This is a genomic window from Pseudoalteromonas sp. SR44-5, from assembly GCF_014163675.1.
Taxonomy (GTDB): Bacteria; Pseudomonadota; Gammaproteobacteria; order Enterobacterales; family Alteromonadaceae; genus Pseudoalteromonas; species Pseudoalteromonas rhizosphaerae.
Map to the genome: position 1 here is coordinate 1 of NZ_JACJDT010000036.1, position 50,004 is coordinate 50,004.

At 41.6% G+C, this 50,004-nt stretch carries 43 protein-coding genes and 1 pseudogene; 24 read left to right on the forward strand and 20 right to left on the reverse strand.

Translation table 11 applies throughout. The features are described 5' to 3' along the window. Window positions 1-309: hypothetical protein (locus H5154_RS16530; RefSeq protein WP_182717454.1), on the forward strand; the 309-nt coding region annotated here is incomplete at its 5' end. Window positions 310-408: 99 nt separating this feature from the next. Here H5154_RS16530 and H5154_RS23750 read toward each other — a convergent pair. Continuing rightward, window positions 409-701: pseudogene (locus H5154_RS23750) on the reverse strand (hypothetical protein); the annotation flags it as partial. Between the two features lie 450 nt (window positions 702-1,151). Here H5154_RS23750 and H5154_RS16535 point away from each other — a divergent pair. Then, the gene (locus tag H5154_RS16535; RefSeq protein WP_182718992.1) at window positions 1,152-1,589 is read left to right on the forward strand and encodes a DUF4265 domain-containing protein; all 438 of its coding nucleotides are present in this window, start codon (window positions 1,152-1,154) and stop codon (window positions 1,587-1,589) included. 396 nt (window positions 1,590-1,985) lie between these two features. Here the strand turns inward: H5154_RS16535 and H5154_RS16540 are convergent, their stop codons facing one another. From H5154_RS16540 to H5154_RS16575, 8 genes are all read right to left on the reverse strand, one after another. Beyond that, window positions 1,986-2,837 (reverse strand): HDOD domain-containing protein, encoded by an 852-nt coding sequence (locus tag H5154_RS16540; RefSeq protein WP_182718993.1) that lies wholly within the window; start codon window positions 2,835-2,837, stop codon window positions 1,986-1,988. A gap of 260 nt (window positions 2,838-3,097) precedes the next feature. Further along, on the reverse strand, window positions 3,098-3,859 hold the full coding sequence (locus H5154_RS16545; RefSeq protein WP_182718994.1) for an SDR family oxidoreductase: 762 nt from the start codon (window positions 3,857-3,859) through the stop codon (window positions 3,098-3,100). Between the two features lie 3 nt (window positions 3,860-3,862). Beyond that, window positions 3,863-4,753 (reverse strand): 3-hydroxyisobutyrate dehydrogenase, encoded by an 891-nt coding sequence (gene mmsB / locus H5154_RS16550; RefSeq protein WP_145233289.1) that lies wholly within the window; start codon window positions 4,751-4,753, stop codon window positions 3,863-3,865. A 4-nt stretch (window positions 4,754-4,757) separates the two neighbouring features. After that, complete coding sequence (locus H5154_RS16555) at window positions 4,758-5,903, reverse strand: enoyl-CoA hydratase/isomerase family protein (protein WP_182718995.1); 1,146 nt, start codon at window positions 5,901-5,903, stop codon at window positions 4,758-4,760. Continuing rightward, on the reverse strand, window positions 5,903-6,682 hold the full coding sequence (locus tag H5154_RS16560; RefSeq protein ID WP_182718996.1) for an enoyl-CoA hydratase: 780 nt from the start codon (window positions 6,680-6,682) through the stop codon (window positions 5,903-5,905). Before H5154_RS16560 ends, H5154_RS16555 begins: the two co-directional genes overlap by 1 nt. A 10-nt stretch (window positions 6,683-6,692) precedes the next feature. Continuing rightward, a complete protein-coding gene (locus H5154_RS16565) occupies window positions 6,693-7,850 on the reverse strand; it encodes an acyl-CoA dehydrogenase family protein (protein WP_182718997.1) in 1,158 nt (385 codons plus the stop codon). Between the two features lie 124 nt (window positions 7,851-7,974). Further along, window positions 7,975-9,465: a CoA-acylating methylmalonate-semialdehyde dehydrogenase gene (locus H5154_RS16570; protein WP_145233279.1), complete on the reverse strand. Its 1,491-nt coding sequence runs from the start codon at window positions 9,463-9,465 to the stop codon at window positions 7,975-7,977. A gap of 89 nt (window positions 9,466-9,554) precedes the next feature. Continuing rightward, complete coding sequence (locus H5154_RS16575) at window positions 9,555-10,736, reverse strand: acetyl-CoA C-acyltransferase (RefSeq protein WP_182718998.1); 1,182 nt, start codon at window positions 10,734-10,736, stop codon at window positions 9,555-9,557. A gap of 329 nt (window positions 10,737-11,065) precedes the next feature. Between H5154_RS16575 and H5154_RS16580 the strand changes: the two genes are divergently transcribed. The 9 genes from H5154_RS16580 (at window position 11,066) to H5154_RS16620 (ending at window position 20,688) form a co-directional block, all read left to right on the forward strand. After that, complete coding sequence (locus tag H5154_RS16580) at window positions 11,066-11,500, forward strand: MerR family DNA-binding transcriptional regulator (protein WP_145233276.1); 435 nt, start codon at window positions 11,066-11,068, stop codon at window positions 11,498-11,500. Window positions 11,501-11,563: 63 nt separating this feature from the next. Further along, complete coding sequence (locus H5154_RS16585) at window positions 11,564-12,739, forward strand: isovaleryl-CoA dehydrogenase (RefSeq protein WP_145233275.1); 1,176 nt, start codon at window positions 11,564-11,566, stop codon at window positions 12,737-12,739. 11 nt (window positions 12,740-12,750) lie between these two features. Continuing rightward, entirely contained in the window at window positions 12,751-14,358 is a 1,608-nt protein-coding gene (locus H5154_RS16590; protein ID WP_145233274.1) for a carboxyl transferase domain-containing protein, read from the forward strand. Between the two features lie 10 nt (window positions 14,359-14,368). Then, window positions 14,369-15,139 (forward strand): enoyl-CoA hydratase/isomerase family protein, encoded by a 771-nt coding sequence (locus tag H5154_RS16595; protein ID WP_182718999.1) that lies wholly within the window; start codon window positions 14,369-14,371, stop codon window positions 15,137-15,139. A gap of 8 nt (window positions 15,140-15,147) precedes the next feature. Next, on the forward strand, window positions 15,148-17,124 hold the full coding sequence (locus H5154_RS16600; protein ID WP_182719000.1) for an acetyl/propionyl/methylcrotonyl-CoA carboxylase subunit alpha: 1,977 nt from the start codon (window positions 15,148-15,150) through the stop codon (window positions 17,122-17,124). Beyond that, window positions 17,117-18,028: a hydroxymethylglutaryl-CoA lyase gene (locus H5154_RS16605; protein ID WP_149982466.1), complete on the forward strand. Its 912-nt coding sequence runs from the start codon at window positions 17,117-17,119 to the stop codon at window positions 18,026-18,028. Before H5154_RS16600 ends, H5154_RS16605 begins: the two co-directional genes overlap by 8 nt. A 54-nt stretch (window positions 18,029-18,082) precedes the next feature. After that, window positions 18,083-18,781 (forward strand): CoA transferase subunit A, encoded by a 699-nt coding sequence (locus tag H5154_RS16610; protein WP_145233270.1) that lies wholly within the window; start codon window positions 18,083-18,085, stop codon window positions 18,779-18,781. A 12-nt stretch (window positions 18,782-18,793) separates the two neighbouring features. Next, window positions 18,794-19,450 carry a 3-oxoacid CoA-transferase subunit B gene (locus H5154_RS16615; protein WP_145233269.1) on the forward strand — a complete coding sequence of 219 codons (657 nt, stop codon included), beginning with the start codon at window positions 18,794-18,796 and terminating at the stop codon, window positions 19,448-19,450. Window positions 19,451-19,809: 359 nt separating this feature from the next. Continuing rightward, window positions 19,810-20,688 (forward strand): LysR family transcriptional regulator, encoded by an 879-nt coding sequence (locus tag H5154_RS16620; protein ID WP_145233266.1) that lies wholly within the window; start codon window positions 19,810-19,812, stop codon window positions 20,686-20,688. 153 nt (window positions 20,689-20,841) lie between these two features. Here H5154_RS16620 and msrA read toward each other — a convergent pair whose 3' ends face one another. Continuing rightward, window positions 20,842-22,134, reverse strand: coding sequence for a peptide-methionine (S)-S-oxide reductase MsrA (gene msrA, locus H5154_RS16625; RefSeq protein WP_182719001.1), 1,293 nt, complete (start codon window positions 22,132-22,134; stop codon window positions 20,842-20,844). Window positions 22,135-22,301: 167 nt separating this feature from the next. Here msrA and H5154_RS16630 point away from each other — a divergent pair, with 167 nt between their 5' ends. The 8 genes from H5154_RS16630 (at window position 22,302) to H5154_RS16665 (ending at window position 30,833) form a co-directional block, all read left to right on the forward strand. Further along, window positions 22,302-23,819: a leucyl aminopeptidase gene (locus H5154_RS16630; RefSeq protein ID WP_182719002.1), complete on the forward strand. Its 1,518-nt coding sequence runs from the start codon at window positions 22,302-22,304 to the stop codon at window positions 23,817-23,819. Between the two features lie 297 nt (window positions 23,820-24,116). Further along, entirely contained in the window at window positions 24,117-24,785 is a 669-nt protein-coding gene (gene pxpB, locus H5154_RS16635; RefSeq protein WP_182719003.1) for a 5-oxoprolinase subunit PxpB, read from the forward strand. Beyond that, entirely contained in the window at window positions 24,782-25,717 is a 936-nt protein-coding gene (locus H5154_RS16640; protein WP_149982470.1) for a biotin-dependent carboxyltransferase family protein, read from the forward strand. The genes pxpB and H5154_RS16640 overlap by 4 nt, the downstream gene beginning before the upstream one ends. Before the next feature lie 65 nt (window positions 25,718-25,782). After that, window positions 25,783-26,487 (forward strand): DUF969 domain-containing protein, encoded by a 705-nt coding sequence (locus tag H5154_RS16645; protein ID WP_145233413.1) that lies wholly within the window; start codon window positions 25,783-25,785, stop codon window positions 26,485-26,487. Continuing rightward, window positions 26,487-27,512 carry a DUF979 domain-containing protein gene (locus tag H5154_RS16650; protein ID WP_182719004.1) on the forward strand — a complete coding sequence of 342 codons (1,026 nt, stop codon included), beginning with the start codon at window positions 26,487-26,489 and terminating at the stop codon, window positions 27,510-27,512. Before H5154_RS16645 ends, H5154_RS16650 begins: the two co-directional genes overlap by 1 nt. Continuing rightward, entirely contained in the window at window positions 27,505-28,173 is a 669-nt protein-coding gene (pcp, locus tag H5154_RS16655) for a pyroglutamyl-peptidase I (protein ID WP_220491294.1), read from the forward strand. The genes H5154_RS16650 and pcp overlap by 8 nt, the downstream gene beginning before the upstream one ends. Window positions 28,174-28,327: 154 nt before the next feature. Then, window positions 28,328-30,001 carry an asparagine synthase B gene (asnB, locus tag H5154_RS16660; protein WP_182719005.1) on the forward strand — a complete coding sequence of 558 codons (1,674 nt, stop codon included), beginning with the start codon at window positions 28,328-28,330 and terminating at the stop codon, window positions 29,999-30,001. Further along, a complete protein-coding gene (locus H5154_RS16665; protein WP_182719006.1) occupies window positions 29,985-30,833 on the forward strand; it encodes a PhzF family phenazine biosynthesis protein in 849 nt (282 codons plus the stop codon). The genes asnB and H5154_RS16665 overlap by 17 nt, the downstream gene beginning before the upstream one ends. Here the strand turns inward: H5154_RS16665 and H5154_RS16670 are convergent. The 4 genes from H5154_RS16670 to H5154_RS23755 all read right to left on the reverse strand — a co-directional run bounded on the left by H5154_RS16670 (window position 30,804) and on the right by H5154_RS23755 (window position 33,937). After that, window positions 30,804-31,592 carry a 2-keto-4-pentenoate hydratase gene (locus tag H5154_RS16670; RefSeq protein ID WP_220491295.1) on the reverse strand — a complete coding sequence of 263 codons (789 nt, stop codon included), beginning with the start codon at window positions 31,590-31,592 and terminating at the stop codon, window positions 30,804-30,806. The two genes, H5154_RS16665 and H5154_RS16670, sit on opposite strands and share 30 nt — an antisense overlap. Window positions 31,593-31,734: 142 nt before the next feature. Beyond that, window positions 31,735-32,706, reverse strand: coding sequence for an L-histidine N(alpha)-methyltransferase (gene egtD / locus H5154_RS16675; protein WP_145233249.1), 972 nt, complete (start codon window positions 32,704-32,706; stop codon window positions 31,735-31,737). A 2-nt stretch (window positions 32,707-32,708) separates the two neighbouring features. Beyond that, the gene (gene egtB, locus H5154_RS16680) at window positions 32,709-33,569 is read right to left on the reverse strand and encodes an ergothioneine biosynthesis protein EgtB (RefSeq protein WP_310736622.1); all 861 of its coding nucleotides are present in this window, start codon (window positions 33,567-33,569) and stop codon (window positions 32,709-32,711) included. Further along, window positions 33,566-33,937, reverse strand: a complete 372-nt coding sequence (locus H5154_RS23755) for a DinB family protein (RefSeq protein WP_259398537.1) — start codon at window positions 33,935-33,937, stop codon at window positions 33,566-33,568. Before H5154_RS23755 ends, egtB begins: the two co-directional genes overlap by 4 nt. Window positions 33,938-34,442: 505 nt before the next feature. Here H5154_RS23755 and H5154_RS16685 point away from each other — a divergent pair. Beyond that, window positions 34,443-36,023: a BCCT family transporter gene (locus H5154_RS16685; protein ID WP_182719007.1), complete on the forward strand. Its 1,581-nt coding sequence runs from the start codon at window positions 34,443-34,445 to the stop codon at window positions 36,021-36,023. A gap of 83 nt (window positions 36,024-36,106) precedes the next feature. Here H5154_RS16685 and H5154_RS16690 read toward each other — a convergent pair whose 3' ends face one another. The 4 genes from H5154_RS16690 to H5154_RS16705 all read right to left on the reverse strand — a co-directional run bounded on the left by H5154_RS16690 (window position 36,107) and on the right by H5154_RS16705 (window position 42,910). After that, entirely contained in the window at window positions 36,107-36,817 is a 711-nt protein-coding gene (locus tag H5154_RS16690; protein ID WP_145233243.1) for a 3'-5' exonuclease, read from the reverse strand. Window positions 36,818-36,820: 3 nt separating this feature from the next. Next, a complete protein-coding gene (locus tag H5154_RS16695) occupies window positions 36,821-38,716 on the reverse strand; it encodes a DUF294 nucleotidyltransferase-like domain-containing protein (protein ID WP_182719008.1) in 1,896 nt (631 codons plus the stop codon). Between the two features lie 94 nt (window positions 38,717-38,810). After that, complete coding sequence (locus H5154_RS16700) at window positions 38,811-41,891, reverse strand: efflux RND transporter permease subunit (protein ID WP_182719009.1); 3,081 nt, start codon at window positions 41,889-41,891, stop codon at window positions 38,811-38,813. 2 nt (window positions 41,892-41,893) lie between these two features. Further along, window positions 41,894-42,910, reverse strand: a complete 1,017-nt coding sequence (locus H5154_RS16705) for an efflux RND transporter periplasmic adaptor subunit (RefSeq protein WP_182719010.1) — start codon at window positions 42,908-42,910, stop codon at window positions 41,894-41,896. Between the two features lie 410 nt (window positions 42,911-43,320). Between H5154_RS16705 and H5154_RS16710 the strand changes: the two genes are divergently transcribed. Next, entirely contained in the window at window positions 43,321-43,662 is a 342-nt protein-coding gene (locus H5154_RS16710; RefSeq protein ID WP_149982479.1) for a hypothetical protein, read from the forward strand. A gap of 320 nt (window positions 43,663-43,982) precedes the next feature. On the opposite strand, the gene aroQ is transcribed toward H5154_RS16710, so the two are convergent. Both aroQ and H5154_RS16720 read right to left on the reverse strand, forming a co-directional pair. Next, window positions 43,983-44,513: a gamma subclass chorismate mutase AroQ gene (gene aroQ, locus H5154_RS16715; protein ID WP_149982480.1), complete on the reverse strand. Its 531-nt coding sequence runs from the start codon at window positions 44,511-44,513 to the stop codon at window positions 43,983-43,985. Between the two features lie 137 nt (window positions 44,514-44,650). Next, on the reverse strand, window positions 44,651-45,658 hold the full coding sequence (locus tag H5154_RS16720) for a rhodanese-related sulfurtransferase (RefSeq protein WP_149982481.1): 1,008 nt from the start codon (window positions 45,656-45,658) through the stop codon (window positions 44,651-44,653). 215 nt (window positions 45,659-45,873) lie between these two features. Between H5154_RS16720 and H5154_RS16725 the strand changes: the two genes are divergently transcribed. The 3 genes from H5154_RS16725 (at window position 45,874) to H5154_RS16735 (ending at window position 49,365) form a co-directional block, all read left to right on the forward strand. Continuing rightward, window positions 45,874-47,202 (forward strand): DEAD/DEAH box helicase, encoded by a 1,329-nt coding sequence (locus H5154_RS16725; RefSeq protein ID WP_145233234.1) that lies wholly within the window; start codon window positions 45,874-45,876, stop codon window positions 47,200-47,202. A gap of 2 nt (window positions 47,203-47,204) precedes the next feature. After that, on the forward strand, window positions 47,205-48,035 hold the full coding sequence (locus tag H5154_RS16730; RefSeq protein ID WP_182719011.1) for a S1 RNA-binding domain-containing protein: 831 nt from the start codon (window positions 47,205-47,207) through the stop codon (window positions 48,033-48,035). 286 nt (window positions 48,036-48,321) lie between these two features. Beyond that, window positions 48,322-49,365: an RES family NAD+ phosphorylase gene (locus H5154_RS16735; RefSeq protein WP_182719012.1), complete on the forward strand. Its 1,044-nt coding sequence runs from the start codon at window positions 48,322-48,324 to the stop codon at window positions 49,363-49,365. The last annotated feature ends 639 nt before the right edge of the window (window positions 49,366-50,004 follow it).

A 50,004-nucleotide genomic window follows, 5' to 3' on the forward strand; every position in this document is an offset into this window, starting at 1 on the left:
CTTAATATATTTACTGGAAAAACGTTAGGCTGGGCAAAAGGTCAAACCCACAAAGCAATTTCAAGCCGTATCATCAACCAGTCTATACAATCTTTATCTGATCCGTCTCTTAAAAGCGCTTACCCCGAAAATAATGTATTTTTAAATGCTAAAGATGCAGTGGCTGCTTTACCCACACAGCTTACTTCGGTTGTTGGTGCAGGTTTCTCAGGTGGTATGTATTATTATGTTGGTCCGACTACTGGTAATACTAACTTCAATCAAAAATCAGTTTACCAAAAGGTTAATTGGCAGCAAGAAATTCAGTAAGCGCAGCTTGCGTATAATCGGGTAGCCGGAGGTATATAACCTCCAGACCCCACACCACCCATCATGAGTTTTTCATTAGCAGGAAGTGCAATGGGCGGTTCATCTCCCGTAATGAATATTGATCCAAATACCTCTCAATGACACTAAACCTTGTGAATCTAAGTCATTGCCTAGCGCAATGTTAATTCCTTTTGTTTTTGGGCTTCTACAAGGTCCTTCGCTTCCAAGCGCCTACTTTTGGTTCTGGTGATACCACAGGCTATGGCGAGCCGTTCGCTGACACCCAGTTTCATTAAACTGCGTACTTTAGTGCGTGCTATTTTTTATAAAGAGCGCCACTGCCGCCAGTAGCACATTCTTATCCTACGGCGGATCCAGTGATCTAAATCCACCGTTAGCTAAAATTAAAATAAAGGTCAAAATAGACAGTCCAATGGCGCGACGACAGGTTTTTCTTGAAGGAATGGCAAACAACGTGGTTTTATAGAGTCGCTTTACTGAGGTAAAAAGCGAAATTTTACGGTCAACAAAGGCATGAAAAAACTGATCTTACGGGTTCAAACGAAAGTAAACTCCCAATACAACTGTATTGCTTAGTTCATAATATAGAAAAGCTGCAAACAGGCTGCATTAAAACCACTTAAGCCGTAATATAGCCAGTAAACCAACTGTAATACCTTGCAAAATGCCAATTAAAGCAACAGCAAATCCTTTTTTATATTTTATGTGAAAGTCAGTTGTCGATTGAATCAAAATAGGAACTCGGCTATGGTTAATGCATCAATAAAAATAAATTAAAAACGAGTTATTCTACAAGCTCGTTAGGTGAAAAAGGAAGTTCAGTGTCTGCCAAAAAAGTAATGTTCGCTTTAGATATCGAAAACGGTTGGCCACCAGTAAGTGCTGAAGGTGCTTGGTGCGAGCGAGTTAATGGTAACTATAAGTTAGTTAATGCCCCTTTCTTTGTTCCTGATTTGGCTTATGGCGATATTTTTTCTGCTACTCCTGATGAAGTAAATGAGCATATATTTGAATTTAAAGTTGTAAAAAAGTCAGGTCATTCTGTTATCTGGGTTATGAATAATGATGGTATAGATACCACTTTTTTCATAGATATGCTTAAACGACTAGGTTGTAAAGTTGAGACTCTCAACCAGTTTTCTTTAATGTCAGTCGATGTACCGCCAGGACTAGATCTTGATGCACTAGATCCACTATTAGATTTACATGAAGAACAAGGCTTAGAATATGCTTTTCCAGTCTGGAGGCACGGTGATTAATTTAACCTAATCGGGTAGACGTAGGTCTATAACCTCCAGCCCCCACACCACCCATCATGCACTTTTTATTAAAATGAAGTGCAATGGGCGGGTCATCTCCCGTAATGAATATTGATCCAAATATCTCTCAGTGACACTAAACCTTGTGAATCTAAGTCATTGCCTAGCGCAATGTTAATTCCTTTTGTTTTCGAGCTTCAACGGTAAGCATATGGCTAACAACACCTAGTTTACTCAATGTTCCAGGGGAACAGCGGCTCAAGGTTATTAGGCTACTCAGTAAGGTGCCCAAGCAAGTAGAAATATAGTGCTAAAAACTGGACTAACATTGGCACTAAACAATGACTGAGGCGAAAGCAAAAAACCTTAATTAACCATAAATAATGCTTAATGTAGTTATGATAAATTGTTTAAAAAATCAATAACGTCCTCTTGTAAGTCACAATACTCATCATCATTCAAATGCAGTACATCTAAGACTTTTGATTCTATAATACCCCATTGTGGTATAGGCAAGCCTCGTCTGACCATAGTCACTAAGTTTTCAGACATTTTCAAAATAGCAAAGCAGATTTGCTCATCTGTATCTGTCACCTCAGCAAGAATAGCTGCATTGTGGTGGTTGAGGATTAACTGACATATCTCTTTTGGTAAATGCCAACTATTAGCAAAATAATAGCCAACAACTGCATGGTTTGTTTTATATAAACGCTCTTCAATCTCAATAATAGTTTCTTTGTCTGTTTGATTAGCGCAGTGCAAAGCGGTTAAATAATTATCATATTTTATTGCCATAGGAGGCACACCACAATCATGAAAAAGCCCAAGCGTATACAAGGGCTCTATGGCTATCTGTTTTTTAAGACGCTGACCTATCATCATGTTTACATTAGCAATCTCTGTTGAAGTATCCCAAAATCTTTCTAAGCTAATACAGCTGTTATCGGTTGCAAACATTTCTTTTAATTTCAAGCCTTGTGCAAGCACATTGACTCCGTCCCAACCAAGAAACATCACGGCTTGTTTTATATCAGACACAGTACGAGATAAGCCATAAGCAGGAGAATTTATTATTTTTAGTATTGCTGATGAAATTGCTAAATCTTTTACCACTACCTTAGCGGCATCAGCAATAGGCGCATCGCCAGTTGCTATTAAATTTTGTAACTCAGTTAATATTTCAGGTTTAGGAGGAATAATAAAATTTCTATTTATATCTTTCAGTATCTGTTCGTTTATCTCAATCATGTATGTTTGATCCCTGAAGGTGCTTATCATTATAAGAACAAATAGATAATTAATAGTAGAAGTTCATCGCAACTATGACAACTAAAATAGGAAGCGCTAAATGAATTACAGCCCAAATAGTTAAGCTATTACTGACAAACAAAAAAGTACTGTACATACATACAGCACCACTTAAAGTGCTACTTTATTAATCAATTAAGCTATAAAACAAAAACGGCAAGCCGAGGCTTGCCGTTTTATTACACTTAAAAAAGGTTTACTTACAAACGAATACCGCCGTCAATCTCAACCACGCGACCGGTGAAGAAGTCGTTTTCGATAATATACTGCGCTGTGTGCGCAATTTCATCCGCTTCACCAAAGCGCCCTACGGGTGTTACTGCTAGCATACGCTGCTTGGCTTCTGGTTTCATAGCATCAGTCATATTAGTACGAATAACGCCTGGTGCAATGGCACCTACACGAATACCAAAACGGCCAAGTTCTTTTGCCCAACCAGTGGTCATTGCTACCACACCCGCTTTCGACGCAGCGTAGTTAGTTTGACCAATGTTACCTGCACGAGCAACACTCGACATATTAACTATCACGCCACCTTTACCCGATTCAATCATATGGCACGCAGCTTCACGCCCCGCTAAAAACACGCCGGTTAAGTTTACATCAATCACTGACTTAAATTGATCAAGGGCCATTTTAGCAACCACTTTGCCTTCTTTGGCTTTGATAAACATACCATCGCGTAAAATACCGGCATTATTTATCAATACACCAATATGACCAAAATCTGTATTGATGGAATTAAATGTATTTACCACCGCATCTTCATCAGTCACATTGGCAACATAGGCTTTTACAGTTACACCATGTTGGCTAAGCTCAGCAACTGCATCATCTAACAACGCTTGTTGCATATCAATTAACGCAATATTAGCACCAAGCGACGCAAGTTTATGCGCCATTGCAAATCCTAAGCCTTGCGCGCCACCGGTGATCACCACGGTATTATTTTTAATTTCCACCTGTTACTCCTTCGAGAATAATTTAAATATGGCGCTAAAGTCTTCGCTGCCCGCACCTTGGTGTTGCAACATGGTATAAAGGTTTTTAGCCATTGACCCCATCGGGGTTACTGAATTACTTTGCTGCGCGGCTTCCATCGCAAGACCTAGGTCTTTAGCCATTAAATCAACCATAAAGCCTGGTTTATAATCATTACTAGCCGGGGCTGTGGCCATCACACCTGGGCAAGGATTGTAAAGCTCAAGGGTCCAGTTACGACCAGAGCTGGCGGTCATAATGTCGCTCAGCACTTTTGCGTCAAGGCCATTATTTATACCCATTTGAATTGCTTCACTGGTTCCCGCCATTAAAATACTCAATAGCATGTTATTACAAATTTTTGCGACTTGTCCTGCGCCAATATCACCTGCATGAAAGATATTTTTACCCATATCAGCAAGCACCGGTTGGGCCTTAGCAAATTGCTCATCGCCACCACCGACGATAAAGGTCAGTGTACCTGCCGTTGCACCGGCAACACCACCGGATACCGGCGCGTCAACAAAGTCGATACCATGCTCACTAAGCTCAGCGCCTACGTCGCGTGCTGATGCTGCATCAATCGTTGAACAATCAATTACTAACGTTGACTTTGCTAAAATATGTACAAGTCCGGTATCACCTAAATAAAGTGACTTAACGTGCTTACTGGCCGGTAGCATGCTGATCAATACATCAACATCCGTTGCACAATGTTTAGCATCATCCGCGGCGATCGCGCCATTTTCAGCAAGTAGATTTACGACCGATCGGTTTAAATCAAACACCTTAACCTGATGACCCGCTTTAACTAAGTTGGCAGCCATTGGGCCACCCATGTTACCTAAACCAATAAAACCAATAGAAAGTGACATAACATTATCCTTGTGTAAGTTGTTTTAGTGGATGTGAGTCGTGATCCCAACGTTGAACAAAAAAACTCTCGACTAATTCATCAGGGATCTGTTCAAGCGTTTTAAACTGCCAATTAGGCGCGCCGTCTTTATCAATCAGTAACGCACGAATACCTTCTTGAAACTCACCGACTTCACCACAGCGAACCGACATACCCAGTTCCATTTGAAAACATTCGCCTAAACTTTTACCTTTTGAACTGGCAAGTTGACGCTCAACTAAGGCGCAACTGAGCGGGCAACCATGCTTTAATGCTTTTTGTGCTCGGGTAAGCCACGTATCGTCAGTTTCTAGATTTAAGATATAATTTACTTTATCGCGTAGATCAGTAAATTCACTCAATTTTTGAATGGTGGCTAAATGCGCCTTTACATTGCCTTTTGGCATTCGCCCAGAAACATTATCAAGTTCGGTAAGTAAACTGGTCAGCTTCTCGTGATTCAATGAAGCCGTTTTACCCCACTTAATACTGCACAATTGCTCAATCAGAGTGTCGTATTTATCCGCCTTGAGGTAGTGATCAGCCAATGCCACATACATTGCATCGTCACAATTAATAGACGCTGCAGTTAACCCCAAAAATAAGCCGACATGTTCAGGCATTTTATGTAGAAAATAACTGCCGCCTACATCTGGGTATAAACCAATTGTTAGCTCAGGCATAGCAATACGTGAGTTCTCAGTTACCACACGATGACTTGCTCCGGCCATTAAGCCTAAACCGCCGCCCATCACAATACCATTACCCCAAACAAGGATCGGTTTATCATAACAATGAATGAGGTGGTCAAGGCGATATTCGTGAGCAAAGTAATCTTCTATTAGATTTGCCGGTTCACCACTGTTCATAGCATTATGCAGGCTGACTACATCACCACCGGCACAAAATGCTTTATCCCCTGTCCCTTTAAGTATCACCATCGCAACATTACTGTCAGCCGCCCATGCGTTAAGTTGTGGCGCTAATAATTTGATCATCTCAAAATTAAGTGCATTTAACGATTTAGGGGAGTTGAGCGTGGCAAAACCAATGAGTGAGCCGTTTGCAGCGCTCGCAGTTTCAAACACCACGGGCGCATCTGGTGAATTTAATTGCGTTAACTCAGTCATTAGCCATTCACCCAATTTGCTTTGCGTTTTTCTAGGAAGGCATTCACCCCTTCTTGTTGATCTTGTGTATCAAACAAACCAACAAATAACTCACGTTCAAGGGGTAATATATGCGCCATTGGCTGAGTGCGGCCCTTTTGGATCAGGGTTTTACAAGCACTAACAGCAACAGGACTTTGATCTGCCACTTGATTAGCTAATTTAAGTGCCACCGCAAGACTTTCGCCTTGTGGTACCACTTCTTCAACTAAGCCGATTTGTAGGGCTTTATCTGCTTTTAGGCGCTCACCACATAAAATCATACGTTTAGCCCAGCCTTCACCAACTAACCATGCTAGGTTTTGCGTGCCACCCGCACACGGTAGTAAACCTACTTTGGCTTCTGGTAGTGCCATTTGTGCTTGCTCTTCTGCAATGCGAATGTCACATGCTAACGCCACTTCTAGACCACCACCCATGGCATAGCCATTGATCGCGGCAATGGATACACCTCTAAATGCAGTTAATGCTTCAAATGCGTCACCAAATACTTGCGACATAGTCGCTGCTACGCCTTTATCGCCACCAGCAAATACATTTAAATCAGCACCAGCACTGAAGAATTTTTCACCTTCACCGGTGATCACTAAGGAGTAAACATTTTTATTGTCATTGAGCTCATTTACCATATTTTTTAAGGCAATTAACGTGTCTTTAGTCCAGGTATTCGCTGGCGGATTAGACATGGTTAAAATCGCTACGTGACCTTCAATGGTTAATTCAATACTTGGGTTTGACATTTCGCGCTCCTTATAGAATATCGGCTGCTGATTCAGCTAAAATACGGCGTGCAATAATCACCCGCATGATCTCGTTAGTACCTTCAAGAATTTGATGAACGCGCACATCACGAACGTGGCGCTCCAGTGGGTATTCTTTGATATAACCATAACCACCATGAATTTGTAGTGCGTCATTACACACAGTAAAACCTACATCAGTGGCAAAACGCTTTGCCATGGCGCAATAAGTGGTTTTTTCGCTGTCATTATTATCAAGTTTAAAAGCCGCTAAACGCACCATTTGACGCGCCGCAACAAGCTCGGTATTCATATCGGCAATTTTAAATTGCAGCGCTTGAAAAGCAGCCAACGGTTTACCAAATTGTGTGCGTTCTTTTAAGTATTCACGGGCTGTTTCAAGTGCCGCTTGGGCAGTGCCAATTGAACAAGTTGCAATATTAATACGCCCGCCATCAAGGCCTTGCATTGCAAACTTAAAGCCTTCACCTTCTTGACCTAATAAATTATGAGCAGGTATGCGTACATCTTCAAAACTAATTAGTCGTGTTGGCTGCGCATTCCAGCCCATTTTTTCTTCTGCTTTACCGTATTCAACGCCTTTGGCATCAGCCGGTACTACAAACGCAGAAATACCCGCCGCACCTTCACCGCCAGTACGCGCCATAACTACTAACACTTCGGTCTCGCCTGCGCCTGAGATAAACATTTTTGAGCCATTGATCACGTAATCATCGCCATCACGAACCGCTTTTGTTTTCAATGAGGCTGCATCGGAGCCTGAACCAGGCTCTGTTAAACAATAAGAAGCTAGTAGTTCACCCATAACAAGTTGGTCACAATATTTAGCTTTTGTTTGCTCAGTACCAAAACTTGCAATCATCCAGGTCGCCATATTGTGAATGGTCAACATTGCGGTTGTAGCTGTACAACCCATCGCCAACTGTTCAAAAATAATACTTGAATCTAAGCGCGACAGGCCTAAACCGCCTGCTTCCTCTGGCGTATACAAACCACAGAAACCCAGTTCACCTGCAGCTTTAATGGTATCTTTTGGAAAAATATGTTCGCGGTCCCATTTTGCTGCATAAGGAGCCAGTGCTGATTCTGCGAATTGACGAGCTGTTTGAGCAAATGCTTGCTGATCTTCAGTTAAATTAAAGTCCATTGGAGACCTCTTGTTTATAATTGCGTTGTCAAATTAGATATTCGTGAAGAGCAACGAAGGCAATATTGTGTGTGAAATCGCCTTCGTGCCCCTCTTTTTTATTATGTGGAGTAAGTTAAATTAGTTATTTAAGATTAATGCTCATGTTTGGACCAGAGGCAATCTCGTCTTCAAACCAACGTGAAGTAATTGTTTTGGTCTCAGTATAAAAACGAATACCTTGCTTACCGTACGTATGCGTATCGCCATAGAATGAACCTTTCCAACCGGTGAACGAAAAGAATGGCAGTGGCACAGGAATTGGTACGTTAATACCCACTTGACCAACTTCAATCTCATGTTGGAACTTACGCGCAACCGCACCACTTGAAGTGAATAACGACGTGCCATTACCAAATGGAGAATCATTTATAAGCGCGATTGCTTCATCAAGCGAATCAACAAACATACACGCCAGTACTGGGCCAAAAATTTCTTCTTTGTATAAATCCATCTCAGTGGTGACGTCAGTAAATAAGGTAGGTCCTACCCAGTTACCTTTTTCATAGCCTGCAACAGTAAAATCAGAGCCATCAATTAAACACGTTGCACCTTGCTCTTTACCTTGTGCAATCAGTGACAAAATACGCGCTTTGGCTGCGGTCGATGTTTGCGGACCATAGGCTGCATCTTTGTCATCCCACACACCCGGGCGCACATTGGCAAAACCGGCTTTGATGTCTTCAACCCAGTCTTTCGCTTGGCCAACAAACACCGCCACTGAAATACCCATACAACGCTGACCCGCAGCACCAACAGAGGCACCAACAAGGTTATTAACTACATGTGAGCGACTTGCATCAGGCATGATCACCATGTGGTTTTTAGCACCGACACAGGCTTGTACACGTTTTAAATTAGCCGTGCCTTTAGAGTAAATGTATTCACCTACGCCGCACGAGCCAACAAACGAAATTGCGCGTACTGCGGGATCTTCTAATAAGCGGTCAACTTGTACTTTAGTGCCATGAACAACTTGTAGTACACCTGCAGGTGCGCCGGCTTCAATGAACAGTTCAGCGAGTCGCATTGGCGTCAGCGGATCTTGCTCAGAGGGTTTTAAAATAAAGGTGTTACCACAGACAATCGCCAGTGGGAACATCCATAGTGGGATCATCGCTGGAAAGTTAAACGGCGTAATACCCGCGCACACACCCAGTGGTTGCATGTATGAGTAAGTATCGATTTTACGGGCCACGTTTTCCATGGTTTCGCCCATCATTAAAGATGGCGCATTAGCTGCTTGCTCAACCACTTCAATACCACGCCAAACATCGCCTTTGGCATCTTCAAAGGTTTTGCCTAATTCATGGCAAATAATGGTGGCTAGTTCATCGTGGTGCTCTTTTAAAAGTGCTGCATACTTCATCATAATGCGCGCACGTTCAGTAATTGGCACGTCTTTCCAGCTTTTAAAGGTGTCTTTGGCAGATGCGATAGCCGCATCCATTTCAGCGTCGGTAGCACACGGTACTTGTGCTAACACTTCTTGGTTTGCTGGATTAATAACGTCAATCAGTTGATCTGATGTTGATTGAACAAATTCGCCGTTGATCAGTAATGGTACTTGGTGCATAACGCACTCCTCCCCAGAGGGTAATAAATTAAGCCGCAGTAGTTATTGTTAAAAGAGCCTACGGCTGTAAGAGTTTAAATTTAACTAATTTATAGTGCTTCAACCGCCAGTGCGACCGCCTCGCCACCGCCAATACATAAAGACGCTACGCCTTTTTTCAGGCCACGATTTTTAAGAGCATGGATAAGTGTCACTAAAATACGTGCGCCGCTAGCACCAATTGGGTGGCCAAGTGCACAAGCACCACCATTAACATTCACTTTGCTGGCATCAAGTTTTAATTCATTAATCGCCAACATTGTTACCATGGCGAATGCTTCGTTAATTTCCCATAAGTCAACGTCGTCAGTTGTCCAGCCTGCTTTTGCAAGCAAACTATTCATTGCGCCAACAGGAGCAAGAGTAAACTCACTTGGTTTTTGAGAATGGGTACTGTGCGCAACAATACGACACAGTGGCGTAAGCCCTTGTGCTTTGGCGTGCGATTCACTCATTAAAATAAGGGCTGCGCCACCGTCTGAAATTGACGATGAATTAGCCGCAGTGATGGTGCCGTCTTTTTTAAACGCAGCACGCAAACAGGGAATTTTTTCTGGGCGTGCATTACCTGGTTGCTCGTCAATGCTGATGGTTACATCGCCCTTGCGAGAGCTAATAGTGTGCGGCGCAATTTCATTTACAAAATCGCCATTTGCAATCGCTGCATTGGCTTTGGTCAGTGAATTAAGTGCAAATTCATCCATTTGCTTGCGGCCAATACCGTATTCATCAGCCGTATCTTGAGCAAAACAGCCCATCGCTTTATTATCGTATGCGTCTTCTAGGCCATCACTCATCATGTGATCTTTAATTTCGCCATGGCCCATACGCATACCGCCACGCGCTTTAGGAATAAAATATGGCGAGTTAGTCATGCTTTCCATGCCACCTGCAACCGCGCTGTTAATTGAACCGGCTTTAATTAAATCATGTGCAAGCATGGCGGCCTTTAAACCTGAACCACATACTTTGTTGATGGTCGTAGCGCCAGTACTGCGCGCAAGACCTGCTTTTAACATTGCTTGACGTGCTGGCGCTTGACCTAAACCTGCCGGTAATACACAGCCCATGATCACTTCATCAATAGCTGTATCGCTTAATCCGGTGTCAGCAAGCGCACTGGCAATGGCTGTTGCACCTAACTCAGTGGCGGCTGCATCACTAAGGGCTCCCATAAAACCACCCATTGGGGTGCGTTTTGCTGCTACAATAACAACGGCTTCGGTAGTCATAAAAAAGGCTCCATTTTATAATTGGCTATATTCATATGCAGAGATTAGCCAAACACTGTAATTTATAATCTGCTTATGAGCATACATAATATTTACGTTTACGCCAACGTAAATCTAAAATCAAGATTTTTGCGCCCAACGAAAGTGTAAACATATCTTTATTTTGCTGTAGCCTAATACAAACAGCGCCCCTGCAAGCTGCATTAATACAGGTTACACCTGCTATTTATGGCTTTAGGTTATTAGTCTAAAGTATAAGTTCTACAATCCACTTTACCTTTACGTAAACTTCACTTATATTGGAGTTATTCGAATGAGGTAAAAACACTATGAATCAAGATAATCAAACAAACTTTGCAAGTTCAGCCGCCGAACCGGCAAGCAATGAACAAACCTTTAGTATCAGTGAACTGGCTAAAGAGTTTGATATAACCACCCGCTCAATTCGCTTTTATGAAGATCAGGGCTTAATTTCACCTGAGCGTAATGGCCAAACCCGTATTTATTCAAAACGCGATAAAGTGCGTTTAAAACTTATTTTACGTGGCAAGCGGTTAGGTTTTACCTTAGCTGAAACAGGCCGTTTGTTTGAACTTTATGATGCCGATAAATCCAGCGCTAAACAGTTAGTGACTATGCTTGACTTAATTTCAGATAAAAAAGCTGATCTAAGCCAACAAATGGATGACATTAAAGTTGTCTTGATGGAATTAGTAACCGCAGAGCGTCGTTGTCGCGACACCTTAAATCAATTAGATGAATAACTAGCTTTAAACAATAACGATTAAATGACTATTCATTAACAGTCTCTCACACAGGAATGAATCATGAGCACTATTTCACTATATAAAGAAATGAACTTTGGCCTTGGCGAAACCGCAGATATGATCCGCGATCATGTAAACAGTTTTGCTAGCCAAGAAATTGCCCCTTTAGCTGAAAAAACCGATCTTGATAATGCGTTTCCTAATCAGCTTTGGCCACAACTTGGCGAAATGGGCTTACTAGGTATGACCGTACCCGAAGAGCTCGGTGGTGCCGGTCTTGGTTACCTTGAACACGTAATCGCAATGGAAGAAATTAGCCGAGCGAGTGCCTCTATCGGCCTAAGTTACGGTGCTCATTCTAACCTGTGTGTTAATCAAATTAATCGCAATGGCACGCAAGCACAAAAAGAAAAATACTTACCTAAATTAATTAGTGGTGAGCACATTGGTGCCCTTGCCATGAGTGAGCCAAACGCAGGCTCTGACGTAGTATCAATGAAACTTAAAGCCGAGAAAAAAGGCGATAAGTACATTTTAAACGGTAATAAAATGTGGATCACCAATGGTCCAGATGCGCATACTTTAGTGATCTATGCTAAAACTGATTTAACCGCTGGCGCTAAAGGCATCACCGCATTTATTGTTGAGAGTAATTTCCCTGGTTTTTCTACCGCCCAAAAACTCGACAAACTCGGGATGCGCGGCTCAAATACCTGTGAATTAGTGTTCGAAAACTGTGAAGTACCAGAAGAGAATATTCTTGGCAATTTAAACGAAGGCGTTAAGGTACTAATGAGTGGCCTTGATTATGAACGTGTTGTGCTAGCGGCAGGCCCGCTGGGGATCATGCAAGCCTGTATGGATATTGTAGTACCGTATATTCATGAACGTAAGCAGTTTGATACACCGATTGGTCAATTTCAGCTGATACAAGGCAAAGTAGCCGACATGTATACACAAATGAATGCAGCCCGCTCTTATGTATACACTGTTGCGCGTTCATGTGATCGCGGTGAAACGACCCGTAAAGATGCCGCAGGCGCAATTTTATATGCGGCAGAGCTGGCAACTAAAATGGCACTTGATGCTATTCAAATTCTCGGTGGTAACGGTTATATCAACGAATACGCCACTGGCCGCCTATTGCGTGACGCTAAGCTTTATGAAATTGGTGCCGGTACCTCGGAAATTCGTCGCATGCTAATTGGTCGCGAATTATTTACTGAAAGCCGTTAAGGATAAGCGCTATGACTATTTTAAAATCAAGCGTCAACCCTCACGACCCGCAGTTTTTGCAAAATCATAAAAATATGGCGGCACTGGTTGATGATTTACGCGATAAAGTAAGCGAGATCAGCCAAGGTGGTGGCGTAGCGTTAATAGAACGCCATGAAAGCCGTGGTAAAATGTTCGTGCGTGAACGCATTAGTACCTTACTTGACGAAGGTTCACCATTTTTAGAGATTTCACAATTTGCAGCCTTTGGTGTTTATGAGCAAGCGATTCCTTGTGCCGGTGTAGTTGCTGGTATTGGCCGTGTTAAAGGCGTTGAATGTATGATCATCGCCAATGATGCGACAGTTAAGGGCGGCACCTATTTTCCACTAACCGTTAAAAAACATTTACGCGCACAAGATATTGCCGAGCGGTGTCACCTACCGTGTATATATTTGGTTGATTCAGGTGGTGCCAACCTACCTGAGCAAGATGATGTATTTCCTGACAAACTGCACTTTGGTCGTATTTTTTATAATCAAGCGCGTATGTCGGGCAAAGGCATTCCACAAATTGCAGTCGTTATGGGTTTATGTACCGCAGGTGGCGCGTACGTGCCTGCAATGGCCGACGAAAGCATCATTGTAAAAGAGCAAGGCACAATATTTTTAGCCGGCCCACCGCTGGTAAAAGCGGCTACAGGTGAAGAGGTAACCGCAGAAGAACTTGGCGGCGCTGATGTCCACTGTAAAACATCAGGGGTTGCCGATCATTACGCTGAAAATGACGCTCATGCGTTATCAATTGCTCGCCAATGTATTGAACGAATTAATTATCAACGCCCTACTTCGCCAATATTAGAGCAAGTAAAAGCACCGCGTTATGATATTAACGAATTATACGGCATTGTTGGCACCGATCTTAAAAAGCCATTTGATGTTCGCGAAGTGATTGCACGTACCGTGGATGACTCTTCGTTTGATGAGTTTAAACGTTACTTTGGCGATACTTTAGTGACTGGGTTTGCGAAAATCTATGGTCATCCGGTTGGGATTGTTGCTAACAATGGCATTTTGTTTAGTGAGTCAGCTCAAAAAGGCGCGCACTTTATACAGCTGTGCGCACAACGAAATATTCCACTGGTGTTTTTACAAAATATTACCGGCTTTATGGTAGGTAAAAAATACGAAGCCGAAGGCATTGCTAAACACGGCGCTAAAATGGTGATGGCTGTTTCGTGTGCTGATGTTCCAAAATTTACCGTATTAATTGGCGGCTCTTATGGCGCAGGTAACTATGGCATGTGTGGTCGTGCGTTTGAACCGACTATGATGTGGATGTGGCCTAATGCGCGTATTTCTGTGATGGGCGGCGAACAAGCAGCAGGCGTTATGGCGCAAGTTAAGCAAGATGGTTTAGCCCGCAAAGGCCAAAGCATGACTGATCAGCAAATCAGCGAGTTTAAACAGCCGATTATCGAGCAATATGAGCAACAAGGTCATCCATACTATGCCAGCGCCCGTTTGTGGGATGACGGTATCATCGATCCAGCAGATACCCGAAGTGTGCTAGGTTTAGCTCTCAGTGCTGCAGCCAATGCACCAAAACGTGATTCGCAATTCGGCGTATTTAGAATGTAAGGACGTGAGTATGTCAGTAACACTAAAAATAACTAAATCAAATGTGGCTGTACTCGTTTTAAGTCGCCCTGAAAAGCGCAATGCCTTTAACGAGCAAGTGATCCAAGAACTTATTCAATGTATAGAGCATGCTAATAGCTTAAATGTACGCGCCCTTGTTTTAAAAACTGAGGGAGAGCATTTCTCTGCAGGGGCTGATCTTAATTGGATGAAGTCCATGGCAAACAATGACTTCAGTGAGAATCTTGCGGATTCAAAACAACTTGCCAAATTAATGCATGTATTAGCCAGCAGCCCACTGCCAACGGTATGTGCTGTGCAAGGCGCGGCATTTGGCGGCGCACTGGGCTTAATTGCCTGTTGTGACATAGCCATATGCCAAGACAATGCACAGTTTTGTTTAAGCGAAGTAAAACTTGGCCTTATTCCAGCTGTAATCAGCCCGTATGTGATCAGAGCCATTGGCGAGCGCGCTGCACGTCGTTATTTTTTAACCGCTGAGATTTTTGATGCCCACACAGCCAAGCAATTAGGCTTAATTCATCAAGTAACCGGTAAACTTGAATGCGCGCTTGATCAACTACTCGAAACACTGATCAACAACGGCCCTGTCGCGGTTCGCGCAGCAAAACAATTGATCAACGATGTAGCTGGCCATGATATTAATGAACAAATCATAAATTTAACCGCAGAGCGTATCGCCAAAATTCGCGTATCTGAAGAAGGTCAAGAAGGGTTATCTGCCTTTTTTGAAAAACGCCCACCAAATTGGCAAAAATAGGGATCACCATGAGCACACAATCATTACAAAAAATTCTTATTGCTAATCGCGGCGAAATTGCCTGTCGGGTTATGCGTACCGCAAAGCAAATGGGCTTAACCACTGTGGCGGTTTACTCTGATGCAGATAAAAATTCACAACATGTAAAACTCGCCGATGAAGCCTACCATATTGGCGCAGCGCCGAGTAAAGACTCCTATTTGGTAGCTGATAAAATTATCCAAGTAGCACTGGATGCAGGTGCAGATTGCATTCACCCAGGTTACGGCTTTTTATCTGAGAACAGTGAATTTGCAAAGGCCTGTGAAGCCAATAATATTGCGTTTATAGGCCCACCAGCGAGCAGTATCGAAGCAATGGGCTCAAAAACCCGCGCCAAAGAAATAATGGCAGCCGCGAATGTACCATTAGTACCTGGTTATTATGGTGACAAACAAGATCCTGCGTTTTTACAAGCTGAAGCTGAAAAAATTGGTTACCCAGTGCTTATCAAAGCAGCCTTTGGTGGCGGTGGTAAAGGCATGCGCGTGGTTGAACATGCAAAAGACTTTATCAGTGCTCTACAAGGTGCACAGCGTGAGGCAATCGCCGGTTTTGGTAACGACTTAGTACTACTTGAGCGCTATGTTAATAAACCACGCCATGTTGAAGTGCAAGTGTTTGCTGATAATCACGGTAACTGTGTGTACTTAGGTGATCGTGATTGTTCATTACAACGCCGCCATCAAAAGGTGATTGAAGAAGCCCCCGCGCCTGGTTTATCTGACGAACTACGCAAAGAAATGGGCGAAGCCGCAGTACGCTGTGCACTTGCGATCAATTACCGAGGTGCAGGCACGGTGGAGTTTTTACTGTGTGGCGATGAATTCTTCTTTATGGAAATGAACACCCGGCTGCAAGTTGAGCACCCTGTTACTGAAATGGTGACTGGTGTCGATTTAGTTAATTGGCAAATTAACGTCGCCGCAGGTAACCCATTACCCATGCAACAAAGTGATATCCAATTACAGGGCCACAGCTTTGAAGCGCGTATTTACGCCGAAGATCCAAGCAATGACTTTATTCCTTGCTCTGGTACCATCAATGGCTTGTATATACCAGTTCAATCTGAGTATGTACGCATTGATACTGGGATCATGCAAGGGGATGAGATCAGTCCATTTTACGATCCTATGATCGCTAAATTGATCGTTCATGATGACTCGCGCGAGCAAGCTTTAGCACGATTAAGCACAGCCCTTGAACAATTTCATTTAGCGGGCTTTAGTTGTAATGTGAGCTTCTTACACACCCTTGCTAACCATGCAACCTTTAAGCAAGGCGCTCCTGATACTCACTTTATTGAAGAGCAAGGCGATGCGTTGCTTAAAGTTTATCAACAACACGCTGTTAGCAGCCGCATTATAGCTGCATTTAGCTATTTAACTGGGCTTAATCGTCAAGGAACTCAGAACGCATGGGACAGTCTAGCTGGTTTTAAACTCAATGCAGAAGCATCAATCAAGGTGCCATTCGTTGATAATGCGATCACTGCAACAGCTCATCAAGCGGGGTACACAGTCCGCATCGATGAGGTTGACTATACAACCTCTGGCAGTATCGACAATAACCTGTGTAGTGTATTTATCAATGGCAATAAACATATCGCCCATGTGGTTACTGCAGACAATACCATCACAGTAATGTACAAAGCATTGCAAACTACCTTTGATATTTTTGATAAACACTATATCAGTGATCACGAAAGCGATGCCCTACCGCTTGCAGCACCACTTAACGGTACCGTTGTAAAACACCTTATTGACGTTGGCAGCACCATCACAAAAGGTGATGCTGTGGTGATCATTGAAGCCATGAAAATGGAATATACGCTCACCGCCCCCCATGATGGTGTATTGCAAAGCTATTGTTTTGCAGAAGGTGCTCTGGTGAGTCATGGTGCCCTATTAGCAATTGTCAGCGATGAGAGCGCAGCAGATGAATAGTACACTACCAAGCCATGTTCGCATTGTTGAAGTGGGTGCCCGTGATGGCTTACAAAACGAGCGTGCAGTAACTACTCAAGATAAGGTAACCTTAATTAACGCTCTTGCTGATGCAGGTATTAAAGACATTGAAGCAGGCGCATTTGTATCACCGAAATGGGTACCACAAATGGCCGATTCCAGCAATGTGATCAGTGCGCTTGATTTACCTACGACTAATTTAACGGCACTTACGCCTAACTTAAAAGGTGCAGAAGCAGCCCATGCTGTAGGTATTAAAGAATTTGCTATTTTTACTGCTGCCAGTGAAGCCTTTTGTCAGAAAAATATTAACTGCTCAATTGACCAAAGCATAGCCCGCTTTACTGATGTAATGGCCTTTGCTAAATCACATAATATTCGTGTTCGTGGTTATGTTAGTTGTGTGCTTGGCTGCCCATACGAAGGCGATATCGATCCGCAGCGCGTACTACAAGTATGTCAAAAGTTATTAGACCTTGGTTGTTACGAAGTAAGCCTAGGTGACACTATTGGCGTAGGTACCGCAAAAAAGGTCGATGAGCTGTTGGACGTGCTACTAGCTGAAATTGATAAGTCATTGTTAGCTGTTCATTTTCACGACACTTATGGTCAAGCGCTCACAAATATTTACACTGCCTTAAAGCGAGGTATAGCAACGGTTGACAGTGCGGTTGCAGGCCTTGGTGGCTGCCCTTATGCAAAGGGTGCGTCAGGAAATGTTGCCACTGAAGATGTAGTTTACTTACTACAAGGACTTGGCATAGAGCATGGAATTGATTTAGAAAGACTGGCTAAAGCTGGTTGGGCAATTTGCACGGCATTAAATAAACAACCTGTGAGCAAGGTATCCTTGGCACTTAAAAATCAAACTACTGATCAATAGTCTATATTTAGCCTTAAATTAGTAGTCATATAATTACAAATAAGGAGTGGGCCCATGGCCGGTTTCGATAAAGTGGTTTCAAGTTATGAAGCTGCAATGGAAGGCTTAAAAGATGGCGATACCATTATCGCTGGTGGTTTTGGTTTATGCGGTATCCCTGAGGGGTTGATCAGCGAAATCAAACGTAAACAAACCAAAGAACTTACTGTGGTATCGAATAACTGCGGTGTAGATGATTTTGGTTTAGGTATTTTATTGCACGACAAGCAAATTAAAAAAATTATTGCCTCCTACGTGGGTGAAAATGCCCTATTCGAACAGCAATTGTTGAGCGGCGAAATTGATGTAGAGCTTACTCCGCAAGGTACGCTGGCTGAAAAAATGCGTGCCGGTGGTGCTGGAATTCCTGCTTTTTATACAGCAACAGGTTACGGTACGCCTGTGGCAGAAGGTAAAGATGTAAAAGAATTTAACGGACGCCCTTATATCTTAGAAGAATCAATCACTGGTGAGTTTGCCATTGTAAAAGCATGGAAAGCGGACCGTTATGGTAATTTAGTGTTTCGACACACGGCGATGAACTTCAACCCAATGGCCGCAACAGCAGGTAAAATTACCGTTGCTGAAGTTGAAGAAATTGTTGAACCAGGCGAACTTGAGCCAAGCCAAATTCACACCCCTGGTATTTTTGTTAATCGCGTGATCAAAGGTAACTTTGAAAAACGCATTGAACGTGTAACCACTCGCGATTAAGGAGCAATAATTATGGCATTATCACGTGAACAAGTCGCAATGCGCGTTGCACAAGAACTACAAGACGGTTATTACGTTAACCTCGGTATCGGTATTCCTACGTTAGTGGCAAACTACGTACCTGATAACATTGAGGTGATGTTACAGTCTGAAAATGGCTTACTAGGCATGGGGCAATACCCTACTAAAGCAGAGCTTGATGCAGATATGATCAACGCAGGTAAAGAAACCGTGACAGCAGCTAAAGGCGCAGCCATATTTAATAGTGCAGATAGTTTTGCAATGATCCGTGGAGGTCATGTAGACTTAACTGTTCTAGGTGCATTTGAAGTTGACCAAAACGGTAGTATCGCATCGTGGATGATCCCTAAAAAGTTGATCAAAGGCATGGGCGGCGCGATGGACCTTGTCGCTGGTGCAAAAAATATTATCGTTACTATGACCCATGCAAGTAAACATGGTGACTCGAAACTGCTAGAAAGTTGCTCTTTACCTTTAACTGGTGTTAACTGTGTGAAGAAAATAGTAACAGATTTAGCCGTGTTAGAAGTCAAAGACGGCGCATTTCATCTTTTAGAACGCGCACCGGGCGTGTCAGTTGATGAAATTATTAGTAAAACAGCAGGTAAATTACTTGTTGATGGTGAAATCCCTGAGATGGTTTTTTAATTTAACGCTCAGGTCCACCTTGTACCGACCTCATTCCCAGTGCCAATGGCGCTGAGTTACCCAAAATCCCTCGCAAGAGGGATTTTTTTTGGCTGCACCAATTTGTCACACAAATAGCGTATAATGCCCCATGATTGTGAAAATCACTGAAATTGCTTAAACATATAATTTAATAAGCAACGGAAATAACTTAATATATTAGCTATTTAAATACTTATAGCAGATTAAACAATCCAATAAAGTCTATTTATTAGGCATTCTGGCAAATATTACCTATTCCCATACTTTAAGCAGAGGTTTTTTGCAAATTGGGATAATAATTGCTTAACTAACGTTATTGAGAATTACTAGCAACGACTATGCAAACACCTATCAGAGGATTGCGTTCATTTTGTTTTGCGGCAAGAACGCTAAGCTTTAAAGAAGCCGCCAATCAGCTTTATTTGACTCCATCTGCTGTTAGTCATCAAATAAAGCAACTAGAAGAACAGTTAGGGATTGAGTTGTTTGAGCGCCAAACACGCTCGATCAGACTTACAGCTGCGGGGAAAAACTTTTATGACTCGGTATCACCACTTATAAAAGCACTCGAAAAAACCATTAACGAATTTAGTCAGCTGCAAGAAAATATAACCATCAGCATTACTTTGCCAGAGTTTTTTGCCAGTGAGTTATTAATGCCGAAACTGAGCGAGTGGACTGTTGAGCACCCTAAAACCAATTTACAACTAAACACCATGAAAACGCGTAAAGAGTTAACTAAACAAAGTGATTTATCTATTGTGCTGTCGTCTTCGAAGCCAATTGAAGGCGTTGTCCACGAGCTGTTTTCATTACAATACACACCGGCTTGTAATAAAGAAAATTGGCAACAGTGGCACAAAAAGCCACTTGAAGCATTACAACAAGTGCCGTTAATTTTGCACAAAGCGCGTCCTTGGGCTTGGCATCAATGGGCTGAACATGCAGGCCTTGATGACTTTTCACCCAAGCAAATTATACAAGTAGATAGTATGTTTGGTGTTGCCCGTGCAGCGCAACAAGGTATGGGTATAGCGCTAATTCCTTTGCCTATTAGTCAAACATGGTTTGACGAAGGCTGGTTGTGCAACTTTACTGATGAACCATTAGTAACCAAGGATAAATACTATTTAGTACAGCACTACCCTGGCGAGGCAAATGCACAGCTTGAGCTATTTATAAAATGGCTGCTAGACACATTTAAACACTTAAAATAAAGCGAATAACAGTGATGATCCGACATTAATTGTACTCTTATAATTTGATATACAACTCATTAAATACGATAAACCCAGCTCAATGGGTTTATCGTAAAAATAGTTTATTTTGAAGCCTTACTCTGCAATTTCCTCAGCCATTATTCTAAACTGTTAGGTGTCTTTGCGAGCGACAAAATCTAACACAGTTGCATTGATACAATAACGATCTTCACCTTTTGGGCCTTCACCTGGGAACAAATGCCCTAAATGAATACCCGTAGATTTAGATTTAATTTCAATACGTTGCATACCGTAACTATTGTCTTCATGCATGGTCACACTGTCTTTGATAGGGTGAGTAAATGACAGCCACCCGGTGCCCGATTTGAACCGATCCCGAGTATCAAACAGTGGTACACCACTGAGTTTGTCTATAAAAATACCATCCGGGGTATTTTTAAAAATATCGTACTGTTTACAAAACGGACTATCTGTACGGGCCTTAAATGCCACTGTATATGCTTCACTATCCCCTAATTTAAATGCGCCAAGTGCTTTATAAAACTCTTCGCTAGACACATAACCTTGGCGACCATAAACCTCTTTACCATCTTCTAAAAATAAGATTGTTGGGGTGGCCCAGGTCGCTGATTTAATCGTTAAACCATCAAGTTGATCGGCTTTACGATAAGTGACGGCAATGGTTCCTTGATAATCATTTAACACATCTTTTTTGAGTTTTTCACAATAAGGGCAGTAATCTCGTGAATCAATGATCACTATCTGCTTTCCTGCGAGTAAAGCCGTATTATCAACTTTATCATCACTGCGTTTTTCAAAAACAACGCCTGTTGAATGATCAGGGCAATAGCCATTAGGATTTTTAACTAAGTAGTCTTGGTGATATTCCTCAGCCGGAAAAAATACCGTTAATGGTTTTATAATGGTTTTTATAGAGCCATAACCAGCTTGGGTTAGTTTATCTTGATACTGCTGTTTTAATTCTTCAGCCAGTGCAGCTTGTTGCTCAGTAGTAGTTAAAATAATTGAACGGTACTGCGTGCCAATATCATTTCCTTGGCGATTTTTTTGCGTTGGATCATGACTTTCAAAGTAACTTTTTAATAACGTTGCAGCACTGATTATATTGCTATTGTAAGTAACCTGAACAACTTCAGCGTAATTATTTTCATCGAACTTGCGCGATGATTGGGTAATATTACGATAAGTTGCTTTAAAACCCTTACCATCTGCATAGCCTGACTTTGCATCAATTACACCAGGAAGCGCTTCATAACGTTTTTCTGCCCCCCAAAAGCAACCAGAACCAAGTACCATGGTTTCTAAATGCATTGTTGCTTGAATATCATTATCTTTTTCATTGTTAAGGGAAACACCATAACTTGCCGCACTGAACAAAATTGTTAAAGTGGTTAATTTAAGCCAATTCTTTGCTGCCAACATACTCTACCTCTTTCTATTTGTTGCTTCATTTTAGTAGACCTTGAAGCAGAACATATTATTTCAGGAATGTGGGTTATTTTATCGCTCATTATTGCGGCTTTACCGAATCCGACTTAACCTATGCGAATAAATGAGGTAAAACGTGTTTATTTAATAAAGGTACAAACATGAAAAACCTTATTGCTTTTTCTGCATTATCAATTGCCCTTGCACTTAGTACGCAAAGCCATGCTGCAGAGTTTAATTTTTCTTCCAAGCTTGATAGTAATGCACAAGCATTAGTGTTGTTTTACAGTGAGGATGGGAGCAATACCGCATTTAACTCAATCAATAAAAAGTTCAATGCTCAATTACAGCACGCTATTGAAAATGAAAGTTTTAGTGGCAAATACGCCAGTACTGTTGAATTAATTGCACCTTATAATAGTGACTATAAACGCGTGCTAATTGTTGGTACCGGTAAGCAAGATAAGCTTGATAGAGCGTTAATGACCAAACTAGGTGGTAATATTCATGCGCGATTAATGAGCAGTAAAACAACAACTGCTGCGGTTGCATTCGATGACGTTGAAGGCGTAAACAATAACAGTGTACTTAGTGCTCACTTTGCACACGGTGCAAATTTACGCGACCATCGTTTTGAAAAATATAAACAAACTCCGAACACTCACACTGTCAGTTATCATTTTGACGTTAGTAATTCCAAGCAAACAAAACGTAACTATTCTGAACTTGAAAGCATTCAAGCAGGAGTGTTTTTAGCACGTGATTTAACCTCAGAAGTGGCCAGCGAAATGACTCCTGTTGACTTTGCTAGTGCGGCAAAAGAGCTTGAGTCTCTAGGTGTAGAAATCACTATTTTAGAGCCTAAGCAATTAATAGAACTAGGTATGGGGGCACTTGAAGCTGTCGGGCGTGGCAGCGAACAAGGCGCTCGCTTAGTCGTTGCACATTACAAAGGCTCAAACGCGACCCCTATTGCTCTGGTTGGTAAAGGGATCACCTTTGACTCTGGTGGTTATAGTATCAAAACAGGCGCATCAATTGCGCGTATGAAATCTGATATGGCTGGCGCCGCCGCTGTACTTGGGACTATCAAAGCAATGGCGCTTGCAAAAGCTGACAAAAACATTGTTGCCGTTATGGGTATGGCTGCCAATATGGTGTCGCAATACGCTGTTGCCCCTGGTGATGTGGTTCGCACCGCAGAAGGTTTAAGCGTTGAGATTGTTAATACTGATGCAGAAGGACGCTTAGTATTAAGTGATGCAATGTGGTATGCACGTGAATATTTCAAGCCGGAGATCATGATAGACGTTGCCACCCTTACCGGCTCTAAAATCAAAGCCGTAGGTAACGATTATGCGGCGGTGTTTTCTGATGACGATACGCTTGTTACGCAACTCACTTTAGCTGGAATGCAAGTAAACGAAAACCTATGGCGCTTACCGCTGGGATATAAAGAAACCTTAAGTTCAGACATTGCCGATCTTAAAAACCTAGGCTCAAGTGGCCCCGGAGCAACAACGGCCGCCAGCTTTTTGCAACATTTTGCTGGTGAAACTCGTTGGGTACACATAGATATTGCAGGTAATGCACTAGCAACTAAAGGAAAAGATGAAATTTCACCAGGCGGCACAGGTTATGGTGTGCGCTTGCTCAGTGAGTGGCTGTTAAGTAATTAGCAGTAAGCTATTATAACTTAATGCATTCTACTAACATCATTAGTTGTTATAACAACTGTGGCATTATCAAACACCTACTCTAAGCAATAGTGAGTGATATGCCACAGTTTTTTATAGTCTGACTCACATATCTAGTTTACGTGTATTAGTCCAGAACATTCCATAACCAAACTAATGTGTTTGCGCTACACTGGGTAATGTTAATATTGCAAGGTTGTTAACTAGTCGCATCGCTATAAACATTTCATACGTTATATGCTAGTTTGAGGTATTCAAGAATAATAAATACATTTGGCTATGGATCAACAAACTATCTCTCCAACTATTAGTGTCCTCAGTAATAACAGCATATTGCTTGATGCCACTGCCCTAAACGATGACAGTCTGAGCATTCAAAAAAAAATCTGGGCACTAGTGCAACAATGCAACACCAGCGACGCCTTTATAGATGTAGTACCCGCAATGAACTCGCTGACAGTTTATTTAATAGACCCTACTTCGCTTGCTCACTGGCAAGCTCAGTTAGCACTTTGGTGGGCAAATATAAATCCGCACTACTATCAGGGTAAGCATCATAAAATTATTACCCAATACGGTGGTGACTATGGCCCAGATCTAGACTATGTAGCTGAGTATCACAATTTATCGCCACAACAAGTAATTGATATACATAGCCAAGGGCATTATCAAGTATTGTTTTTAGGCTTTCAGCCAGGCTTTGCATATTTGCACGGTCTGAATAGTCAATTACATACTCCGCGCAGAGCACAGCCGCGAACTCGAGTGCCCAAAGGTTCGGTTGCCATTGGCGCTAATCAAACCGCGATTTACCCAGCTGATTCGCCCGGTGGTTGGCATATTATCGGCCACAGTGATTTTGCATTATTTGACAGTGAAAATACTCCACCATGCGCAATACAACCAGGCGATACGCTGCAATTTATTACTAAGGAGTCGGTATTATGATCACCGTAATAAAGCCCGGAATGCAAATGACGATTCAAGATCTCGGCCGTCATGGCTATCGTCATTTAGGAATTGCCCAATCTGGTGCGCTTGACCCTTATGCAATGATCATTGCCAATCGTTTAGTGGGCAATGATGATAATCAAAGTGTTATTGAGATCACTTTAGGCTTAGCGCAATTACAGTTTCAATGTGCCACTGTTATTGCGCTGCATGGCGCTGATATGCAAGCAAAGCTTGATGGAGTAAGTATTTATCCCGGCTGGAGTTATCCAGTAGAGCAAGGACAAACACTGACATTTGCCACAGCTCGGCAAGGTTTTCGCAGCTACCTCGCAATTAAAGGCGGCATTGATTGTCATGCAGTGATGAATTCAACAGCCACCGATATTGCAGCAGGTTTTGGTGGCCTAACGGGCGCGCCTTTACAAGCCAATGATCAAGTCCCAATCACGCCATTTGATGGCAATTGGCCGCAACGTGGTGCGATTGCCCCCGCTAAGCGCAGTGTGATCCGCGTCCATTCAGGCCCACATCAACAATTACTATCACAACAATTTAGTGATTTTTTTGCCCAGACGAAATGGCAAGTCAGTCCGCAAAGTAATCGTATGGGAGTAAGGCTCAGTACTGAGCATAATCAATTAATGCATACACATTCATTGCCTTCTTTAGCTGTTAGCCCGGGCTCTATCCAACTAACACCCAGTGGTGAGCCTATCGTATTGCTAAATGATGGCCAAACAACCGGAGGATACCCGCTACTTGGTACTATAATAAGTGCGGATCAACACCAATTTGCACAACTTAAACCTGGTGACTTTGTAATATTTGAATTCGTCAACCTAGCAGCTGCAAATACTGCGCAGCGAAAACTTGACGCTCACCTACAACAATTGACTATTGCACTAAAAAACTTGAGCATCAGATAACCAATCACTAAATAAAAGCTCAGCTTAATAAATAATAATAAACACAGCACAGTGTAGGAACTATGATGTTTGATCTTAATTATTGGCCATTAATTGGCATTCCAGTGGTTGTGCTAGGATTTGCCTTGCGCTTTAACCCACTGATTGTAGTAACCGTTGCTGGCCTTGCAACTGGTTGGGCGGTAAATTTAGATATCCTCACCCTTTTGCAAACCTTTGGCGAGAAGTTTATGAACTCTCGTCAACTGGCCAGCTTTATTCTTATTTTACCCGTTATCGCACTGCTAGAGCGCTATGGTTTACAACAGCATGCGAAAAACTGGATTGCACAAATTCAAAGTGCCACCAGCGCACGTATATTAGCCCTGTATTTTATCGTTCGAGAATGCTCAGCAGCCCTTGGGTTATTAAGCCTTGGCGGTCAAGCACAAACTGTTCGTCCATTATTAGCCCCCATGGCATTAGGTGCCGCGACCAATAAACACGGTGAGCTGCCAAAACCCATAAAAGACATGATCAGCGCCCATGCAGCTGCCGTTGATAATATTGCGATGTTCTTTGGAGAAGACATTTTCATTGCTTTTGGTGCTGTACTATTGATGGATGCCTTCTTAAAGGAAAACGGCATTGCCGGTATTGAACCGCTGCATATTGGTTTATGGGCTATTCCGACCGCCATTGCCGCACTCATTATTCATTTATTTAGATTATCTCGTTTAGAAGCAAAAATAGCTCTGGCTGTTGCTCACTACAAACAGCAGGAAGTGTGATGAGTAAAGTACTAACAACCGATGTAACTAACTCAAACGCTACAATTATCACCATTGAGAACATTTATTTATTAATTGGTCTCGTTGTGATGTTTTTAGTTGTTCGAACGCTGCAAGACAAAAACCATCCAAAAAGGCTCACCACAGCATTATTTTGGTTGTTATTTGGTAGCAGTTTTTTATTTGGTGATGTATCTATTGCCTTGTTCGGCAAAGCCAACACTTATTTATGGGTTGGTGTGAGCGTAGTATTAATTGCCCTATTAGCGGGTTTAAACCTAGTAAGCATGGGCAGTTATCAACCACTCACTGAGCAGCAACAAACACAATCGGCCTCTCGCCTAGGCAATAAATTATTTGTTCCCGCATTAATGATACTCGTGATCACGGTATTACTGACTGTTTCTTTTGATGGTATCGCAATTGGTGATTATTACTTACTTGATCAACGTCATTTAACTCTCGCATCGCTCACTATAGCGTGTGTGTCTGCGCTACTTATTGGCTGGAAAATTACTGGGGGAAATCCGATTGAAGCTGTCACTGAATCACGTCGGCTGCTAGATTCTATCGGTTGGGCAGCAATACTGCCACAAATGCTAGCAATGCTTGGTGGCGTGTTTATTGTGGCGCAAACAGGAGACTCAATTAAAGAGTTGGTTACTTTATTTATAGCGCCAGAGAATCGTTTTATGCTGGTGGTGCTGTATTGTGTTGGCATGGCGTTATTTACCATGGTGATGGGAAATGCGTTTGCTGCATTTCCGGTAATGACTGCGGGTATTGCTATGCCTTTTTTAATCGAAGGTCATGGCGCCAGCGCCGCACCACTGGTAGCAATTGGGATGTACAGTGGTTACTGTGGAACGTTAATGACGCCAATGGCAGCAAACTTTAATATCATTCCAGCGGCATTACTCGACCTAAAAGACAAATACCATGTTATAAAGGTGCAAATACCTACTGCGCTGGCCTTATTAACGGTCAATATTATTTTAATGTATATGGTGGTTTTTAATGACTAAACTGACATCAAGCATGCCCTGCGTATTGATAACTGGGTTTGCACCATTTGGCGGCGAATCGCTCAATCCGTCGTGGCAAGCGGTAAGCAAACTCGACGAACATTTAATCGCTAAGCACCGAGTAATAGCCCTTGAGCTACCGTGTGAGTTTAATACCTCATTAGAGGTGCTTTATAAAGCCATAGAGCAGCATCATCCGGTTCTAGTATTATGTATCGGCCAAGCCGGTGGCCGCAGTGAAATAAGCATAGAGCGTATCGCGATTAATATTGATGATGCCCGAATTAAAGACAACGCAGGAAAGCAACCCATTGATCACCCCGTCGTCAATAATGCCCCTGCTGCTTATTTTGCACAATTACCTATCAAACGCATGTTATTAGCACTGCAACAAAGTGAGATCCCAGCCGCCATTTCTAATACAGCGGGTACATATGTGTGTAATCACGTTATGTATGGTCTATTACATCATATCAATGAGCATGAACCACACATCAAAGGGGGCTTTGTACATATCCCTTATTTACCAAGCCAAGCTGTGCACCATAATGGCGCACCGAGTATGAGCGAAGAAACCGTGCTAAGCGCGTTAAAAGTAATGATCAACGAAGCTATTGTTGCAAAACAAGATGTAAAAGTCGCGGCTGGCACCACCCACTGACCAATTTGGTGCATCAGCGGCCATGCTGGTGCATAAATTATTCTGAAAATATTGTAAAAGCTATGTGACTTAGTTAATTATTTCTGTTAAAACAAACGTGAATGGTTAGGTATTATGACCTAACTAACACACATGATAGGAATGAGGAGTTACTATGTGTTCAATTTTTGGTGTATTAGATATAAAGTCTGATCCCGCTCCATTGCGTACGCAAGCAATTGAAATGTCAAAATTATTACGTCACCGCGGACCTGATTGGTCTGGTGTATATTCATCAGATAAAGCGATTTTAGTGCATGAACGTTTAGCCATTGTTGGTGTCTCAAGCGGTGCACAGCCTTTATACAACCCTGAAAAAACTCATATTCTAGCGGTTAATGGCGAAATTTATAATCACAAAGAACTTGCCGCTAACCTTGAAACCGATTTCACTTTTCAAACTCAATCAGATTGTGAAGTTATCTTAGCGTTATACAAACAGAAAGGGCCTGAATTTTTAGATGATCTGAACGGTATTTTTGCTTTTTGTTTATATGACGAAGAACAAGACGCTTATTTAATTGGCCGTGATCATATTGGTATTATTCCACTTTATACAGGCCACGATGAGCACGGTAACTTTTATGTTGCCTCAGAGCTAAAAGCACTTTCACCAATCTGTAAGCATATTGAAGAATTTCCTCCTGGACATTTTTTATGGAGTAAAGATGGTCAATTGCGCCCATATTATGCCCGTGATTGGCAAAGCTTCGATGCAGTTAAAGATAACAGCGCAAAAGCCGAAGACGTCAAAGATGCACTTGAAGCCGCCGTTAAACGTCAGCTAATGTGTGACGTACCTTATGGCGTGTTGTTGTCAGGTGGTTTAGATTCATCCGTTATTTCAGCTATTACCCAACGTTTTGCAGCAAAACGTATTGAAGATAATGATGAAAGCGATGCATGGTGGCCTAAGCTGCACTCTTTCTCGGTTGGCCTTGAGGGCTCCCCAGATCTAGCGGCTGCACAAAAAGTAGCTGATATGATAGGAACTGTTCATCACCCGATTATATTTACGATTCAAGAAGGGATTGATGCCCTACGTGAAGTTATTTATCACATTGAAACCTACGATGTAACTACGATCCGTGCTTCTACTCCGATGTACTTAATGGCTCGCCAAATCAAAGCGATGGGTATTAAAATGGTGCTCTCTGGTGAAGGCGCTGATGAGCTATTTGGTGGTTACTTGTACTTTCATAAAGCACCAAATGCACAAGAGTTTCATGAAGAATTAAACCGTAAAGTATCTAAACTGCACATGTTTGATTGCTTACGCGCAAATAAATCAATGGCGGCATGGGGTGTAGAAGCCCGCGTTCCCTTCCTTGATAAAGAGTTTGTTGATGTTGCTATGCGTATCAACCCTGAAGCTAAAATGTGTAAAGATGGCAAAATTGAAAAGCATATTTTACGTGAAGGCTTTGACGGCTACTTACCTGATGAAGTGTTATGGCGTCAAAAAGAGCAGTTTTCGGATGGTGTAGGCTACAGCTGGATTGATACATTAAAAGAGTTTGTAAACGAGCAAGTAACCGATCAAGAGCTTGAAAACGCAAAATTTAAATACCCTATTAACACACCTGATTCAAAAGAAGCGTATTACTACCGTACTATTTTTGAATCTCACTTCCCAGGTGATGCAGCCGCTAAATGTGTACCACACGGTAAGTCAGTCGCCTGTTCAACGCCTGAAGCGTTATTATGGGATGCATCATTTCAAAATAATGCCGATCCATCAGGTCGTGCCGCAGGTATTCATAACGACGCCTATGCACAAAAGAAATAATAAGCCTAGTCGCTTATTAAATCTGGCAATAACTCACAGACTGCACAAAGCCCCGCGCTTTGTGCAGTCTTTTGCTATTGAGCAAGTTTTTAACGATACAGCGAGACGCTGTAAAGGTTCGTCTGCGTTAATTGTTATTTATAAAACAGGGTTAACAACTCGACTAATGCAGCGCATTGCAAAAAACACCGCTCAGCCCGCCACCGTATTTTTAAATCAAGCCAATATCAAAAAAAATCGATGCCCTATTCGTTGGTTTAATCACAGCCATGAGATCAGCCGCTGTGGTCATGGGACACTCGCCGCTGCACTGTTTTTAAAAAAATGGCAAGGGTTTAGCCCAAACACTTTTTATACAAATACAGGGGAAGTATTTAAAATCAGAATACATCAACGCGCACTGCAACTACAATTAGCCACCATTGATAGCACCGAGGTACAAACAGAGGTTCTGCTGCAACAAGCCATTCCTACCTCAATAGTGCAAAGCTATAAAACAGCAAAAATTAACGGCTACAGTACTGTGATGATTAACAGTGATCAGCCTTTAAAAACACTCGCGATAAATACAGCACAATTACAATACTACCCAAATGCAGTGATTGTATTGCAACAACGCCAAACAGCTAATCAAACCACACAGTGGCATTTTCGATATTTTGCTCCTTATTATGGCGTTGATGAAGATAGCGCTACAGGTTCAGCCATCAGCATTATTGCCCCCATAATCAAACAATACACTGAACAAACACATGGCCAGCTTTTCCAAGATTCTGTTTTCGGAGCAACCATTAATTACCGTTTAAAAGATAACAGCGTCATTATCAGTTAAGCCACTAAATTTGACGGTGTATTTTCCAAGCCCTGCATAGTCAATTTCAGTATCAACATCAGTGTCTAACTCAATAACACCACAATATGAGCCTGTTATGAGAATTTGGCCAGCAGCGAGCGTGATCCCACACTTAGCCAGATAATTTACTGCCCAATAGATTGGTGTTTGTGCCAGACCACATGGATGCTTGCCAAGATAGCTATGACACTGATTATTTTGTGTTATCGCGATAGTAATATGTGCCGCATCATAAGCTGCTTGCTTATTAATTTTAGGACCAAGTAACACCCCTTGGTTACTTAAACCATCCGCTAACTTTGCAAAGTGATTTGCTTGATACGCTGTAGAGAAACGGTTTTGGATCAGCTCAAGTGCCATATGCGTGTCACTCACCGCGTGGTCAATTTCAGCTTCGCTATAGCTGGCCTGCTTTGGCATATTTTGCGCAAACACAAAAGCAATTTCAGGCTCTATCCGTGCCTTGTTTTGTTCAGTATATAATGTGCAGATTTGTGCAAATGATTGCGGCGGCTTTAATATTGGAGCCAAAATAATCGCACCGTTATCAAGTGGTAATAGGCATTTCCAACCAAATACTTGGCCCTTGTTTAATGCAATCATCAATTGTTGAACAGCTAAACTATCTTCAGTGCTTGTTAATGCTAATTGTGGCGGTAAATCTGATTGTGGCGCTGCACTTGTGCGTTGTGCAAATAAATGTGCTGCAATCGTTTTTAATTTAGTAGAACTGTCCACACTAACCTCTTCGTAATAAGGTTTTATAATGGCTACACCAGCAGCCGTAGGTTTAATGTAGTATTTATACTATTAAAAAATCAATTTGCGCAGCATTTTTAGCTAAGTACAGTTAAATAATAAATTATGGACTGTGCATTGTTTAAATTGGCCTTAATAAACACAATGCAAAATACCCCTGCTCGTCTTGCCACGTTTGCTCTAAACGTAATCCAGCTTGGGCGCTAAGTTCAGTAAATGCCTGTAGTGCGTATTTATGGGAGTTTTCTGTATGGATACTCTCACCTTGAGAAAAGCTAAATGATTCGCCATTGACGGTGACTGTTTGATCACAGTTACTGATCAAATGCATTTCAATACGGCTTAGTTTTTCATTAAACCGTGATTGGTGATTAAACTGGCTAAGATCAAAATCAGCATTTAACTCAGCATTAATACGCTGGAGCAAGTTTTTATTAAATGCCGCGGTCACGCCTTGTTTATCGTCATAAGCATCAAGTAATACTTGACGGTCTTTGAGCAAATCAATGCCAATCAATACATAACCGTTAATACCACATAACCGATGGAAATTTTTCATGATCTCAATGGCTTTTAGCGGTGAAAAATTGCCTATTGTTGAGCCTGGAAAATACACGAGGTTCGTTTGGCTATCCAATTGTGTTTCACGGCTTAACTGCTTTACCATTTGGCTATGAGTAAAATCCCCCAACAACGGCGAAATAGCTAACTCAGGAAATAATGGAGATAAATGAGCCAATGAGTAATTAAGCATTTCATTAGAGATCTCAAATGGCACAAAACTTTTCACATTCACTAAGTGCGCTAACAAATAAGCAATTTTTTTACCCGAGCCACAGCCCGGCTCTATGATTGATAAGTTATCAGGAAGCAACTTGGCAATTGCTTGGCTGTGCTTGGTTAAAATGCTCAGCTCTGTGCGTGTCACGTAGTACTCATCAAGCTCAGTGATCTGCTCAAACAAAGCGGCCCCGTTATCATCATAAAAATATTTACAGGGTAGATTCTTTTGTTGCTGTGACAGTCCCGCAATAACATCGTTTAAAAAGCGGTTATCAATGTCGGTTGTCATTAATGTTGTTACTTGGCTCATGCTCAATCCTTAGCGAGTCTAATACCACTGCGCATCCACGCTTGGTGTGGATAATAGAAATTGCGATAAGTTAGTCTTAAATGATTTTGTGGGGTAAGTTTACAGCCACCGCGCAGTACCATTTGGTTCGCCATAAATTTACCATTGTATTCCCCTGCCACGCCTGCTATTGGCTTAAAGCCTGGGTACGGTAAATAGGCACTGTTTGTCCACTGCCAACAGTTGTCGGTCAGCTGGGTGATAGTTTGTGCCGCATTACTGTTAGCCACGCTTTCCCATTCAAATTCGGTTGGGAGGCGAGCTTGTGAGTAATGTGCAAAAGCGTTTGCTTCGTAAAAGGTAACATGGCTTAGCGGCTCATTTAGCGCCAAAGGCTGTAATCCAGCTAATGTAAATTCAAACCACTCATTATTTACTTTATGCCAATAGAGTGGCGCAGTTTGCCGAGCATTATTTATCTGCGCCCAACCGTCACTGAGCCAATGCTCTGGGTTTTGGTAACCACCATCTTGTATAAACGCTAAATACTCACCATTGGTAGTTAGCCGATTAGCAAATTTAAATGGCTGAATAAGCACTTGATGAGTTGGCCGTTCATTGTCGTAGCTAAACGTTTGCTCAGTTGCACCAATATTTGCAGTATGCTTTGAGAATGCCACAAAGCTAAGAGGACTGGCTTGCGTAACAGGATTTTCTATACGGTTGTTGTTAGTGTCACAATAAGCAGGAAACAACGGATTAACTGAAAAGTTATATTGAATGTCCATCAGCATTAGTTCTTGGTGCTGTTGTTCATGGTTAAGTCCTAATTCAATAACTTGCTTAATTGACTCGCTGCACGGTGCACTCAGTAATCCAATCACCGCCCGGCTACATATTCTCTATAAGTAATCACGTCATCTAAACTAGGCCGCGATAAACTCCCTCTGCAGGCACGCTTAAATTGTTCACCTATACCGTTATAATATGAGTTAAATAAAGTTTTAAAGTTAGGATTAAATACTGTGTAGTGAGAGCTATGTACAATTAGTAAAAAAGTTTCGAAGAACCACGTTGTGTGCGCAAGGTGCCATTTACTTGGACTTACATCAGCCATAGCTTGTAATTGGCAATCTTCTACTGATAACGAGTTTATTAACGTCACGCTTTGGTGTCGAACACGCTGGTAGTACTGAGCTAATTGATGCTCATCAGCTGTATTTTTAGTGTTCTCTTTGCCATGGTTACTCATAGTAATGACTAAATTCCTTATCGCAACTGATCAATGATATAGCTCACCTAATGTTAAATCATATTCATATTACGCTTTCATTACTGCGACTATAAAACGTCAATCTCGTGCAACTGCCTTTTACAACTACAAAAATAATAGTTCAATTAACCACAAAAAACAGCCGCGATTACTTTAACAACCAAACTAATTTTTGACCTTTTGCGAATTATGTACTTTTATATAAAAACATAAAAATGGTTACATTGGCCATATAAGCCGCTATTTAACTACAAAATCATTTACATTTGGTATTTAACTCATACACTAGTAGCTGTATGATCATCATTTAAATTAGTTAGTCTTCAAATAAATTAAAGTATCAATTATTACCTAACCTGAACTTTGCTTAAAAGATTTACTTACATAGTGATTTATTATCCGAAGCTTCAAGTTACTTAGACTAATTAAATTAGGTATGTTGCTGGTAACAAGCAGCTTGTTAGGACAACAAAAGAGGTATTGCATGAGCGAAAATCATGACAAATATAGTATCGACAATACGGATTACACCGTAGGTCAGGATAACGTGCAAAAATGGGGATTTGATATACACAACCCTGTTTTTGGCATCAGCGCGGGCCTGATTGTCATCTTTTTAATCGCCATTCTCGCTACCGATCCACAAACTGCAAAAGCAGCACTTGATGGTGTGAAACTCGATATAATTAATAATTTTGATGCCTTGTTTATGTGGGCTGCAAACTTCTTCGTTATTTTTTGTTTAGCACTGATTGTTTCTCCTTACGGAAAGATCCGTTTAGGAGGCAGTGATGCTAAGCCTTCATATACTCGTGTTTCATGGCTCGCTATGTTATTCGCTGCAGGCATGGGTATTGGCTTAATGTTTTGGGGGGTAGCTGAACCGGTTGCATATTTTACTGGTTGGTATGAAACACCACTGAATATAACAGCCAACACCCCAGAAGCTGCAAAACTGGCAATGGGGGCAACTATGTTCCATTGGGGCCTGCACCCTTGGGCTATTTATGCTGTAGTTGGCTTATCACTATCATTCTTTACATATAACAAAGGTTTACCACTGTCTATCCGGTCAATTTTTTACCCTATATTGGGCGATAAAGCATGGGGCTGGCCTGGTCATATCATTGATATTTTAGCAGTACTGGCAACTTTATTTGGCTTGGCAACATCATTGGGGTTAGGCGCTCAGCAAGCGTCTGCGGGGATAAACCACGTGTTTGGTCTCGAAGGTGGCATTGGCTCACAAATACTCGTTATTGTTGGCGTTACCCTACTGGCTATTATTTCTGTTGTGCGTGGTATCGATGGCGGTGTAAAACTCCTTAGTAATATCAACATGCTAATTGCTTTTGCCCTTTTGGTATTTGTTTGCTTAGTTGGCTTTGCTGTTGCGATGGGTAATATTCCTACCACCTTTATGGGTTATGTAGAAAATATCATTCCATTAAGTAATCCACATGGCCGTGAAGACGAAACATGGATGCATGGCTGGACTGTATTTTACTGGGCTTGGTGGATTTCGTGGTCACCGTTTGTAGGCATGTTTATCGCTCGCGTATCACGTGGTCGTACTATCCGTGAATTTTTGATTGCGGTATTACTTATTCCAACATTGGTTACAGTTTTATGGATGTCAATTTACGGCGGTATTGCAATTGATCAAGTAGTCAATGGTGTTGGCGCACTTGGTTTAAATGGTTTAACCGATGTCCCTATGGCTATGTTTCAAATGCTAGATGAATTACCTATGTCTAATATTTTGTCTGTAATTGCTGTGCTATTAGTTTTAGTGTTTTTTATCACTTCATCTGATTCAGGGTCATTAGTAATAGACTCCATCACTGCTGGCGGGAAAATTGATGCGCCAGTACCACAACGCATATTTTGGGCATCTATTGAAGGTGCTATCGCAGCCGCGCTACTGTGGATTGGTGGTACACAAGCAATCGAAGCACTGCAAGCAGGTGCGGTCTCTACCGGCTTACCATTTACAATCGTCTTGCTGTTTATGTGTTTAAGCCTTATTTTAGGTCTGAGAACTGAGCCGTTACCGGCTAAATAAACGCTATATAAAACCACAAACGCCGCAAATTTGCGGCGTTTTTTTATTTAAGCTTGTTAGCCAAAGTTCAGGTTAAGAAATTTTTAACTCCATAATTGCGAGATCGGTGTATCTTCTCGGTAATGGTGACTCAATTGTGCTTGTAACAGTTCAGCCGTTGCTAAAGCGTCAGTTAAAGCGTTATGGTTTTTATACACAGGTAACGAATAGCGCTGGCGACAATCACCTAATCTAAGCGATCCTAACTTAGAATTAAATAACCAACCTAGCAAACCCTGCCTTGCTTTTAAGGCTTTTCGTTCAATTTCCATGGTATCAACCAAAGCAAAGTTGATCCCCTCGTTAAGCCTAAGTAACAGTGCAGTATTTAAGAAGTGCCGCTCAATCGCGCCATAGTGTACAACAACCACTTTACCACTGAGTGCTTGCAATAATGGCTCAATAATATGATTAAAATCCGGGGCATCGTCAATTTCTGAATGCGTTATGCCATGTATTACAATGGATCCCTCGTTGAAATTACGCCTAGGGCGCACCACCCAATGGCGACTATCTTTGCAATATATACGCTGTAAATTAAAAGGAATTAAACCAACGCTGACAATATCATCACTGGTGCTATCTAAACCGGTTGTTTCAAAGTCCATTGCAACAAATGGCACATCTTTAATTGCTGCGAATTTATCGCTAAAAGCAGCTCCATAAAAACGTTTGATAGTGTCATTTTGAGCGCCGCTTAATAAATTTTTATAGCGTGTTGCCCAGTCAATCATTGCTTGCTTTTTGAAAGCCATAAATTACTTCACCCCAGAGTTTGCTGAGTAACTAAATTTCAAATAGCTTTGTGCTTTTTCTAAAATTGTAAAAGCTTCTTTTAAGTTACGCTGCTCAAAAGGCGATAATAAATGAGGGTCTAAATCGTTGTCGGGTTCTTCCCCTTGTTCAATTTGCCATGCTTGGTGACGGATCCGCATCATGGCAATATATTCTAGCGCATCTCGCAAATCTTGTGCTTTGCCTTGCGGTAGGAGCTTGGCTTCAATAATATCTTCTAAGCGTTCGAACGAGTTTTGCTTACGTGATCCAACCGCCAATGCGTGAACACGAATAACATCTGAAAGCGGCGCTGTGCCTCTGCGCTTTAAATTCATAGAACGTTTATGCTGACCGTTGTGCTCCATAACAAAGCCTTTAAAAAACCCCAATGGTGGGGTTCTGTTGCGAGCATTTGCAGCCATATTAGCTAAAAATACGCGATTAACTTTGCTTTGTTTGGCAATAAATATTTTAAGCTCATCGGCCCATTTGGTTTTACCCCACACCCCGTCTAAATCAAAAAATATGGAGCTATTTAGTAAGGCTTGCGGTTTAGGCAGCTCTATCCACTGAGCAAATTGCTCAAACCATTGTGCACGTGTTTTTCGCCATTTTTTAAATGACGCCATTATTTCGCCATCACAATAGGTATAACCGCATTGAGCTAAACCATCACAAACAAAATCGGCAATATTTTGAAAATACGTATCATGAAGTTCATCATCATAATCATCATCTAGAATGAGCGCGTTATCTTGATCAGTAACAATGAGTTGCTCATCCCGCGCCATTGAACCTAATGCGATAAAACAGTATGCAACCGGCGGCGGCCCATACTTTTCTTCGGCTAATACCAGTAACCTTTGTTTAAAAGTGCGGCCAATCACAGCCATTGCCGTGCCAATCATATGCGAGTTTGCATCTTCATTTACCATTCGTACAAACACATTCGGCAGCTGGCGTGCATAGTGTGTTAAATCTTCAATTGATTGCTGCGCAAGTATTCCACGTACCAATAGCAAGCTGCTTTGTGATTCATAGCGTAAAATATCAGAAAGGGAAATAACCCCAATTGGACGGCGTTTTTGCACCACCGGTAAGTGATGTAAGTTATCACGTAGCATCGCAAGTACAGCTTCGAAAACATAGGCATTGGCATCTAATAAAACCAAGTTTGTAGACATTATTGTATGCGCGGGTGTGTCAAATGCCAGCCCATGAGCAATGACTTTGGTACGTAAATCTTTGTCTGTGATAATACCAACAACTTGACCATCATCTTCCTCTGGGTCGTCGTTAATAGGTTTGGTACTGTCAGTAACTAAAACCGATGACACCGATTCATCAGTCATAAGCTGGGCAACTTGTTGCACCGTTGAATCAGTATTAACTGTCACCACATCACGGTGGATCAGCGATTTTACTTTTGCTGTGGTTAAATCATTACCATCGGCTTGTTCAACAATTGCCTGATGTAAACGCACATTACCATCCGTTTCAAAATAGTCAGCAAATGAATCAAATTCGTCGCAATAGCGGTTAAATAGTTCAACATTAATGCAATACACTAGCGTATCTTCAAGTGCTTTAGCTGGAAAGCGCACCTTGCGATTCATCAGTAAACCCATCTGCCCAAATATACCGGCAGTGGTTAAACGATTATCCAGTTCCCCATTACGTCGATACATTTCAACAGAGCCGCTTCTGATCACATAAAGATCAGCGATATCTTGACCAAATAATAAAATATCGGTGTGCGCTCTAAAGTAAGCGACTTCAACCTGTTGCGCGAGCTCATTGATTGCTTTACTCGGTAGGCTGTCAAAAGGCGGGTGTTGTGCTAAAAACTGCGCGATTTCTACTTGTTCGGCTTGCATAAAAAAAACCTGTTGGGGATAGCTTTCCCAAGTGTGAGCCTAATTAACTTATTTTTCAAAGATAAATAGTTAATTAGGCTATTTTAATTGTGATTTACTCTACCTTATCAAGCTCCTGCGCAAGTTGCTTACTTTCATCACCACGAGGGGTAGTAAAGCGCGCTAAGCCCAAGTAAATTACCGGTGTTAAGTACAACGTAAATAGCACCGCTAAAGACAAGCCACCAAACACGACCCAGCCAATGGCATTGCGAGCCTCAGCCCCTGCCCCGGTTGATAATATCAGCGGCAGTGCACCTAGTAAGGTTGATATCAAGGTCATAGTAATTGGTCTTAAACGTACTAATGCTGCTTGCTCTACAGCTTTACGAACAGTTAAACCTTGGTCGCGCAATTGGTCAGCAAATTCAACTAACAAAATCGCGTTTTTCGCGATTAAACCGATTAACATCACCAAACCTATTTGCGAGTAAATATTTAACGAAGTACCAGTTAAATACAGTGCTAAAATTGCTGATGTAATACCAAACGGTACCGTTACCATCACCACCACAGCACTATTAACATTTTCAAACTGTGCGGCTAATACTAAAAATACGATTAAAAATGCCAGTATGTAAGTGATAAATACTTCATTAGAAGTTTCTTCAAAGGTTAAAGCTTCACCTTTAAATGCCAAGCTAATGCCACTTGGTAGCGTTTGCTCTGAAATATCACGTAATTGCGATACTAGCTGTGCAATACTCATGTCCGCCGGCAGTTCCATATCAAGCTCGATAGCACGACGCTGTGCGTGGCGTTCAAGCTCGGCGGCAACACCTTCTTCTGTAATGGTTGCAACGCTACTCAGTGGTACTAACTGACCGTTATTTGCACTGATATATAAATTAGCGAGATCACTGGGATCTTTAATGGTTTGATTTTGTGCTTGCAGAATAATCGGTACCGATTGGTCACCAATATTTAAATCTGCAATATCATCGCCATTTATCGCAGCACGCAAGGTGATTGATATATCACTCAGTGACACTCCTAATTCCTCTGCACGACGTCTATCAATATTAACGCGCAATTGCGGCTGTGATGGCTGATATGAAATACGCACGTTGTCAATCGACGGGATAGTCTGCTCAACCTGGGCAGCAAAATCTTGTGCGGCCTTATAAATCTGCAGGTAATCTTGCCCTAATAGTGCCAGCTCAATACCGCCACCTTGACCGCGTAAATTTAAACTATTTGACCCAGACGGATAACCTGCCGCCCCAGGAATATTACCCAGCGGACCGCGAATTTTATTAATGATCTCTTGCTGTGAAAAATGACGCTCATCCCAGTGTTTTAAAGGCACGGTAATAAACACAATATTTGGATCCCACTGCCCTACAACAGTATAAATAGATTCAATTTCGCCGCTTTGCACATACGGCAGCAAAATATCTTCCATTTGCATTGCTTGACGGTCCATAAAATTCAAACCAACACCGTCAGGGCCCCGAGCAAAGATACGTATTTTTCCGCGATCTTCTGAAGGCAGTAATTCATTATCTAAATTGAGATACAAAGCACCCGAACCCGCAGCGACTAATATACTAGCTATAAACGTAAGCCATGCATGATCAAGCACCCAATGAATGGTTTTAGTATAAATATTAGCAAGCCAATGACCTATTTTAGCAAATGGGTGTTTACCACCTTGTTTGAGTTTTAGCTTTGAGGTGAGCGCTGGCACTAGTGAAAGCGCAACAAAGCTTGAAATGATCACCGCTCCCGCAAGTACCCCACCAAACTCCCTAAATAATCGCCCTGCTGTTGAGGGTAAAAAAGCGATAGGAACAAATACCGCCGCTAACACCGCTGTCGTTGCGACAACAGCAAAAAACACTTCTCGCGTGCCAATTACCGCAGCAGCACGGCGGCCAAGGCCTAAACCGCGTTGACGTTGAATGTTTTCGCTGACAACAATCGCATCATCAACAATCAACCCCGTTGCTAACACTAATGCCAGCAAAGTAAGTATATTGATTGAAAAACCCAGTGCCCATATCAACGCTAATGAACCAACCAAGGCAACAGGAATTGCAAATGCAGGCACTAAAGTCGCGCGCCAAGAGCCAATAAATACCCATAATGTAATGATCACCAGCAGCACAGTTAACACCAGTGAGTAAATCACCTCATCAACGGAGCTCCTGATAAATTGGGCATCATCAGAAGTTAAAGTAAATTTCAGCTCAGGAAAACGCGTTTGCATTTTTGCTAATAAACTTAATACTTCGTCAGATATTTCAATGGTATTTGACTGTGCTTGACGTATAACTTCCATGCCAATCACTGGCTGGCCGTTTAAGCGCACCATAGAGCGAGGATCCGCAGGACCAAAATACACCGCCGCAATATCACCAATACGCGTACCATCACGAATAATAATATCGGCCACTTGCTCAGCGGTAATTGAGGTTGCATCTGCGCGCACTATAATTTGTTGGTCCGTCGATTTCAAACTACCGGCAGGTACGTCAAATGGCGCTTGGCGCAGTACTTGGGCTACATCAGGAACGGTTAAATTAAAACTGGTTAATTTAAGTGGATCAAGACGCACCCGCAAAACACGTTTTCGGTCACCATTTAAACGTACATCGGCCACACCTGGAATGGTTAAAAACTGCGGTGCTAAATCAACCTCAACCAGTTCAGTCAACGCTTCAAGGGCTATGGTATCGCTTGATACGGTTAGCGATACCACCGCCTCAGCATCATTATCAGCCTTGATAATAGAAACGCGCTCAACTTCTTCTGGCAACTCCCGTTGTACACGTGCTACCGACTCACGGGTTTCATTCGCAGCATCATCAAGGTCAACACCAGCACGAAACTCAACAACAATCCGTGCATTGCCTTCTTCACTTTGTGCGCGAATAGTTTTTACACCACTTACGCGGGCTACCGCCCCTTCAAGTTTACTGGTTACTTCGGTATCAACAGTCTCTGGAGAGCCCCCAGGAAATGAAGCCGACACCGTGATCCTTGGCGTATCAACATCAGGCAGTTCACGAACTTCAACCCCAGCAATGGCTGCAATACCCGCAATAATGATCAGTAAATTAAGTACTACAATAAGCACTGGGCGGCGAATGGCCATTGAAGGGAGATCTTGCATCATAGGTTGTTGTTTCATACCTACTCCTGCGCTGCTGCAAGCGGCTTGATATAATTAAGCTCTTGCGCTGGGCGTAAACGTTGTACGCCTTCAACTACCAAAATATCGCCTTCGTTTAAATGCCCAGATACGAGCAAACGACCCGCTAAACGTTGCTGGATTTTAACATCAACTCGAGTTGCCTTTTGCTCAACACTTTTCCATACATAGGGGCCGGTTGCCCCCCATAAAAGCGCAGCTTCAGGCACTGCAGCTAAACTCTGCCCTAATACCTCAATATGTACTCTAAAACTCATACCCGGTAAAAATTGTGCTTGTGCATTATCCAGTTTTGCTTTGACACGCAGCGTACGTGTTTGTGGATCAATGCGTGAGTCAAGATAAGCGACTTGCGCATTTATCGCATCGCTTCCTTGCCACGGCATCACAGTCACGTTACCGCTAGTTCTGAGCATTGAAATAGCTGACTCTGGTGCATTAAAATTAATGTATAACGAACGAGTATCATCAATACTGGCGATGGCTGTTTGTGTGGTAATTCGATCGCCAACTTCGACATCCGTTAACCCCATGGTGCCACTAAAAGGCGCTCGTACTTGGCGATCTTCTAATTCGGTTTCGGCTTTAGTCACCGCAACCTTAGCTAACTCATACACAGTTTTTGCATCATCTAGATCGCTTTTTGGCACCGCGCCTTTAGCATGACTTTGCTGTAAACGTGTTTGTATTCGTTCACTATCTGCAAGCTTTATTTTCGCTTCATTAAGCGCCGCTTTTTGTCTGCGCGAATCTAGCTCTAACAAAATAGTACCTGCGGTTACCTGATCACCGGGTTTAAAATGCACAGCCGTCACTTTATCCCCCACTGCAGGATAGAGGATAACAGAGCGAATCGCTTCAGCATTACCAACCGCTTGAACTTGCTCTTTTGCACGTTCCATCGCAACAGGTTCAACAATTACATTAGCAGCAAATGCCGATGGCATTACCGCTGAACAAGTAATAAAAACACTGACTAAAAGAACTCGTAATTTCAAAAAGATCACCTAATTAATTATTATTTCCATTATGGTACGCAGTGTAACAGTGTTTTGATCAATAAAAAGTCTAGTTCGATTAACTGTCAAAACAATACGTTGAAATACCTTTATAGGGGAAAGTAACTATAGCCGTGTATTTAATACTAAGAGGCTAACTAGCTATAAAGACCCTATACATAAACAGCCTAATTGGTCAGAATAAGGTATTGTCTTAAATTTACTCATAATGATAGTTTGAGCTTTTAGAACTAAAAATTGTTGAATTTACGGATTAATAAACCCTGAAAGTGGTCCAAAATATCTAATTTATTGCTAAGTACTTTTGAGTAAGTGGGCAAACAGGTATAGTATGCAACAATAGTTTTTATTAGGGTCCCCCCTGCTAGTTTATATTTAAAAGGACAATTATGTTTAAGCAAAAATTTACCGATATACATGGTATTACACACCAAGAAGCCGTATTTTTGGTCAACCTGATCAACATTAGTGAACAGCTTTCTAAACAACTACAATTCGATCACAGCGGAGAAGTTAGCGTTGAGTCTTACGAACATGGCAATGTTGAATTTTCAGCCGTTTATTGGACATCAGCAAAAGCTAAAGAGGACGGTTGTGAGCCGCTGATTTTTATGTATAAAAAAGATGTGTACACACTAGAGCAATGCACTATTGCTGTAGATAACGCTAAAGACATGACACCTGAACAGCTCACCAATGCCGCCGAAGCGCATTTAAAAACATTAATCTAAAGTTGGCATGTATACATGGTGATTTAATAAAAACATCACCGTGTTAACACGCTTATTTAGAACTTAAGATGACACCTATCACAATTATTTACCTAAAACAGGTTTTCACCACATAAAAATGCACGACGCACGCAGCGAAAAACGCAATGCTAATAACCGGATCTGAATACTAAATCAATAAAGTTGCTGTTGCTCGAATCATAAAATACTAATAGCTTAATCACTGATGTAATAACTGTGCTTAAAGCTATGATTTTTAAAAATTTGTGCCTGTCCCATTGTTACAGATTAACACTTACCTGCTAGTATAAAAATTTATATTATTGAAGCCTGATTTCAATCAAGGCGTTAAATAACATCTCTTTGTCTGCTCGTGTTAAATATCGAGAATTTAGTGTGCGTTCAAAAACTTTAAATTCTTGCTGTGAAAAAACGCCTCCATGACGTAAATACTGTGTAAGTTCAATATTGATGTCTTTCCCTAGCTTTATCAGTGCAGGACGGATAACAGTATCTAAATTTCTAGGCTCTTTATCTGTTGGCTTACTAAGCAAGTCAGCGCGGTATCTGTATTGTATAGCCTTAGCCGCAGATATTTGGGCACGAAAAAACGCGAGGACACTTTCTTTGTTTAAGCCTTGTTTTTCTGCTGACAAACTTGCATTGTTAATAACAATTAGCTCACGCTCTTTATCTTCAATGGCTTGGTTATTATTACTCTTATAAAGCGCAACATCTTCCATGTAACTCAAGCGCAAGTTTATTGTTGAAAAAAGCTCTTGTGCTGTACTTGCAGCAAAAGAATTAGTTGAAAGCAGCATAGCTGCAAAGATTGAGATGATTCGAAACATAATATCTTACCTTATGAATGGAGACTGTTATCGTGCAATAAAAACCTAATGATTAAAATTTATTCAATCTTGGTTACCTTAAAAAAGCCCCAGACAACGCTGAGGCTTTATAAAACGATAGTAATAGCTCTACTAAATTACTTTTTACGCTGTGCGTCTTTTTGCGCTTTTTTAGCTTCTTTACGCTTTTGTAAAACGGCTTGTGCTTCGTTGCCAATATGGCCTTCGCCACGAGCTTGCGCTAATTCAATTTGCTTTTGACGCTCAGCAAATCGTTCACGTTGTTCGTCGGTAACATCATCAATACAATGATGACACGAGACACCTTCCATGTACTCTGGTTTGAGTTTTTCTTCTTCAGTGATTGGCATACGACACGCATGACATTGATCGTAAGAGCCTTTTTGCAAGTCGTGATCGACTGCTACGCGATTATCAAATACAAAGCACTCACCTTCCCACATGGTTTCTTCTTTTGGCACTTCTTCTAGGTATTTTAAAATACCGCCTTCAAGATGGTACACATCTTCAAAACCTTGCTCTTTCATGTAAGCAGTTGATTTTTCACAGCGAATACCACCTGTACAAAACATAGCTACTTTTTTATGTTTGCTCGGATCGAGGTTTTCTTTCGCCCACTGCGGAAACTCGCGGAATGTTTTAGTATTTGGGTCTACTGCGTTTTGAAAAGTACCAATTTCGATTTCATAATCGTTACGGGTATCAACTAAAATAACCTCTGGATCTGAGATCAATGCATTCCAATCTTGTGGTTTTACATAACTGCCAACCACTTTCAGCGGATCAATCCCTTCAACACCCATTGTGACGATTTCTTTTTTTAGTTTTACCTTAGTACGGTAAAACGGGCATTCATCATCAAATGATTCTTTGCTAACAATGTTATCAAGGTTTGGTTGGCTGTCTAACCAGCTTAAAAGGTTGTCAATGCCTTCACGCTTGGCAGAAACTGTACCGTTGATACCTTCTGCGGCAATTAGTAAAGTACCACGTACTTCATTGGCTTCCATCACATCTAACAATGGTTGGCGTAGGGCTTCGTATTCAGGTAAAGAAACAAACTTATAAAGTGCACATACAACAAAGTGCTCGCTGGTTACATTGTCTTTATGGACAGCAGTCATGGTGATTCCTATTTTGCTTTAGCCGTTATTGGCGGTAACCGAATCGTAAATCCGGCGCATAATACATATTGAGGGCGCGTATTTTACGCTTTTTCTAATTAAATGCAAAAAAAGCAGTGATAATTGGCTTTTTACTGTTAGCCGCACTCGGGACTGCGCTATAATAGCGAAATTATTTATACCCAAACAAATTGCTCATTTTGGAGAAACACACTTTGCATTTTACTGATCTTGGGATTGATACTCGCCTTGAAACACAATTAGCGCATCAAGGGATCACCCAGCCCACTGATATTCAGGCCCATGCAGTGCCCACCGCACTGGCAGGCCATGACATTTTCGCCCAGTCTAAAACTGGGTCGGGCAAAACCTTGGCATTTTTATTACCTGCTGTTCAACGGGTTATGAAACAAAAGGCGCTCAGTAAACGTGATCCTCGTGTGCTTATTGTGGCGCCTACTCGTGAACTGGCGACCCAAGTATTTACCCAACTTCGCCTGCTAATTGCAGGTACTAATATTAAAGCGGTGAAAATATTAGGCGGTGAAAACTTTAATGATCAAATTAAAGCACTGCGTAACGACCCGCAATTTGTTATTGCTACACCGGGTCGTTTAGCCGATCACTTAACTCAGCGTTCATTACAACTAAGTGGCCTTGAGTTACTTATTTTTGATGAAGCTGACCGTATTTTAGATTTAGGTTTTACTGCACAGTTAAAGATGATCAACGAGCAAGCAGATCATCGCCTGCGCCAAACATTATTGTTTTCAGCGACACTGGATCATGCACAAGTCGATGCGTTATCACGTAATTTACTGAAAAAGCCAAAACAAATTACCCTTAGTGCGGCTAACGAACAACATTCAGATATTAAACAAAGCTTATATTTAGCTGATCATCTTGATCATAAAGAAGCGCTGCTTGAGCATTTTTTAAAGCAAGACGAGGTCGGGCAATGCATTATATTTACAGCGACTCGTACTGATACCAGCCGTTTAAGCGAATCACTTAATGCTAAAGGTTTTAAAGCCCAAGCATTAGCAGGTGATTTAGCCCAAAATAAACGTTTAGATATCATGGACGGCTTTAGCCGTGAAAACTTTAAAATTTTAATAACCACCGATGTTGCCTCTCGTGGTCTTGATTTACTGAGCGTAACTCATGTAATCAATTTTGATTTACCTAAACACGCTGAAGAGTATGTGCATCGTATTGGTCGTACTGGTCGAGCTGGCTTTAAAGGTACCGCTATTTCACTGGTCGGTCCTAAAGATTGGTTAAGCTATAAAGCAATTAAATCATTCTTAAATGATGAACTTGAGTTTCATACCGTTGCAGGGTTAAAAGGTAAGTTTAAAGGTTTACGCGAACCAAAACCTGATGCAACATGGGCTAAAGCACAAGAAAATGTAAAGCCTAAAGTAAAAGCTGTGACTAAACGCAAAGCAAAGCCTAAAAAGCCACAAGCGCCAATCAAAGCCCCTCTTAATATTGATGGTGATGCACCAATGCGCCGTCGTAAAAAGCCAGAACAGGAATAATTATGAGTTACCTTGGAACCACCCAAACCCTATTCGTTAACGAAGTAAGTAACGAAGGCGCGTACCTTGATGGTCATGATCTGGGTGAAGTTTTTTTACCAAGCAGTGAAATTAAACATGAGCTAGAAGCTGGCGACAGTGTCAGCGTCTTTATCTTTTTAGATAATGCTAATCTCGCCACTGCAACAACTAAAAAGCCGTTAGCTCAAGTAGGTGAATACGCCCTACTTCGTGTTAAAGAAATCAACAGCATTGGCGCTTTTTTAGATTGGGGGCTTGATAAAGATGTACTGGCACCGTTCAACGAACAAAAGCCAAGAATGCAAGAAGGCTATTCTTATTTAGTACGTTTGTATTTAGATAACGCCAGTGGCCGTATTTGTGCATCAAATAACTTTAATCGTTTTATCAATAAAACGGAGCCTGAGTACGCCCCGCTGCAAGAAGTACAATTAATTGTCGCTGGCAAAACCGATATTGGCTATAAAGTATTAATAGAAGAAGCACATTACGGCGTTATATTTTACAACATGGTGTTTAAAAACATGTTTGTTGGCCAACGCTTAACTGGATTTATTCAAAAAGTACGTGAAGACGGAAAAATTGACGTTATTCTTGAAAAACCAGGTATGGCTAAAGTAAGTGACTTGGGTGAGAAAATAATGGATAGATTAAAATCCGAAGGCGGTGTTATTGCTTTAGGTGATAAATCGGATCCTGAGACAATTAAAAAAGTTTTCTCAACCAGTAAAGCAAATTATAAAAAAGCCATTGGTGGTTTGTTTAAGCAAGGGTTAATTGATATTGAAGCTAAGGCTATTAGGCTTAAGTAAGCGGTCAGCGGTCAGCGGTCAGCGGTCAATTTAAAATGATATAGAAAAGAGTAAAGTGAAAGCTTTGCTCTTTTTTGTTTTTATAAGCTTCAATGGCAACTATGAGCGTGAACCGGACACAGAAAAAGTTAAATTTATTCCTACTTCTTTAAGTAGGAACCTAATTTTGTCCGATAACATTATTAAACGCCGTTTTGGTGTGTTATAAACCACCAAAATGGTGTTCAATAAGCTGTTAAGCATTCTGTTCGACTTCTTATGTGTTTGGTAAAGTAGATTATTTAAAATGAAAAAAATATGCACTCATTGTTTCAAAAATCATGGTCTTCATAATACTGCAATGAGTGTTTCTAGTTGCAGAAAAAAGGAATATTGTGAACGGTGCTCAAATTATGGCTACGATTTAAGTAAAAGCGAAATAGAAGAAATAATGTCTTCTTTTTTCGTTGTTGGTTCTATTCCTCCAGAAATTGGTGGGCCGGCTCCAGTATATCAATATAATAAAAACGAGTACCCAAGTGAAGTTAGATTTCTAACAGAGCTAGATGATGACCTGAAAATATTAAGTGATAATTTAGGGGTTGGATTATTTCACTACGGTCCGCCATTATGGCGTCTTGGGTACACAGAAGACTATCAGTCTCTTGTTATTGATGATGTTCAGGGTGCTGAGCGTAAAGCTATTTTTAGTAAAATAATCAATCGTTGTACTGAAGAGATTTTTGATCGTGATAATGTCATTTTTCGTGTTAGGACGGCTTCTAAATTACCACCTGCACTTCCTGAACAATTTGATACACCACCGATAGATAAAATGACCGAGGGAAGGTTTAACTCAAAATCTTTTCCTATATTTTATGGTGCAAGTGATATAGAAACATGTCTTCATGAAACAAGAGCAACCCTTTCAGATCACATCATGATGGCTAAGTTTATAACTTTAAAGCCACTGAAACTTTTAAATTTCACTAAAACTGATGAGTCGATAGCTGGTAATGAATTTGAACGTATTGATATTTTATTACAAAAATTGGCTTTCGGAGGCGTTGATGAATATGTTTTATGTCAAGAGTTGGCTTTAGAAATAAAAAATAGAGGATTCGATGGTCTTATCTCTCAAAGCTATTTTGGCCAAGCACATAAAAAGAAGTTATACAACATATCATTGTTTGGTTATCCTGTGAAAGATAATAAGATAGGTTTGATTTCAACAAATAGAATAAAAATAAAGTCAGTTGAATATGAGTTTACTTACGGGCCTATTAACAATAATAGCAAGCCTATTGATAAGGAAAAAGTGATGTGCCTATATAAATGCTTAATCGGGTAGCCAGAGGTCTCTAACCTCCAGCCCCCACACCACCCGTCATGCGGGTCCGCAATGGGCGGTTCATCTCCCGTAATGAATATTGATCCAAATATCTCTCAATGCCGCTAAATAGTCATTGTCGCCAGTAGCACATCCTTATCCTACGGCAGATCCAATGGTCTAAATCCACAGTTAAGCTGATAAGTGTTGGCTATTAGGTAGTAGTATCCCAGCTGATACGACCCCAAAAAGGTGGCCGTTAGATCACATGACTTCGCTATCTTGTGCTAGCTCGTCTCCAGCCTACGCCTCATATGATGTTTTTTTTCATCAGCTCGCACTTACATTTATAAAGAATGCTAGCGGCTTCCTCCAGACTATCTCTCGCGATTTAGCCCTTGCCATTCGCGAGTGTCTATCGTTTAATAACAGTATGTTATTTAAACGGTGATCTTCCTACAGAGGACTTTCACCTCATAAGACAATGCCCATGTCGGGCATACTGGAACTTAAACAGTTGGTTAGGTTCCGCTTAATGCGGCGATACGTAAATATGGAGTACGTGTGAAACATCTACTATTTTTATCTTTATCACTAATCTTAGCTGGTTGCGGAGTTACAGGTACAGCAAGTAAAACTGAGTTTCCATTGTTAACAAAC

Coding starts and splice junctions, on each gene's coding strand:
- H5154_RS16560 (WP_182718996.1), bottom strand. CDS start 6,682: ATGTCAAACCCAAGTATTGAATTAACCATTGAAGGTCACGTAGCGATT.
- H5154_RS16570 (WP_145233279.1), bottom strand. CDS start 9,465: ATGCACCAAGTACCATTACTGATCAACGGCGAATTTGTTCAATCAACA.
- H5154_RS16690 (WP_145233243.1), bottom strand. CDS start 36,817: ATGGCTTTCAAAAAGCAAGCAATGATTGACTGGGCAACACGCTATAAA.
- H5154_RS16645 (WP_145233413.1), top strand. CDS start 25,783: ATGTTTGATCTTAATTATTGGCCATTAATTGGCATTCCAGTGGTTGTG.
- H5154_RS16600 (WP_182719000.1), top strand. CDS start 15,148: ATGAGCACACAATCATTACAAAAAATTCTTATTGCTAATCGCGGCGAA.
- H5154_RS16630 (WP_182719002.1), top strand. CDS start 22,302: ATGAAAAACCTTATTGCTTTTTCTGCATTATCAATTGCCCTTGCACTT.
- H5154_RS16610 (WP_145233270.1), top strand. CDS start 18,083: ATGGCCGGTTTCGATAAAGTGGTTTCAAGTTATGAAGCTGCAATGGAA.
- H5154_RS16710 (WP_149982479.1), top strand. CDS start 43,321: ATGTTTAAGCAAAAATTTACCGATATACATGGTATTACACACCAAGAA.
- H5154_RS16540 (WP_182718993.1), bottom strand. CDS start 2,837: ATGATTGAGATAAACGAACAGATACTGAAAGATATAAATAGAAATTTT.
- H5154_RS16585 (WP_145233275.1), top strand. CDS start 11,564: ATGAGCACTATTTCACTATATAAAGAAATGAACTTTGGCCTTGGCGAA.
- msrA (WP_182719001.1), bottom strand. CDS start 22,134: ATGTTGGCAGCAAAGAATTGGCTTAAATTAACCACTTTAACAATTTTG.
- H5154_RS16735 (WP_182719012.1), top strand. CDS start 48,322: ATGAAAAAAATATGCACTCATTGTTTCAAAAATCATGGTCTTCATAAT.
- H5154_RS16580 (WP_145233276.1), top strand. CDS start 11,066: ATGAATCAAGATAATCAAACAAACTTTGCAAGTTCAGCCGCCGAACCG.
- mmsB (WP_145233289.1), bottom strand. CDS start 4,753: ATGTCACTTTCTATTGGTTTTATTGGTTTAGGTAACATGGGTGGCCCA.
- aroQ (WP_149982480.1), bottom strand. CDS start 44,513: ATGTTTCGAATCATCTCAATCTTTGCAGCTATGCTGCTTTCAACTAAT.
- H5154_RS16640 (WP_149982470.1), top strand. CDS start 24,782: ATGATCACCGTAATAAAGCCCGGAATGCAAATGACGATTCAAGATCTC.
- H5154_RS16685 (WP_182719007.1), top strand. CDS start 34,443: ATGAGCGAAAATCATGACAAATATAGTATCGACAATACGGATTACACC.
- H5154_RS16595 (WP_182718999.1), top strand. CDS start 14,369: ATGTCAGTAACACTAAAAATAACTAAATCAAATGTGGCTGTACTCGTT.
- H5154_RS16665 (WP_182719006.1), top strand. CDS start 29,985: ATGCACAAAAGAAATAATAAGCCTAGTCGCTTATTAAATCTGGCAATA.
- H5154_RS16650 (WP_182719004.1), top strand. CDS start 26,487: ATGAGTAAAGTACTAACAACCGATGTAACTAACTCAAACGCTACAATT.
- H5154_RS16590 (WP_145233274.1), top strand. CDS start 12,751: ATGACTATTTTAAAATCAAGCGTCAACCCTCACGACCCGCAGTTTTTG.
- asnB (WP_182719005.1), top strand. CDS start 28,328: ATGTGTTCAATTTTTGGTGTATTAGATATAAAGTCTGATCCCGCTCCA.
- H5154_RS16700 (WP_182719009.1), bottom strand. CDS start 41,891: ATGAAACAACAACCTATGATGCAAGATCTCCCTTCAATGGCCATTCGC.
- H5154_RS16615 (WP_145233269.1), top strand. CDS start 18,794: ATGGCATTATCACGTGAACAAGTCGCAATGCGCGTTGCACAAGAACTA.
- egtD (WP_145233249.1), bottom strand. CDS start 32,706: ATGAGCCAAGTAACAACATTAATGACAACCGACATTGATAACCGCTTT.
- pxpB (WP_182719003.1), top strand. CDS start 24,117: ATGGATCAACAAACTATCTCTCCAACTATTAGTGTCCTCAGTAATAAC.
- H5154_RS16720 (WP_149982481.1), bottom strand. CDS start 45,658: ATGACTGCTGTCCATAAAGACAATGTAACCAGCGAGCACTTTGTTGTA.
- H5154_RS16555 (WP_182718995.1), bottom strand. CDS start 5,903: ATGACTGAGTTAACGCAATTAAATTCACCAGATGCGCCCGTGGTGTTT.
- H5154_RS16695 (WP_182719008.1), bottom strand. CDS start 38,716: ATGCAAGCCGAACAAGTAGAAATCGCGCAGTTTTTAGCACAACACCCG.
- H5154_RS16605 (WP_149982466.1), top strand. CDS start 17,117: ATGAATAGTACACTACCAAGCCATGTTCGCATTGTTGAAGTGGGTGCC.
- pcp (WP_220491294.1), top strand. CDS start 27,505: ATGACTAAACTGACATCAAGCATGCCCTGCGTATTGATAACTGGGTTT.
- H5154_RS16730 (WP_182719011.1), top strand. CDS start 47,205: ATGAGTTACCTTGGAACCACCCAAACCCTATTCGTTAACGAAGTAAGT.
- H5154_RS16565 (WP_182718997.1), bottom strand. CDS start 7,850: ATGGACTTTAATTTAACTGAAGATCAGCAAGCATTTGCTCAAACAGCT.
- H5154_RS16575 (WP_182718998.1), bottom strand. CDS start 10,736: ATGACTACCGAAGCCGTTGTTATTGTAGCAGCAAAACGCACCCCAATG.
- H5154_RS23755 (WP_259398537.1), bottom strand. CDS start 33,937: ATGAGTAACCATGGCAAAGAGAACACTAAAAATACAGCTGATGAGCAT.
- H5154_RS16620 (WP_145233266.1), top strand. CDS start 19,810: ATGCAAACACCTATCAGAGGATTGCGTTCATTTTGTTTTGCGGCAAGA.